Annotated in this window: 46 protein-coding genes and 1 pseudogene; 29 read left to right on the top strand and 18 right to left on the bottom strand. The window is 72.4% G+C overall.

Annotated elements, in window-relative coordinates; translation table 11 throughout:
• Window positions 1-160: 160 nt before the first annotated feature.
• From V2J85_RS32590 to V2J85_RS32580, 3 genes are read right to left on the bottom strand one after another with little or no spacing between them, the layout of a single operon-like run.
• Window positions 161-775 carry a TetR/AcrR family transcriptional regulator gene (locus V2J85_RS32590; protein ID WP_261951998.1) on the bottom strand — a complete coding sequence of 205 codons (615 nt, stop codon included), beginning with the start codon at window positions 773-775 and terminating at the stop codon, window positions 161-163.
• 35 nt (window positions 776-810) lie between these two features.
• Window positions 811-3,018 (bottom strand): YhgE/Pip domain-containing protein, encoded by a 2,208-nt coding sequence (locus V2J85_RS32585; protein WP_261951999.1) that lies wholly within the window; start codon window positions 3,016-3,018, stop codon window positions 811-813.
• Window positions 2,990-3,847 (bottom strand): ATP-binding cassette domain-containing protein, encoded by an 858-nt coding sequence (locus V2J85_RS32580; protein WP_330823600.1) that lies wholly within the window; start codon window positions 3,845-3,847, stop codon window positions 2,990-2,992. The genes V2J85_RS32585 and V2J85_RS32580 overlap by 29 nt, the downstream gene beginning before the upstream one ends.
• A gap of 274 nt (window positions 3,848-4,121) precedes the next feature.
• On the opposite strand from V2J85_RS32580, the gene V2J85_RS32575 reads away from it, so the two are divergent.
• The 3 genes from V2J85_RS32575 to V2J85_RS32565 all read left to right on the top strand — a co-directional run bounded on the left by V2J85_RS32575 (window position 4,122) and on the right by V2J85_RS32565 (window position 6,305).
• Window positions 4,122-4,637 carry an SAV_6107 family HEPN domain-containing protein gene (locus tag V2J85_RS32575; protein WP_261952001.1) on the top strand — a complete coding sequence of 172 codons (516 nt, stop codon included), beginning with the start codon at window positions 4,122-4,124 and terminating at the stop codon, window positions 4,635-4,637.
• A 256-nt stretch (window positions 4,638-4,893) separates the two neighbouring features.
• Entirely contained in the window at window positions 4,894-5,649 is a 756-nt protein-coding gene (locus tag V2J85_RS32570) for a methyltransferase (protein ID WP_261952002.1), read from the top strand.
• A 260-nt stretch (window positions 5,650-5,909) separates the two neighbouring features.
• On the top strand, window positions 5,910-6,305 hold the full coding sequence (locus V2J85_RS32565; protein WP_030415502.1) for a DUF3040 domain-containing protein: 396 nt from the start codon (window positions 5,910-5,912) through the stop codon (window positions 6,303-6,305).
• 500 nt (window positions 6,306-6,805) lie between these two features.
• Here V2J85_RS32565 and V2J85_RS32560 read toward each other — a convergent pair whose 3' ends face one another.
• The 4 genes from V2J85_RS32560 to V2J85_RS32545 form a co-directional block, all read right to left on the bottom strand.
• Entirely contained in the window at window positions 6,806-9,268 is a 2,463-nt protein-coding gene (locus tag V2J85_RS32560) for a transglutaminase TgpA family protein (protein WP_330823599.1), read from the bottom strand.
• Window positions 9,269-9,341: 73 nt separating this feature from the next.
• A complete protein-coding gene (locus V2J85_RS32555; protein WP_330823598.1) occupies window positions 9,342-10,730 on the bottom strand; it encodes a DUF58 domain-containing protein in 1,389 nt (462 codons plus the stop codon).
• The gene (locus V2J85_RS32550) at window positions 10,730-11,749 is read right to left on the bottom strand and encodes an AAA family ATPase (RefSeq protein ID WP_261952005.1); all 1,020 of its coding nucleotides are present in this window, start codon (window positions 11,747-11,749) and stop codon (window positions 10,730-10,732) included. The genes V2J85_RS32555 and V2J85_RS32550 overlap by 1 nt, the downstream gene beginning before the upstream one ends.
• Before the next feature lie 243 nt (window positions 11,750-11,992).
• Entirely contained in the window at window positions 11,993-12,553 is a 561-nt protein-coding gene (locus V2J85_RS32545) for a beta-class carbonic anhydrase (protein ID WP_261952006.1), read from the bottom strand.
• Between the two features lie 426 nt (window positions 12,554-12,979).
• On the opposite strand from V2J85_RS32545, the gene rsmH reads away from it, so the two are divergent.
• The 16 genes from rsmH to V2J85_RS32465 all read left to right on the top strand — a co-directional run bounded on the left by rsmH (window position 12,980) and on the right by V2J85_RS32465 (window position 31,157).
• Entirely contained in the window at window positions 12,980-13,972 is a 993-nt protein-coding gene (gene rsmH, locus V2J85_RS32540) for a 16S rRNA (cytosine(1402)-N(4))-methyltransferase RsmH (RefSeq protein WP_261952007.1), read from the top strand.
• Window positions 13,969-14,655 carry a cell division protein FtsL gene (gene ftsL, locus V2J85_RS32535; RefSeq protein ID WP_330823597.1) on the top strand — a complete coding sequence of 229 codons (687 nt, stop codon included), beginning with the start codon at window positions 13,969-13,971 and terminating at the stop codon, window positions 14,653-14,655. Before rsmH ends, ftsL begins: the two co-directional genes overlap by 4 nt.
• A gap of 7 nt (window positions 14,656-14,662) precedes the next feature.
• Entirely contained in the window at window positions 14,663-16,666 is a 2,004-nt protein-coding gene (locus tag V2J85_RS32530; RefSeq protein WP_330823596.1) for a peptidoglycan D,D-transpeptidase FtsI family protein, read from the top strand.
• A gap of 18 nt (window positions 16,667-16,684) precedes the next feature.
• A complete protein-coding gene (locus tag V2J85_RS32525) occupies window positions 16,685-18,418 on the top strand; it encodes a UDP-N-acetylmuramoyl-L-alanyl-D-glutamate--2,6-diaminopimelate ligase (protein WP_330823595.1) in 1,734 nt (577 codons plus the stop codon).
• 62 nt (window positions 18,419-18,480) lie between these two features.
• Window positions 18,481-19,932, top strand: coding sequence for a UDP-N-acetylmuramoyl-tripeptide--D-alanyl-D-alanine ligase (locus V2J85_RS32520; protein ID WP_261952011.1), 1,452 nt, complete (start codon window positions 18,481-18,483; stop codon window positions 19,930-19,932).
• Window positions 19,933-19,937: 5 nt separating this feature from the next.
• The gene (gene mraY, locus V2J85_RS32515; protein WP_261957163.1) at window positions 19,938-21,002 is read left to right on the top strand and encodes a phospho-N-acetylmuramoyl-pentapeptide-transferase; all 1,065 of its coding nucleotides are present in this window, start codon (window positions 19,938-19,940) and stop codon (window positions 21,000-21,002) included.
• Window positions 21,003-21,043: 41 nt separating this feature from the next.
• Window positions 21,044-22,465: a UDP-N-acetylmuramoyl-L-alanine--D-glutamate ligase gene (murD, locus tag V2J85_RS32510; protein WP_261957164.1), complete on the top strand. Its 1,422-nt coding sequence runs from the start codon at window positions 21,044-21,046 to the stop codon at window positions 22,463-22,465.
• A 58-nt stretch (window positions 22,466-22,523) separates the two neighbouring features.
• Window positions 22,524-23,948, top strand: coding sequence for a putative lipid II flippase FtsW (ftsW, locus tag V2J85_RS32505; RefSeq protein ID WP_265363110.1), 1,425 nt, complete (start codon window positions 22,524-22,526; stop codon window positions 23,946-23,948).
• 6 nt (window positions 23,949-23,954) lie between these two features.
• Entirely contained in the window at window positions 23,955-25,046 is a 1,092-nt protein-coding gene (murG, locus tag V2J85_RS32500) for an undecaprenyldiphospho-muramoylpentapeptide beta-N-acetylglucosaminyltransferase (protein WP_030415220.1), read from the top strand.
• A 22-nt stretch (window positions 25,047-25,068) separates the two neighbouring features.
• Window positions 25,069-25,884, top strand: coding sequence for a cell division protein FtsQ/DivIB (locus V2J85_RS32495; RefSeq protein WP_330823594.1), 816 nt, complete (start codon window positions 25,069-25,071; stop codon window positions 25,882-25,884).
• A 283-nt stretch (window positions 25,885-26,167) separates the two neighbouring features.
• Window positions 26,168-27,421, top strand: coding sequence for a cell division protein FtsZ (gene ftsZ / locus V2J85_RS32490; protein WP_261952014.1), 1,254 nt, complete (start codon window positions 26,168-26,170; stop codon window positions 27,419-27,421).
• Between the two features lie 14 nt (window positions 27,422-27,435).
• Entirely contained in the window at window positions 27,436-28,182 is a 747-nt protein-coding gene (pgeF, locus tag V2J85_RS32485) for a peptidoglycan editing factor PgeF (RefSeq protein WP_330823593.1), read from the top strand.
• Window positions 28,179-28,901, top strand: a complete 723-nt coding sequence (locus V2J85_RS32480) for a YggS family pyridoxal phosphate-dependent enzyme (RefSeq protein WP_261952016.1) — start codon at window positions 28,179-28,181, stop codon at window positions 28,899-28,901. The genes pgeF and V2J85_RS32480 overlap by 4 nt, the downstream gene beginning before the upstream one ends.
• A gap of 122 nt (window positions 28,902-29,023) precedes the next feature.
• Entirely contained in the window at window positions 29,024-29,644 is a 621-nt protein-coding gene (sepF, locus tag V2J85_RS32475) for a cell division protein SepF (protein WP_030415215.1), read from the top strand.
• A gap of 66 nt (window positions 29,645-29,710) precedes the next feature.
• Window positions 29,711-30,004 (top strand): YggT family protein, encoded by a 294-nt coding sequence (locus V2J85_RS32470; protein WP_030415214.1) that lies wholly within the window; start codon window positions 29,711-29,713, stop codon window positions 30,002-30,004.
• Between the two features lie 49 nt (window positions 30,005-30,053).
• Entirely contained in the window at window positions 30,054-31,157 is a 1,104-nt protein-coding gene (locus V2J85_RS32465) for a DivIVA domain-containing protein (RefSeq protein WP_330823592.1), read from the top strand.
• A gap of 232 nt (window positions 31,158-31,389) precedes the next feature.
• Here V2J85_RS32465 and ileS read toward each other — a convergent pair whose 3' ends face one another.
• Window positions 31,390-34,533, bottom strand: a complete 3,144-nt coding sequence (gene ileS, locus V2J85_RS32460) for an isoleucine--tRNA ligase (RefSeq protein WP_261952018.1) — start codon at window positions 34,531-34,533, stop codon at window positions 31,390-31,392.
• A gap of 632 nt (window positions 34,534-35,165) precedes the next feature.
• On the opposite strand from ileS, the gene V2J85_RS32455 reads away from it, so the two are divergent.
• The 4 genes from V2J85_RS32455 to V2J85_RS32440 all read left to right on the top strand — a co-directional run bounded on the left by V2J85_RS32455 (window position 35,166) and on the right by V2J85_RS32440 (window position 39,341).
• Window positions 35,166-35,879: a TraR/DksA family transcriptional regulator gene (locus V2J85_RS32455; protein ID WP_261952019.1), complete on the top strand. Its 714-nt coding sequence runs from the start codon at window positions 35,166-35,168 to the stop codon at window positions 35,877-35,879.
• A 128-nt stretch (window positions 35,880-36,007) separates the two neighbouring features.
• Entirely contained in the window at window positions 36,008-36,604 is a 597-nt protein-coding gene (lspA, locus tag V2J85_RS32450; protein WP_261952020.1) for a signal peptidase II, read from the top strand.
• A 72-nt stretch (window positions 36,605-36,676) separates the two neighbouring features.
• Entirely contained in the window at window positions 36,677-37,618 is a 942-nt protein-coding gene (locus tag V2J85_RS32445; protein ID WP_261952021.1) for an RluA family pseudouridine synthase, read from the top strand.
• A gap of 130 nt (window positions 37,619-37,748) precedes the next feature.
• On the top strand, window positions 37,749-39,341 hold the full coding sequence (locus V2J85_RS32440; protein ID WP_261952022.1) for a Na+/H+ antiporter: 1,593 nt from the start codon (window positions 37,749-37,751) through the stop codon (window positions 39,339-39,341).
• A gap of 18 nt (window positions 39,342-39,359) precedes the next feature.
• On the opposite strand, the gene V2J85_RS32435 is transcribed toward V2J85_RS32440, so the two are convergent.
• On the bottom strand, window positions 39,360-40,427 hold the full coding sequence (locus V2J85_RS32435; RefSeq protein WP_330823615.1) for a mechanosensitive ion channel family protein: 1,068 nt from the start codon (window positions 40,425-40,427) through the stop codon (window positions 39,360-39,362).
• 110 nt (window positions 40,428-40,537) lie between these two features.
• On the opposite strand from V2J85_RS32435, the gene V2J85_RS32430 reads away from it, so the two are divergent.
• Window positions 40,538-41,143, top strand: a complete 606-nt coding sequence (locus V2J85_RS32430; protein ID WP_261952023.1) for a dienelactone hydrolase family protein — start codon at window positions 40,538-40,540, stop codon at window positions 41,141-41,143.
• Between the two features lie 42 nt (window positions 41,144-41,185).
• Here V2J85_RS32430 and V2J85_RS32425 read toward each other — a convergent pair whose 3' ends face one another.
• From V2J85_RS32425 to V2J85_RS32400, 6 genes and pseudogenes are all read right to left on the bottom strand, one after another.
• Window positions 41,186-42,829, bottom strand: coding sequence for an alkaline phosphatase D family protein (locus V2J85_RS32425; RefSeq protein ID WP_261952024.1), 1,644 nt, complete (start codon window positions 42,827-42,829; stop codon window positions 41,186-41,188).
• A 90-nt stretch (window positions 42,830-42,919) separates the two neighbouring features.
• Window positions 42,920-43,846, bottom strand: coding sequence for a DsbA family protein (locus tag V2J85_RS32420; RefSeq protein ID WP_261952025.1), 927 nt, complete (start codon window positions 43,844-43,846; stop codon window positions 42,920-42,922).
• Window positions 43,847-43,887: 41 nt separating this feature from the next.
• Window positions 43,888-44,601, bottom strand: a complete 714-nt coding sequence (locus V2J85_RS32415) for a hypothetical protein (protein WP_330823591.1) — start codon at window positions 44,599-44,601, stop codon at window positions 43,888-43,890.
• 101 nt (window positions 44,602-44,702) lie between these two features.
• The gene (locus V2J85_RS32410) at window positions 44,703-45,569 is read right to left on the bottom strand and encodes a thioredoxin domain-containing protein (RefSeq protein WP_261952027.1); all 867 of its coding nucleotides are present in this window, start codon (window positions 45,567-45,569) and stop codon (window positions 44,703-44,705) included.
• 117 nt (window positions 45,570-45,686) lie between these two features.
• Window positions 45,687-46,346, bottom strand: coding sequence for a hypothetical protein (locus tag V2J85_RS32405; RefSeq protein WP_261952028.1), 660 nt, complete (start codon window positions 46,344-46,346; stop codon window positions 45,687-45,689).
• 92 nt (window positions 46,347-46,438) lie between these two features.
• Window positions 46,439-47,793 (bottom strand): annotated as a pseudogene (locus V2J85_RS32400) (DUF2252 domain-containing protein).
• Between the two features lie 220 nt (window positions 47,794-48,013).
• Here V2J85_RS32400 and dnaE point away from each other — a divergent pair.
• Window positions 48,014-51,556, top strand: a complete 3,543-nt coding sequence (dnaE, locus tag V2J85_RS32395) for a DNA polymerase III subunit alpha (protein ID WP_261952030.1) — start codon at window positions 48,014-48,016, stop codon at window positions 51,554-51,556.
• A 69-nt stretch (window positions 51,557-51,625) separates the two neighbouring features.
• On the opposite strand, the gene V2J85_RS32390 is transcribed toward dnaE, so the two are convergent.
• A complete protein-coding gene (locus V2J85_RS32390) occupies window positions 51,626-51,793 on the bottom strand; it encodes a hypothetical protein (protein WP_261952031.1) in 168 nt (55 codons plus the stop codon).
• 275 nt (window positions 51,794-52,068) lie between these two features.
• Between V2J85_RS32390 and V2J85_RS32385 the strand changes: the two genes are divergently transcribed.
• The 4 genes from V2J85_RS32385 to V2J85_RS32370 all read left to right on the top strand — a co-directional run bounded on the left by V2J85_RS32385 (window position 52,069) and on the right by V2J85_RS32370 (window position 56,094).
• On the top strand, window positions 52,069-53,349 hold the full coding sequence (locus V2J85_RS32385; RefSeq protein ID WP_261952032.1) for an NYN domain-containing protein: 1,281 nt from the start codon (window positions 52,069-52,071) through the stop codon (window positions 53,347-53,349).
• Window positions 53,350-53,424: 75 nt separating this feature from the next.
• On the top strand, window positions 53,425-54,435 hold the full coding sequence (locus V2J85_RS32380) for an ABC transporter ATP-binding protein (protein WP_261952033.1): 1,011 nt from the start codon (window positions 53,425-53,427) through the stop codon (window positions 54,433-54,435).
• A gap of 94 nt (window positions 54,436-54,529) precedes the next feature.
• Complete coding sequence (locus V2J85_RS32375; protein ID WP_410011159.1) at window positions 54,530-55,354, top strand: ABC transporter permease; 825 nt, start codon at window positions 54,530-54,532, stop codon at window positions 55,352-55,354.
• Window positions 55,355-55,422: 68 nt separating this feature from the next.
• Window positions 55,423-56,094, top strand: coding sequence for an ABC transporter permease (locus V2J85_RS32370; RefSeq protein ID WP_261952034.1), 672 nt, complete (start codon window positions 55,423-55,425; stop codon window positions 56,092-56,094).
• 43 nt (window positions 56,095-56,137) lie between these two features.
• Here V2J85_RS32370 and ybaK read toward each other — a convergent pair whose 3' ends face one another.
• Entirely contained in the window at window positions 56,138-56,632 is a 495-nt protein-coding gene (ybaK, locus tag V2J85_RS32365) for a Cys-tRNA(Pro) deacylase (RefSeq protein ID WP_330823590.1), read from the bottom strand.
• Window positions 56,633-56,725: 93 nt separating this feature from the next.
• A complete protein-coding gene (locus V2J85_RS32360) occupies window positions 56,726-57,466 on the bottom strand; it encodes an LON peptidase substrate-binding domain-containing protein (protein ID WP_261952036.1) in 741 nt (246 codons plus the stop codon).
• Window positions 57,467-57,671: the final 205 nt, after the last annotated feature.

The raw sequence follows: 57,671 nt of genomic DNA, 5'->3' as shown, positions 1-57,671 counted from the left end.
TCGGATCGGCGGGGGAACGATCCGCGCCAGGGCGGCGCACTCTCCGGTGCGGGCCCGCGGGGGAACACAAAGGGGTGCGCGCCGTACCTGACCAATACGGCGCGCACTCGTCTCTTTCCGCGGCCGGTCCGCGGTCACGCCGCCTCTGCGCCCACCGGCCTTACGCGGGACGGCCGGTGACCCGGCCCTGGAGCAGCCGCGACAGCGCCGCGTGCACCTCGTCGAGCGACCGGTCCGGCTGGTACGACTGCCAGTCCAGGGCCGCCACCAGGACCATCCCGAACAGTGCCGAGGCGGTCAGCGGGATGTCGATCTCCTCGCTCAACTCCTCCTGGGCGACCGCCTCGCGCAGCACGTTCTCCACGACCGTGATGGCCCGCTCGCGCACCACCATCAGCGTCGACTGCCAGGCGCGGTTGGTGCGCCACAGTTCGGCGACGTAGAGCTGGGTGAGCGCCGGGTAACGGGAGATGAAGTCCAGGCCGGCCCGGATCATCGCGTCCAGCGCGTCGATCCGGCTGCCGCCCCGGTCGGCGACCTCGTCGGCCGCCGCCTGCAAGGAGGTCGCCAGCAGCTCTATGCCGTGCCGCAGCAGCTCCTCGAAGAGAACGTTCTTGCTCGCGAAGTTGTAGTAGACCGTGCCCTTCGCGACTCCCGCCCGCTCGGCGATCTCGTCCACCGTGGTGGAGGAGAAGCCCTGTTCGGCGATGAGTGTGACCGCGGCTTCGAAGAGCTTGCGCCGGGTGGCGTCGCGGCGAGTGTTGGAGCTGTCCATGGGGGCGATTGTGCCGCGCTCCGGGGTGTGTGTGTTCACAGGCTCAGCTCCGGGTGGAGGTCCTTCATCCGTATCACCTGGCGGCCACGGGCGGTCAGCGAGGTCAGTAGCAGCGCGCCGACGGTGAAGGCCGCCAGCACCGCACCGCCCTGCCATACGGGCGCGAGGTCGCCGCCGGTGATGAGCCGGCGCAGCCCCTCCACGATGTAACTCATCGGCAGATACGGGTGGATGGCGCCGAAGAAGCCCGGGCTGGTCTGCACCGGGTACGTGCCGCCCGCCGAGGTCAGCTGGAGCATCAGCAGCGCCAGCACCAGGATCCGGCCGGCCGGTCCGAACTGGGCGTTCAGCCACTGCACGATCGCCGAGAAACAGGCCGTGACCAGCACCAGGAAGCCGAGCGTGCCGGCCGCCCTGGCCATCTGCAGGCCGAGCCCGAAGTGCAGTACGGCCATCAGGGCCGCGGTCTGCAGCACACCCACGCCGACCACCGGCAGCCAGCCGGAGACCGCCACCCGCCAGGAGGAGGCGCCCATCGCCAGCGCCCGCCTGTTGAGCGGCTGGATCAGCATGTACGCCACCATGGCGCCGACCCACAGCGACAGCGGGATGAAGTACGGCGCGAAACCGGTGCCGTAGTTGGGCGCCTTGTGGGCGGCGTCGGAGGCCAGCTGCACCGGGTCGGACATCACCAGGGTGCGGGCGTCGCGCTCCTTCTTGCCGTAGTCGGGGATCCGCTTCGCCCCGTCGTGCAGCCCGCCGGCCAGCTTCTGCGAGCCGTCGGAGAGCTTGAACATGCCGCCGTCCAGGGTTTGCGCGCCGTCCTTGAGCTTGCCCACCCCGGAGTCGAGGTCGTGCATCCCGTCCGCGGCCCGGCCCGTGCCGTCGTGCAGTTGGTGCGCGCCGTCGTTCAGCCGGTCGGCGCCGGCGGCCAGCTTCGCATTGCCCGCGGCCAGCTTGCGGGCGCCCGTGGACACCTTGTGCGCGCCGTCGTTGAGGTCGTTGATCTTCTTGACCGCGGCGTCCATGTCGGCGCCCAGGGTGGGGCCGCGCTTCGCCAGCTCGCTCGCCAGGGAGTGCAGGGTGTCCAGGTCCCGGCCCAGCCGGTCGAGGTTCTTCTGGTCGTGGACGTAGCCGCTGACCTCCTCGGCCTTGTCCGCCGCGGTCGCCGCCTGGTCCTTGATCCGCTTCAGCTCGGCGCAGGAGGTGTCGAGGGTGACCCCGCTCTCGCAGCGCAGCCGGTAGTAGGTGGCGAGGTGGTCGGAGATGCCCCGGGAGAGCTTGGCCCCCATGGAGGCCGCCGCGGGCAGCCTGTCCAAGTTGTCGTGGACCGCCTGCGAGCCGTCCGCGACGAGCTGGGCGGCCTCGCCGATCTCCTTGCCGTGCGCCCGGATGAAGGGCCCCACCTTGCCGACGACGCCGTTGACGGTGTCGGCCAGTTGCTGGGTCCCGTCGGCCACCTGCCCGGCGCCGTCGGCCAGTTGGCGCGAGCCGTCGGCGGCCGTACCGGCGCCGCGGGCGAGGTCGCCGCTCCCCTGGGAGAGCCGCCCGGCGCCCGCGTTCAGGTCACCGAGCCCGGTGACGAGCCTGCCGCTGCCGTTCTTGGCGCTGCCCAGACCGTCGGCCAGCTTGCCGGCGCCGTCCTCGGCCTGCCCGATGCCGTCCTTGAGCCGGTCGGCACCGTCCGCGGCCTGCTCGGTCTTGCCGTGCAGCGTCGAGAACGAGACGAAGATCTTGTCGAGGAAGGTGCGCGACGACTTCGCCGAGGCCGCCGCGCGCACCTCGGAGAACACCGTCCGGGAGATCTGCCCGACGATGTAGTTGTTCGCGTCGTTCGTGCGCACCTTCAGGGCGCCGGTCTCCGGGTGGTCACCCGAACTGGAGGCGATCCGCCGGCTGAAGTCCTTCGGGATGGACAGCGACAGGTAGTACGTGCCGTCCTCGACGCCCCGGGCGGCCTCCGCGGCGCCCACCGGGTGCCAGTCGAAGGTGTGGCTGTCCGCGAGGCCGTCGACGATGCTGTCGCCCGCCGAGATGTGCTTCCCGCCGGCCTCGGCGCCCCTGTCCTCGTTGACCAGCGCGACCGGTATCTTGTCCAGCCGCCCGTACGGGTCCCAGAAGGACCACAGGTAGAGCGCGCCGTACAACAGCGGCAGGAGCAGCAGCGCGGCCAGTGCGGCGCGCGGCAGCTTCCCCCTCCCGAACCGCTTCAGCTCAAGCGCGGCCAGCTTCGGCGAGCGCATCGGCCGCCCCCTCCTCGTCGTCCTTGGTGTCGTCGTCGCCGCCGTCCGCGGGGGCCGTGCCGTCCCCGGCAGGCGGCTCCTCCGGCCCGTCCGCGGAGCCCTGCCCGCCGGTCTGTTCCGGGCGGTTGCCGGTCCGGACGAGCACCACGTCCTCGCCGTCCCCGGGCGGCTCGCTGCACACCGCGAGGACGGTCGTGCCGGCCGCGGCGATACCGCGCAGCATCGCCCAGGCGGCGGTGCGCTCCTCGTCGGACAGCTTCAGGTCGGTGTCGTCGACGGCCAGCAGTCGTGGCCGGCCGATCATCGCGAGCGCCACGGAGAGCCGCAGCGCCTCCAGCCGCTCCAGGTCGCGCACCGACGTGCGGATCCCCTTGGGCAGCGTCGCGAGGTCGTGGCCGGCCGCCGCCAGGGCGTCGTCCACCAGGGCGCGGGCCTCGGCCCGGCGCTCCCGGCGCGGCCGCAGCAGGGCGCGCGGCGAACCGCCGAACCGGCCCTGCAACAGGGCGCGTTCGCGCAGGTGCTCACCTACGGTCAGGGCAGGTTCGAGATCGGCGATCCCGGGCACATGCGCGAGTGCGGTGACCGACCGGACGGCGGCCTTCTTCTTGGGCAGCGCCAGCCCGCCGATCCCGGCGGTGCCCTCGGCGGACTTCATCCGGCCGGTGAGCGCGAGCAGCAGGCACGTACGGCCCGAGCCCGACGGGCCCTGTACGGCGATCAGCGAGCCGGGTCCGGCCGTGATGTCGACGTTCCGGAACGCCCAGCCGCGGGGGCCCTTGACCCCGAACCGCTCGGCCGTGACCGCCGCCCCGTGCGGGGTGCTGTCCACGATCCCCTCCCTTGTACTGACTGGTCAGTGCAAAAAGTATGCCGCATCCCACCCCGTGTTCCGCAAGGGGGTCCGGTGAATCGGCTCGGGCGCCGTGCGTCGCGCCGCGTCGGGAGCCGGGCACCGCCCGACCTGCCCCGCCGCGCGAAATTCGCCGACTATCCGGTGAAAGCGCAGGTCAGGGTCGATTGTCAGTGGTGTGCCGCACGATGGGGTCAGACGGGCCGAATCAGCGTTCGGTCCCGAACCGGCATGTGACGACAGGAGGTTCGTCATGGCAGCTCGTCCCCACGGGGCCAGTTCCGCTGCGTACGGTCCCCCGAGCGATGTCCACCCCGTCCTGCGCCGGGCGGCCGCGCCACCCGCCGCCCTGGCCCTGCTCGCCCAGGCCCAGCAGGGCCTCGAAGAAGCGCGGACCCTGGAAGCCCCCAACGAGCGGTTCGCCACCGCCCATCTGGCCGCGCTGCGCACCGCCGCCGCGGTCCTCGCCGTGCGCGCCCGTCCGGAGCCCACCCTACGCCGCAAACCAGGGGCCGCCCCGCGGCGCAGCCGCCGCGAAAGCATCCGCAGCGCCTGGGACCTCCTCCCCGAGGTCGCGCCCGAACTCGCCGAGTGGAGCGCCCTGTTCGCCTCCGGCGCCGCCCGCCGGGCCCGGGCCGAGGCCGGGATAGCCGGCGCGGCCAGCACCCGGGACGCCGACGACCTCCTGCGGGACGTCGCCATGTTCCTGCGCCTGGTCGAACGGATGCTGCTCCTCCAGCCACCGCTGCCGCCCCAGCGGGCGGGGTGAGGGGGTAGCCGAGGGGGAAGCGCCGGACTTCGCCGGCGGAGCGAGCGGACGCCCGCCGGCGGGCCCGGGGCTCCGGGGCGGCGGGCTCCGCGGTGGGGCCGTCACGGAACGGCCGCGGGGCCCCGGCGGGGCGGGACGAGCAGGTCGGCACCCGCTCCCTGGGGCGCCGTGGGGCTCCGTGGGCGGCGGACGGCGCGGGACGGAATAGGGTGGTGGACGACTGGATGTTCATGCCCCCGCCGAGGAGCCACCCGCCGTGTCTGACCCGCTGCGCCCGCGCGCATCCCTTCGTACCGCCGTGGTCTGGGACGTCCTGAAGGACGCCCTGGAGCGCCGGGTCAAGGCGGCCGGGCGCGACGCCCTGGACGTCCTCGACACCGGCGGCGGCACCGGCAACTTCGCCGTGCCGGTCGCCCGTCTCGGCCACCGCGTCACGGTCGTCGACCCCAGCCCCAACGCCCTCTTCGCCCTGGAGCGCCGGGCCGCGGAGGCCGGCGTCGCCGACCGGATCCGGGCCGTCCAGGGCGACGCCCACGGCCTGTTCGACGTCGTCGAGCGCGGCGGCTACGACACCGTGCTCTGCCATGGCGTGCTGGAGTACGTCGACGACCCGGCCGAGGGCATCCGCAACGCCGTCGACGCGCTGCGCCCGGCCGGCACCCTCAGCCTGCTCGCGGCCGGCCTCGGCGGCGCCGTGCTCGCCCGCGCCCTGGCCGGCCACTTCACCGAGGCCCACCAGGCCCTCACCGACCCGGCCGGCCGCTGGGGCGAGGGCGACCCGATGCCCCGCCGGTTCACCGCCGAACAGCTCACCGGCCTGGTCTCCGCCACCGGTCTGCAGGTCGGCGCGGTGCACGGCGTCCGGGTCTTCGCCGACCTGGTCCCGGGCGTACTCGTCGACACCGAGCCGGGGGCCATGGACGCCCTGCTGAAGCTGGAGGCGGCCGCCGCCGAGCAGCCCGCCTTCCACGCGGTCGCGACCCAGCTGCACGTCCTCGCCGAGCGCGACTGACCCGGGGAGCGGGCCCGGCCGGCCGCGTGCAGTCGGCCACAGGCCACCCGATCAGCCCCTTCGCCCCGTATGATCGGTGTACGACGTTCCGGCATGACGGACAGGCGGGTGGGGAATGCAGGCAGCATCACCACCGGCCGCCACGGCGGCCCGGACAGTGAACTGGCGTCGAGGGGCGGGTTTCACGGGGGCGATTCCCTGCCTATCCTGAAAGGGTCGCACCCCGGTCGCCCCCCGCGACCGACGAGTAGGAGGACTCCGTGCCGCTCTCGGAGCACGAGCAGCGCATGCTCGAGCAAATGGAGCGAGCGCTGTACGCCGAAGATCCCAAGTTCGCGACAGCGCTTGAGGGAAGCGGGCTGCGTACGTACACCCGGCGACGGGTCTACCAAGCGGTCGCGGGCTTCCTGGTGGGTATCGCCCTGCTCATGGCCGGCATGGTCGCGCAGCAGATCTGGATCAGCGTGGTCGGATTCCTCGTCATGCTCGGCTGTGCCGTGTTGGCGGTCACCGGGTGGCGCAAGGCGCCCAAGCCCGGTGAACAGCGCGCCGGCGCCGAGGGCCCGGCGCGGCGTCAGGCCCGGCCGCGACGCTCCATGATGAACCGCATCGAGGACCGCTGGCAGCGCCGCCGCGACGAGCAGCAGGGCCACTGATCCCGCTCCGAACGTCCTCCCCCTGACGCGCCGTCGCCGCGTCCCCGGTCCTCCGTGCTGTGGCCGCCCGATTCCTTCGGGCGGCCACAGCACGTTCTGCTGCCGTGAGCACGTTTTGCTACCGCCGGCACGTTGTGCTGCGGGCCGAGTCGAGCCAGGCGGGGACGCGGCCGCGCCGGGCGTCGCCGCCATGCCGGGCGTCGCCGCCATGCCGGGCGTCGGGGCCCTGCCGAGCGTCGGGGTCCCGCCGGGCGCTGCGGCCCAGCCGGGCGCCGCGGCCTCGCCGGACGTCGTAGCCCCGCCGAGCCCCTTGGCTCTTCCAGACGTCGCGGCCCGCCGCACGACGCCGCCCGGGCCCACTCGACGCCGCCGTGCCCATTCGACGCCACCGACCCCACTCGACAGGCGCGCGCCTCATGCCCTGGCCTCCTGGACGCACCCCACGCTCCGGACGCGCCCTGCGCCCCAGCCGCCCCAGACGCCCCTGCGCCCCCAGCGCCCTACGCCCGCTGCCGCCGCCGGAGAGCGGTCGTCGCTCGCCGTATCGCGGTCACTGGGCGGCTCGTGCGGCAGCGGAGGCGCAGGGCGGCCCAGCGGGCCGCGGCGGCGCGGTGGAGGCGGGCGGCGGAGCGCGGGGCGAACAGTGCCCGCAGCCGCAGCCCACGGGGCGCCCCGGCCCGCAATCCGGCCAGCACCCGCTGGACGTCGCCGCCCAGCCCGGCCACCGGCCGCGGGTGCGGGGCGTAGAGGATCTGCTCGACCGCCTCGGCGACCCGGCGTGCGGCGTCGGCGGGCTCCGGTTGCAATTCCCCGACGCGAATGATCCGGGCGGCCGCCCTGCGCGGGGTCAGCGACTCGTCCGGCACGATCCCGAAGTCCCAGGCGGTGTCCAGCAGCTCCTGCCAGGCCGCCAGCGCGGCCGCCGCCCCGCCGGGGTCCGTCGTGCCGCCCGCGCCCGTCGTGCCGCTCCCGCCCGGGGCGGTGGGCGCCAGTCGCCGGGAGCGCAGCCGCAGCCGCCACAGCAGCGGGACCAGCGGCAGCAGCAGGACGAGCAGCCCGACCAGCCCGAGGGCGGCCACCGCCCAGGGGGACGGGCCGCCGTCCGACGGGCGGGCGCCGGACTGCGCGGGCAGCGTCAGACAGGCCGTTCCGCTGCCGGCCGGGTGCTCACCCGGGGCGCACGACGGGGTCGCCGAGGGGCCCTCGGTGGGCGGCGCGGGCCGGGCCGGCGCGGGGTCCGGGCGGCCCGGCTCGGTGGTGTCCGAGGTGTCGGGATAGGCGTAGTCCGGGATGCTGCCGCGGCTCGGCGTGGGCTCGAAACGGGTCCAGCCGATGCCCTGGAAATACAGCTCTGGCCAGGCGTGCGCGTCCTTGAGGCTGACCGAGGTCGTGCCGTCGGGCTGCTTCGTCCCCGGGGTGAAGCCGACCGCGACCCGGGCCGGGATACCCAGCGTGCGGGCCATCGCCGCCATCGAGAACGAGAAGTGGACGCAGAAGCCCTCCTTCTGCCGCAGGAACCGGGCTATCGCCTCGGCGCCGCTGCCGGCCCGGACCTCGGTGTTGTACGTGAAGCCGCCGTAGAGCGCGAACCAGTCCTGGAGCTTGACGGCCTTGGCGTAGGCGGTCGGGGCGCCCCGGGTGATCTGGCGGGCGGTGGACCGGACGACCGGGGGCAGCGAGGCGGGCACCTTGGTGTACTCGCGCAGCAGCTCGCCGGGCGGTGCGGGGGCGGCGGCCAGCTGCTGGGAGGTGGGCCGCAGCTGGAGGCTCTCGACCTGGTACTGCAGATCGCGGGTGTTCTGGCCGCGGTCGCCGACCAGCGTGCGGCCCTGCGGTTCGAAGCGCCAGCGGCCCGAGATGTCCACCCGGGACGCGGGGTAGGGGAGCGGCAGCCAGTTCTGCGCATACCACCCGGCGGTCGAGATGGAGGTGTTGATCCGCTCGCGGCCGACCGCGGAACTGAGGCCGGGCGGCTCCGGCAGCCGTTCGGGCACGTCCGTGACGGTGCGCTCGGAGGGCTTCCAGGTGGTGCCGTCGAACTGGTCGAGGGCGACGATCCGCAGATACAGATCGCGGGTATCGGCGGCGGTGGTGCGGTAGTTGAGGACCTCCCGGTCCTCGGGCTGGTTGAGGCTGTCCTGCAGCGAGACCAGCGGATTGACCGCGGAGATCGTGCCGCCCCCGCCGCCGCGGCCCGGGCCGCTTCCGGTGGGGCCGAGCAGCCCGTCGCCGAGGGAGGGCAGCGCGGCGGGCACCACGAGGGCGATGCCGAGGACCAGGGCGCCGATCCGCCGGCCCGTCCGGACCGGCGCGGTGGCCGGGCCGCCGGTCGCGGAACCCGGTCCGTCGCCCGGCCGCCCCGGGCCCGCCGCACCGAAGACCCGGCCCCACTGGGAGAGCCGGTCGCGGCCCTCGGCCAGCAGGAGCAGCAGATAGCCCGCCGCCGCGATCAGGAACCACAACCAGCCCGCACCGCCCTGGGCCAGCCCCGCCGCGACCGAGTAGAGCGCGAGCAGCGGCAGGCCCGCGGGCGCGGCACTGCGGTACGTCACCGCCAGGGCGTCCACGACCAGGCCGATCAGCAGCACCCCGGCGACCAGCAGCAGCCGGATGCCGGGGGTGACCGGGGCGGGGATGGCGTACCGGCCGACGTCCTGCACGCCGCTCCGCAGCAGCCGGCCGAACTCCGCGACCGCGTCCGGGCCCGGCAGCACACCGAGCACTGCGTCGGCCGGCACGAAGAGCACGGTCAGCAGCAGGACCAGGACCAGCAGTTGGGCGGCGATCGTCAGCGGTCCGGCGAGCGGGGCCCGGCGGGCCAGCGCGCCCACCCCGGTCATGATCGCCAGCAGGATCGCCGCCTGGAAGATCCAGCTGATCGGATCCACCAGCGGCAGCAGTGCGCAGGCGGCGCACAGGGTGGCCACCGCGGCACACAGCGCGAGTCGTGCCCGGCCGCTCATCCGTCCGCCTCCCCTCGCGTCGCGAAGCCGTTCCCGTACGCGTCGTGCTCCCGCACCGGCCGCACGCTCCCGTTCATGGCCGTCCCCCCGTCACCGTCTCCGCGGCCCCGTCCGGCCCCGGCTCCAGTTGGTCCGCCGCCGTCCCGGCCTGGTCGGCGGCGGCCCGCCACAGATCGGCGAGCGCGTCCCCGGGCGTCACCGGAAGGGCCGTCCAGCCCGCCCGCCGCAGCAGCCGCAGCCGTTCGGCGAGCGGCACCTGGCCGGTGGCGAACCGTATGCCGCCGGGCCCACGGCTCCAGGCGTCGCCGTCCAGCACGAACGCGATCGCCGTCCCGCAGCGCCGGCGCATCTGCCCGGCGATCGCGGCCTGTTCGGTGTCCAGGTCGCCGAGGAAGGCGATCAGCAGCCCCTCGCTGCCGCCGCGCAGCACCTCGTACGCCGCCGACAGCCCCTCCTCCTCGGAGTGCTCGACCACGGCGAGGGTGTCCAGCATCAGGCCGGCGGTGTCGGCGGACCCGGCGCTCCCCGGGAAGCCGCCGGTGCCGTCCGGGCCCGGTACCGAGCTGCCGGTGTCGGTCAGCAGCCGGACCGCGAAACCGCGCTCCAGCAGATGCACCGCCGTCGAGGCGGCGGCCGACACCGCCCATTCGAAGGCCGAGTCCGGTCCGCCTCCCGGGTGGGCGAGGTCGCGGGTGTCCAGCAGGACCGTGCAGCGCGCCTTCTGCGGCTGCTCCTCCCTGCGGACCATCAGCTCGCCGTGGCGCGCCGTGGACCGCCAGTGGATGCGGCGCAGGTCGTCGCCGTGGCGGTAGCCGCGCGGGATGACGTCGTCCTCGCCGGCCAGGGCCAGCGAGCGGTGCCGTCCGTCGCCGTACCCCGCGGCCTCGCCGGCCAGCCGGACGGCCGGCAGCGGCTCGACCCGCGGCACCACCGTCAGGGTGTCGAAGGTCTGGAAGGAGCGGGTGAGCTCGCACATCCCGAACGGGTCGGACAGCCGCAGCTGCAGCGGCCCGAGCGGATAGCGGCCGCGCAGGTCCGAGCGGACGCGGTAGGTGACCTCCCGGCGGCCGCCGGCCTCGACCCGGTCCAGGACGAACCGCGGCCGGGGCCCCAGCACGTACGGCACCCGGTCCTGCAGCATCAGCACGCCGGTCGGCAGCCGGGAGACGTTCTCCATCAGCAGCCGGACCCGGGACTCGGAGCCGGCCGGCACCCGGGCGGGCGAGAGCGCACGGCTGCCCGCGACGCGGTAGCGGGTGCGGTGCAGGACCAGGACGCACACCAGCGGCAGGGCGGCGAGCAGCAGCCCGACCCGCAGCAGGTCCGGCTGCCCCAGCAGGTACGAGCACACCGCGGCGGCCACCCCGGCGGCCAGGAACGACCGGCCGCGCGTCGTCATCCCCCCGAGGGCCGTCCGCAGCCCGCCCGGCTCGGGCGTCCCCTCGCTCCCCCCTCCGCTCATCACAACCCCCGGACCCCGGGCGGCTGCCGGCCGTGCGTCCGCCACGGCTGCGCGGACGGCTCGGGAACCGGGACGCGCTGGAGGATCTCCAGCACGATCTGTTCGGCCGATCTGCGGCTCAACTGCGCCTGGGCGGTGGGCAGCAGACGGTGCGCCAGCACCGCGACCGCCAGTGACTGGACGTCGTCCGGCAGGGCGTACTCCCGCCCCGCGAGGGCCGCGGTGGCCTTGGCGGCGCGCACCAGATGCAGCGTCGCCCGCGGCGAGGCGCCGAGCCGCAGCTCGGGGTGATGGCGGGTGGCGGACACCAGGTCGACGGCGTACCGCCGGACGGCCTCGGCGACATGGACCTCGCGGACCGCGTCGATCAGCTTGATGATCTCGTGGGCGTGCGCCACCGGCTGGAGGTCGTCGAGCGGGGAGGCGCCGCCGTGCACGTCGAGCATCTGCAGCTCGGCGGCCGGGCTGGGGTAGCCGATCGACACCCGGGCCATGAAGCGGTCGCGCTGGGCCTCGGGCAGCGGGTAGGTGCCCTCCATCTCGACCGGGTTCTGGGTGGCGACGACCATGAACGGGCTGGGGAGTTCATAGGTCTGCCCGTCCATCGTGACCTGGCGCTCCTCCATGGACTCCAGGAGCGCGGACTGGGTCTTGGGGGAGGCGCGGTTGATCTCGTCGCCGATGACGATCTGGGAGAAGATCGCGCCGGGCTTGAACTCGAAGTCGCGCTGCTGCTGGTCGAAGATGCTGACGCCGGTGATGTCCGAGGGCAGCAGATCGGGCGTGAACTGGATGCGCCGCACCGAGCAGTCGATGGAGCGGGCGAGCGCCTTGGCCAGCATGGTCTTGCCGACGCCGGGCACGTCCTCGATGAGCAGATGGCCCTCGGCCAGGAGCACCGTCAGCGCGAGCCGTACGACCTCCGGCTTGCCCTCGATCACGCCTTCCACCGACCGGTGAACCCGCTCCGCGGTGGTGGTCAGATCGGTGAGGCTCGCTCGTTCGTCATACGTCGTCACTCGGCCCTCCTCGGCCCTGTGCCACGGGCCGACACCCCCTTGTACGGAACCGGCCCACCCCGAAAATGCGCGCCGGGTCCGGCCACCGCCGGCACGACGTCACCTACGCATTCTTGCCGCCCGCGCGCTCTGGCGTCATGGCCTGTGGATAACTCACAACTCCGCGCCCCGGCGTTCCGGGCGAACCCGGCGTTTCCGGCGCGGGCCGGCCCGGAAAACCGGGCCGGCCCGCACTCCGGACGGTCAGTCCTGGGGGTCGATCTCCCGCAGCAGACCCGTCTTGACGTCGAAGACGAAGCCGCGCACGTCATCGGTGTGCAGCAGGAAGGGCGAGGTGCGCACCCGCTGCATGGACTGCCGGACGTCCTCGTCGAGGTCCTTGAACGCCTCGACGGCCCACGTCGGGCGCTGGCCGACCTCGGCCGCGAGGTCGTGGCGGAAGTCCTCGGTCAGATTGAGCAGACCGCATCCGGTGTGGTGGATGAGCACGACGGAGCGGGTGCCGAGCGCCCGCTGGCTGATGGTCAGGGAGCGGATGATGTCGTCGGTGACCACACCGCCGGCGTTGCGGATGGTGTGGCAGTCGCCGAGCTCCAGCCCGAGCGCGGCGTGCAGGTCGATCCGGGCGTCCATGCAGGACACCACGGCGACCTTGAGGACGGGCCGGGCGTCCATGCCGGGATCGGTGAAGGCGGCGGCATAGCGCTGGTTGGCCTCGATCAGACGGTCGGTGACCGTGCCGCCGGAGCGCACGGCGGCACTGTCGGAGGAGGGGGACGACGGCTGCGATGCAGGTATGGGCATGCGTTCACCGTAATAGTCACCGACCGTTCCGGCCCCGTGGGAGGCCGGGCATAGGGGGCAACGTCACCCCTTGTGAGGTAATCCACAGCTCCGGTCGGGCAGCCGCCACACGGGTGAAAAGCCCGCCGGGGCGGCCCCGGCGAACCCGTCGCGGGACGCGCGGAACCAGTTGATTGACCGGGGCAGCCGGTGGACTAAAGTGGCGCGAAGTGGGAGGCGTGACGCTCTCCTTGGATACCGAATTCCTCGCGTGCGCGCATCGTACGTACGGCTCGGCCTCCTCCCGCTCCCATGGGCTTCCGACGTCACTTCCCCGTCGCCGGAGGGCCACTTCCCCTTCAGAGCGGGCGGGGACCAAGCGGTACGTGCGGCATCCCCCAGCCAGCGGCCGGGGACCCACCTGCCGCCCACCCCATCGGAAGGCGCATGAGTAATACCCGCCACGTACCCGTCATGCTCCAGCGGTGTCTGGACATGCTCGCCCCTGCGCTCGCCGAGCCCGGTGCGGTCGTCGTCGACTGCACCCTCGGCCTCGGAGGGCACAGCGAGGCGCTGCTCACGGCCTTCCCGGCGGTCCGGCTGATCGCCCTCGACCGCGACCCGGCCGCCCTGAAGCTCGCCGGGGAACGGCTCGCCCCCTACGGCGACCGCGCCACCCTGGTGCACGCCGTCTACGACGAGCTCCCCGAGGTGCTCGACCGGCTCGGCGTCCCCCGGGTCCAGGGCGTGCTCTTCGACCTCGGCGTCTCCTCCATGCAGCTCGACGAGGCCGGCCGCGGCTTCGCGTACGCCCAGGACGCCCCGCTGGACATGCGGATGGACCAGACGACCGGCATCAGCGCGGCGGAGGTCCTCAACACCTACCCGCCCGGGGAGCTGGTGCGGATCCTGCGCTCCTACGGCGAGGAGAAGCAGGCCAAGCGCATCGTCTCGGCCATCGTCCGCGAGCGCGCCAAGGAGCCCTTCACGAACAGCGCGCGGCTGGTCGAACTGATCCGGGACGCGCTCCCGCAGGCCGCCAAGCGCACCGGCGGCAACCCCGCCAAGCGCACGTTCCAGGCCCTGCGCATCGAGGTCAACGGCGAACTCGCCTGTGTGGAGCGGGCCGTCCCGGCCGCCGTGGACGCGCTCGCGGTCGGCGGCCGGATCGCCGTGCTCTCGTACCACTCCCTGGAGGACCGGCTGGTCAAGCAGGTCTTCGCGGCCGGCGCCGCCAGCACCGCACCGCCCGGCCTGCCGGTCGTGCCGGAGCAGTACCAGCCCCGGCTGAAGCTGCTCACCCGCGGCGCCGAACTCCCCACGGAGGAGGAGATCGCCGAGAACCGCCGGGCCGCCCCCGCCCGGCTGCGCGGCGCGGAGCGCATCCGCGAGAACGTCGAGGACGGCAGGAACGCCCGGCATTCTGTGGGCACCCCGTGAGAGGCCAGGGGCGGCCGCGCGGTGCGCCGAAACGGCTCTCCGCGCTGTTCCCGGCCACCCCGGCCGCCCCCGGCACCGCAGCCCGCACCCCGTTCGTCCTGCTCATCGTGGTCCTCCTCGGCTCCGGGCTGATCACCCTGCTGCTGCTCAACTCCGCGCTCAATCAAGGGTCGTTCGAGCTGAGCAGGCTGGAGAAGAAGACCGACGAGCTGACCGACGAGCAGCAGGCGCTGCAGCAGGAGGTGGACGGCTACTCCGCGCCGGGCGCCCTGGAGCGGCGCGCCCGGCGGCTCGGGATGGTGCCCGGCGGCGCCCCGGCCTTCCTGCTCCCGGACGGCACGGTCCGCGGCAAGCCCGGCGTGGCCGGTGCCGACGGCGCGCCGCTGAGCAGCTCGGCCGAGCCGTCCGCCGCCGCCCTCCTGCGCGCCACCACGGCGGGCGGGCCGGCCGCCCCGCGCGTCCCTGCGACCCCACCGGTCGTCGCGCCGTCCGTCGCGCCACCGGTCCCGGCCGGCTCCGGGACGCTCGGCCCGCAGAGCACCCCGGCCGCGGGCGCCGCCCCGGGCCACCCGGCCCCGGCACCCGCCGCGTCCCCGGTATCCGCCCCCGCGCGCGTCCCCGCCTCCACCGCCCGCTCCTCCGGCTCCGCGCCCGCCCCCGCACCGACGACCCCCGGCAGGTGACCGCGGTATGACCGAGCCCAGGGACCCCCGCCGGGTTCCGCGCCCCGCCCGGCGCGGCGGTCAGCCCCAGAACCGCACCGGCCGCCCACCCGCCGCCCGGCGCCCCGCGCAGCGGCCCGGCGCACCCCGCCCGGCCGCCCGCCGCCCCGGCCCGGCCCGGCCCGGCTCCGGCCCCCAGGCGCTCCGCCTCGGCAGCCCGCGCCCCCGGCTCCGCCTGGTCTCCCTCGGACTGACGCTGATCATGCTGGTCTTCGTCGTACGGCTCTTCCAGGTGCAGGCCGTGGACGCCGGGGCGTTCGCCGCCCGGGCCAACGAGAACCGCTACGTCCCGGTCAAGCTGGCCGCCGAGCGCGGCGACCTCACGGACCGGAACGGCGTCGCGCTGGCCACCTCCGTGGACGCGTACGACATCACCGCCGACCCCAGCCTGCTGGCGCCCGCCAAGACCAAGATCCCCGACGCCCCGCAGCGGGCCGCCGCGCTGCTCGCGCCGATCCTGCACGTCGACAAGGCCGCGCTCACCGAGAAGCTCGACCGGCCCGGCTCCCGGTACGAGCTGCTCGCCCGGCAGCAGGCCCCCCAGGTGTGGAAGCGGATCAAGGACCTCCGCAAGACCCTCGACGCCCGGGCGGCCGCCGCCCCCAAGAGCGCGCCCCGCCCCGACGTCCTGGTCGGGATCTTCGCCGACAAACACAGCAAGCGCGTCTACCCCAACAAGGACCTCGCCTCCGGCGTCCTGGGCTTCGTCAACAGCCTCGGCAAGGGCGGCGGCGGCCTGGAGGCCCGCCTCGACAAGCAGCTCGCCGGCAAGGACGGCAAGCTGGTCTACGCCCAGTCCGGCGGCCGCCGGGTGCCCACCGCCGCCACCCAGGAACACCCCGCCGTCCCGGGCGCCGACATGGAGCTCACCCTCGACCGCGACATCCAGTGGGCGGCCCAGCAGGCCATCACCGAACAGGTGGCGAAGTCCGGGGCCGACCGCGGCTACGTCGTCGTCCAGGACACCCGCACCGGCGAGATCCTGGCCCTGGCCAACGCCCCTGCCTTCGACCCCAACGACATCGCCGGGGCCGAGCCGGAGGCGCTCGGCAACGCCGCGCTGTCCGACGCCTTCGAGCCGGGTTCCACCAGCAAGCTGATGTCGATGGCCGCCGTACTGGAGGAGGGGGTCGCCACCCCGTCCACCCGGGTCACCGTCCCCAACCGGCTGCACCGCGGCGACCGGCTCTTCGCCGACGACGTCGACCACGAGACCTGGCACCTCACGCTCAACGGCGTCCTCGCCAAGTCCAGCAACATCGGCACCATCCTCGCGGCCGGCCAGCTCGGCCGGACCCAGCCCGAGGCCAACCGGGTCCTCTACTCCTACCTGCGCAAATTCGGCATCGGCCGGCCGACCGGGCTGGACTTCCCGGGCGAGACCGACGGCATCCTGGCCCAGCCGCAGGCCTGGAACACCTCGCAGCAGTACACGATCCCCTTCGGCCAGGGGCTGTCCCTCAACGCCGTACAGGCCGCCTCGGTCTACTCCACCATCGCCAACGGCGGCGAGCGGATCGCCCCCACACTCGTCCGCGGCAGCACCGGGCCCGACGGCCGCTTCGCTCCGGCGCCCAAGCCCGCGAGGACCCGGGTGGTCAGCCAGAAGACGGCCCGGACCCTCGCCACCATGCTGGAGTCGGTGGTCGACGACGAGGAGGGCACCGGCGCGAAGGCGAAGATCGACGGCTACCGGGTCGGCGGCAAGACCGGCACCTCCAACCGGGTGGACCCCAAAACCGGCCGCTACCACGGCTACACCGCGTCCTTCGCCGGGTTCGCCCCCGCGGACAAACCGCGCATCACGGTCTATTGCGCCGTGCAGAATCCCACCAAGGGCAGCTACTTCGGCGGCCAGGTCTGCGGCCCGATCTACCAGCAGGTCATGGCCTTCGCGCTGAAGACCCTCCAGGTACCGCCGACCGGCGCCAAGCCCCCGCGCCTGCCGGTCACCTTCAGGCCAGGCCAATGAAATCGAGGCAATCCCGCCGTGACGACCATCACCCCCGACGGCCTCCCCGAGCCCGCCGACCGCGCCCCCACACGGCCCTCACTTCGCCCCGGGCCCGATCGGCCCGGTACGCTCACCGCCGTGTCACACGCTGATCAGTCCCCGAACGCCCCGCACGCTCAGAAGGGTGGCCCCGGCACCTACCCGGGAGCGCCGCGCCCTGACCACGTCCGCCCCACCCCCCTGGCGGACCTCGCCGAGCAGCTGGGCACCCCCGCGCTCGCACCCGAGCATGCAGAGGCCCACGTCACCGGCATCACGCACGACTCCCGGGCGGTCCGCCCCGGCGACGTCTACGCGGCGCTGCCCGGCGCCCGGCTGCACGGCGCCGACTTCGTCGCCCAGGCCGCCGACCTCGGTGCCGCGGCGATCCTGACGGACCCGTCCGGCGCCGACCGCGCGGCCGCCACCGGCCTGCCGGTCCTCGTCGTCGACAACCCGCGCGGACGGATGGGCGCCCTGGCCGTCTCCATCTACGGCGCGCCGGGCGAGGACCTGCTCCAGATCGGCATCACCGGCACCTCCGGCAAGACCACCACCGCCTACCTCATCGAGGGCGGGCTGCGGGCCGCCGCGGCCAAGCGCCCCGACGGCGGGCTGACCGGCCTGATCGGCACCGTGGAGACCCGGATCGGTGACGAGCGGATCAAGTCCGAGCGCACCACCCCCGAGGCCACCGACCTGCAGGCCCTGTTCGCCGTGATGCGCGAGCGCGGCGTCCGCGCCCTCGCCATGGAGGTCTCCAGCCACGCCCTGGTCCTCGGCCGGGTCGACGGCTGCGTCTTCGACGTCGCGATCTTCAACAACCTCAGCCCGGAGCACATGGAGTTCCACTCCGGGATGGAGGACTACTTCCAGGCCAAGGCCCAGCTGTTCACCAAGGCCCGCAGCCGGGCCGGCGTGGTCAACCTCGACGACGAATACGGCCGGCGGCTGGCCGAGGGCGAGTCCGAGGTCCCGGTCACCACCTTCTCCGCCGAGGGCCACCCGGACGCCGACTGGCGCGCCTCCGACGTCGAGGTCGGCGCGCTCGGCTCCACCTTCACCGTGCACGGCCCCGACGGGCAGACGCTGCGCGCCGCCTCCCCGATCGCCGGCCCGTTCAACGTCGCCAACGCGCTCGCCGCGATCACCGCACTGGTCGTCGCCGGCATCGACCCGCAGACCGCGGCCGACGGCGTCGCCGCGGTGCCCGGCGTCCCCGGCCGCCTGGAGCGCGTCGACGCCGGCCAGCCGTACCTGGCGGTGGTCGACTACGCCCACAAGACCGACGCCGTCGAATCGGTCCTGCGCGCGCTGCGCAAGGTCACCGACGGCAAGCTGCACGCCGTCCTCGGCTGCGGCGGCGACCGCGACCCGCACAAGCGCGCCCCCATGGGTGCCGCGGTCGCCCGCCTCGCCGACACGGCCATCCTGACCTCCGACAATCCGCGGGGCGAGGACCCGCTCGCGATCCTCGCCACCATGCTGGCGGGCGCCGCGGAGGTCCCGATCCACGAACGCGGCACGGTCCTGGTGGAAGAAGAGCGGGCCGCCGCCATCGCCGCCGCCGTCGCCCGCGCCGAGCCCGGCGACACCGTGATCGTCGCGGGCAAGGGCCACGAGCAGGGCCAGGACATCGCCGGAGTGGTGCGCCCCTTCGACGACCGCCAGGTGCTGCGCGAGGCCATCGAGGCTTCCCAGACGTCACCGCACCCGAAACACCAGGGATGACACTCCGCCATGCGCGCACAACCGATTCCCCGTCACCGCTCGCCGCTCGCCGGGGGTGACCTGTGATCTCCCTGTCCCTCGCCGAGATCGCGAGCATCGTCGGCGGGCAGCAGTACGACATACCGGACGCCGACCGCCAGGTCACCGGACCGGTCGTCGCCGACTCCCGGGCGGTCCGCCCCGGCGGCCTGTTCGTGGCCTTCGCCGGGGAACGCGTCGACGGCCATGACTTCGCCCGCGGCGCCGTCGAGGCCGGCGCGGTGGCCGTACTGGCCGCCCGCCCCCTCGGCGTCCCGGCGATCGTCGTGCACGACGTCACCGCCGCGCTCGGCGCACTCGCCCGCGCCGTCGTCGAGCGGCTGGGCACCACCGTCGTGGGCCTGACCGGCTCGGCCGGCAAGACCAGCACCAAGGACCTGATCGCCCAACTGCTGCAGCGGCACGGCCCGACCGTCTGGCCCGAGGGCAACCTCAACAACGAGATCGGGCTGCCGCTGACCGCGCTGCGCGCCGATGAGACGACCCGTCACCTCGTGCTGGAGATGGGCGCCCGCGGCGTCGGCCACATCCGCTACCTCGCCGCGCTGACCCCGCCCCGGATCGGCGTGGTGCTCAACGTCGGCTCCGCGCACATCGGCGAGTTCGGCGGCCGCGCGCAGATCGCGGAGGCAAAGGGCGAACTCGTCGAGGCGCTGCCCGCGGCCGAGGACGGCGGGATCGCGGTGCTCAACGCCGACGACCCGTACGTCCGCGCCATGACGGCCCGCACCAAGGCCCGCACGGTGCTGTTCGGCGAGGCCGAGGACGCCGCCGTACGCGCCGTGAATGTCCGGCTCACGGAGCTCGGACAGCCCGCTTTCACGCTTCACACACCCTCCGGGTGCAGCGATGTGACCATGCGGCTGTACGGTGAGCACCACGTGTCGAACGCGCTCGCCGCGGCCGCCGTCGCCCATGAGTTGGGCATGCCCGTAGACGAGATCGCCACCGCGCTCTCCGAAGCCGGCACGCTCTCCCGCTGGCGTATGGAGGTCACCGAGCGCGCGGACGGCGTGACGGTCGTCAACGACGCCTACAACGCGAACCCCGAGTCCATGCGAGCGGCGCTGCGTGCGCTGGTCGCCATGGGCGCAGCCAGACAGGCCAAGGGCGGTCGTACGTGGGCGGTGCTCGGTGAGATGGCCGAGCTGGGCGAGGAGTCACTCGCCGAACACGACGCGGTCGGGCGCCTGGTCGTCCGGCTCAACGTCAGCAAGCTCGTGGCGGTCGGCGGCAGGGAAGCGGCCTGGCTCGACATGGGCGCCAAGAACGAGGGTTCGTGGGGTGAGGAGTCGGTGCACGTGTCCGACACGCGGGCGGCGGTCGACCTGTTGCGCAGCGAGCTGCGGCCGGGAGACGTCGTGCTGGTGAAGGCGTCCAGGTCGGTGGGGCTGGAGCGGGTCGCCGCAGCACTGCTGGATGACGCAGGGCTGTCGGGCGCCGCGGGCGCCGAGGGTGGAGCCGCAGCCCGATGAACTCGATGAAGCAGATCCTCTTCTCCGGAATGATCGGGCTCTTCCTGACCCTGATCGGCACCCCGCTGCTGATCAAACTGCTGGCCAAGAAGGGGTACGGGCAGTTCATCCGCGATGACGGCCCGCGCACCCACGGCAGCAAGAAGGGGACGCCCACCATGGGTGGCATCTCCTTCATCCTGGCGACGATCATCGCCTACGTCATCACGAAGGTGATCACCTCCAGCGACCCGACGTTCTCGGGCGTGCTGGTGCTCTTCCTCTTCGCGGGGATGGGCCTGGTCGGCTTCCTCGACGACTACATCAAGATCGTCAAGCAGCGTTCGCTGGGTCTGCGGGCCAAGGCGAAGATGGCCGGCCAGCTGATCGTCGGTATCGCCTTCGCGGTGCTCTCGCTGCAGTTCGCGGACCTGCGCGGACAGACCCCGGCCTCGGACCGGCTGTCCTTCACCCAGGACTTCGGCTGGCAGATCGGCCCGGTGCTCTTCGTCATCTGGGCGCTGTTCATGATCCTGGCGATGTCCAACGGCGTGAACCTCACCGACGGCCTCGACGGCCTGGCCACCGGCGCCTCGGTGATGGTCTTCGGCGCGTACACCTTCATCGGCATCTGGCAGCACCAGGAGTCCTGCGCCAACCAGATCACCGCCGGACCGGGCTGTTACGAGGTCCGCGACCCCCTCGACCTGGCGGTCGTGGCCTCCGCCTTGATGGGCGCCTGCTTCGGCTTCCTGTGGTGGAACACCTCGCCCGCCAAGATCTTCATGGGGGACACCGGCTCGCTGGCCCTGGGCGGCGCGCTCGCCGGCCTGGCCATCTGCTCCCGCACGGAGCTGCTGCTCGCCCTCCTGGGCGGCCTGTTCGTCCTGATCACCATGTCCGTGGTCATCCAGGTCGGCTCCTTCAAGATGACCGGCAAGCGGGTCTTCCGGATGGCGCCACTACAGCACCACTTCGAACTCAAGGGGTGGTCCGAAGTCCTTGTGGTGGTCAGGTTCTGGATCATCCAGGGCATGTGCGTCATCGTGGGACTCGGCATCTTCTACGGCGGCTGGCAGGCAGCGAAGTGACCACGCACGACCCGGACCGGATCCCCGAGGGGTTCGCCGGCATGAACGTCACCGTCGCCGGCCTCGGCGTGAGCGGCATCAGTGCCGCCCGCGCCCTGGCCGGCCTCGGCGCCCGCGTCACGGTCGTGGACGGCGGCGCGGGCGAGAAGCAGCAGGAATCCGCGCGCGAGCTGGAGGCGGCCGGGATCGCCGTCCGCCTCGGCGACGGCGAGACCCTGCCCGAGGGCACCGACCTGGTCGTCACCTCGCCCGGCTGGAAGCCGGACAGCCCGCTGTTCGCGGCGGCCGCGGCGGCCGGTGTGGACGTCGTCGGCGACGTGGAGATCGCCTGGCGGCTGCGCGGTCCGGACGCGGCCGACTGGCTCGCGGTCACCGGCACGAACGGCAAGACCACCACCGTCCGGATGCTCGCCGCCATCCTGGAGGCCGAGGGCCTGCACACCACGGCCGTCGGCAACATCGGCACCCCGATCGTCGACGTCGTGCTGAACCAGGGCAAGGACGGCGCCCGCCCCTACGACGTGCTCGCCGTCGAGCTCTCCAGCTACCAGCTGCACTGGGCCCCGTCGCTGCGCGCGCACTCCGCCGCGGTCCTCAACCTCGCCCCCGACCACCTCGACTGGCACGGCTCCATGGCGGCGTACGCCGCCGACAAGGGCCGGATCTACGAGGGCAACCGCGTCGCCTGCGTCTACAACGTGGCCGACCGGGCCACCGAGGACCTGGTGCGCGAGGCCGACGTCGAGGAGGGCTGCCGCGCCATCGGCTTCACCCTCGGCACCCCGGGCCCCTCCGAACTCGGTGTCGTCGACGGCATCCTCGTCGACCGCGCCTTCGTCGAGAACCGGCAGAAGCAGGCCCAGGAGCTCGCCGAGGTCTCCGACATCGCCCCCGGCTCCGGGCCCGCCGCCCCGCACAACGTCGCCAACGCCCTCGCGGCCGCCGCGCTGGCCCGGGCCTACGGCGTCAGCCCGGCCGCGGTGCGCGACGGACTGCGCGCCTTCCACCCGGAGGCCCACCGCATCCAGCACATCGCGGAGATCGACGGCGTCCGCTACATCGACGACTCCAAGGCCACCAACACGCACGCCGCCGAGGCGTCGCTGGCGGCGTACGAGCACATCGTGTGGATCGCCGGCGGGCTCGCCAAGGGCGCGACCTTCGACGAGCTGGTGAAGACGGCGGTGGCCCGGCTGCGCGGGGTGGTGCTGATCGGCGCCGATCGGGCGCTGATTCGCGAAGCCCTGGCGCGACACGCCCCCGAGGTCCCGGTCGTCGACCTCGACCGGACCGACACTGGGGCGATGCCCGAGGCCGTCCGGGAAGCGACCCGTCTGGCCCAGCCCGGCGACACCGTCCTGCTGGCTCCGGCCTGTGCCTCGATGGACATGTTCGTCAATTACAACAAGCGGGGCGACGCCTTCGCCGACGCGGTCCGCGAGCTGACCGCGAGGGACCAGTAGACCGTTTCTCCCCGTGGCCGCCGGCTGCCGGCGGCGAGCGCACCTGGAGGGGACGAGGATGACGGCCCGATCGGCGGACGCAGGCAGAGCGGGCGGGGGATCGTCCGCCCGACCGGGCGCGAAATCGTCGGCGCGAGCGGGCGGGCGCCCGTCCGCCCCCGCCCGTCCGCCCCGCCGGCCCGCGACGGCGCGCCCGGCGCGTGGCGGCCGTCCGTCGGCCGGTGGTCCGCGGCGGCTGCTGGACCGGCTGAAGCGCGCCTGGGACCGTCCGCTGACCGCGTACTACCTGATCCTCGGCGGCAGTCTGCTGATCACGGTCCTGGGCCTGGTGATGGTCTACTCGGCGTCCCAGATCAAGGCGCTGCAGTCCGGCCTCGCCCCGTCGTTCTTCTTCCGCAAACAGTTGCTCGCGGCCGTGCTCGGCGGCGGGCTGCTGCTGATCGCCACCCGGATGCCGGTCCGGATGCACCGTACGCTGGCCTATCCACTGCTCACGATCTCGGTCTTCCTGATGTGCCTGGTGCAGATTCCGGGCATAGGGGTCGCGGTCAACGGCAACCAGAACTGGATCAACCTCGGCGGCCCTTTCCAGATGCAACCGAGCGAGTTCGCCAAGCTCGCGCTGGTCCTGTGGGGCGCCGACCTGCTGGCCCGCAAGCATGACAAGAAGCTGCTGGTGCAGTGGAAGCACCTACTGGTACCGCTGATCCCGGTGGCGTTCCTGCTGCTCGGCCTGATCATGCTCGGCGGCGACATGGGCACCGCGATCATTCTCACGGCGATCCTCTTCGGGCTGCTGTGGCTGGCCGGTGCGCCGACCCGGCTGTTCGTCGGCGTGCTGGGCACCGCGACGGTGATCGGCGCACTGCTGATCAAGACCAGCGCCAACCGGATGTCCCGGCTGGCCTGCATCGGCGCGACCGATCCGGGCCCCGGTGACCAGTGCTGGCAGGCCGTGCACGGGATCTACGCCCTGGCCTCCGGCGGATTCTTCGGTTCCGGCCTGGGCGCAAGTATGGAAAAATGGGGTGAACTCCCTGAACCGCACACCGACTTCATCTTCGCCATCACCGGGGAGGAACTGGGTCTGGCGGGGACGCTGTCGGTCCTCGCCCTCTTCGCGGCTCTAGGCTATGCGGGTATCCGCGTGGCCGGACGCACGGAGGACCCCTTCGTACGGTACGCCGCGGGAGGCGTGACCACCTGGATCACGGCCCAGGCCGTGGTCAACATCGGTGCGGTGCTCGGTCTGCTGCCGATCGCCGGTGTCCCGCTCCCGCTGTTCTCCTACGGAGGCTCCGCCCTGCTGCCGACGATGTTCGCCGTCGGGCTGCTGATCGCCTTCGCGCGTGACGAGCCCGCCGCACGGGCGGCACTGGCCGCGCTGGCTACGCGGAAGCCGGTTTTCGGCAGGAAACCGGCTGGGGTGAGATGGAAGACGATGAGACGGCGCGTCAAGAAGCGGCCGTCCGGAGAGCGGTGAATTTCGGTGCATGTCGTACTCGCCGGTGGGGGGACCGCCGGCCACATCGAGCCCGCGCTCGCCCTCGCGGACGCACTGCGGAGGCAGGACCCCACCGTGGGGATCACGGCACTCGGCACGGAGAAGGGGCTGGAGACCCGGCTCGTCCCGGAGCGCGGCTATGAGCTGGGCCTCATCCCGGCCGTCCCGCTGCCGCGCAAGCCCACCCCCGAACTGATCACCGTCCCCGGGCGGCTGCGCGGCACGATCAAGGCCGCCGAGCAGATCCTGGAGCGCACCAAGGCGGACTGCGTGGTCGGCTTCGGCGGCTACGTGGCGCTGCCCGGCTATCTGGCCGCCAAGCGGCTCGGCGTGCCGATCATCGTCCACGAGGCCAACGCCCGCCCCGGCCTGGCCAACAAGATCGGTTCGCGGTACGCGAAATTCGTCGCCGTCAGCACCCCCGACAGCAAGCTGCGCGGCGCCCGCTACGTCGGCATCCCACTGCGTCGCACCATCGCCACCCTCGACCGGGCCGCGGTCCGCCCCGAGGCGCGCGCCGCCTTCGGCCTCGACCCCAACCTGCCGACCCTGCTGGTGTCCGGTGGCTCCCAGGGTGCCCGCCGGCTGAACGAGGTCATCCAGGCCGCCGTGCCGGCCCTCCAGCGGGCCGGCATCCAGGTGCTCCATGCGGTCGGTCCGAAGAACGAATTGCCGCATGTGGACAACATGCCCGGGATGCCACCCTATGTCCCGGTACCGTACGTGGACCGGATGGATCTCGCGTACGCCGCGGCGGACATGATGCTCTGCCGCGCGGGCGCGATGACCGTCGCCGAGTTGTCCGCCGTCGGGCTGCCGGCCGCGTTCGTCCCGCTGCCCATCGGCAACGGCGAGCAGCGGCTGAACGCCCAGCCGCTGGTCAACGCCGGCGGGGGCCTGCTGGTCGACGACGCCCAGCTGACCCCGGACTGGGTGCAGGGCAACGTGCTCCCGGTCCTGGCCGATCCGCACCGGCTGTACGAGATGTCCCGCGCGGCCTCCGAGTTCGGCCGCCGGGACGCCGATGAACTGCTGGTCGGCATGGTGTACGAGGCGATCGAGCAGCACCGCAAGTAGCGCACGAGAGAAGGCAGGGAGCGTGGCCGGACCGACAACCGCCCGGCGCGGCGAGAAGAAGTCACCGTCCGGCCCGCCCTCCTCCGCGGAGGTGCGCGGGCGAAGACTCCGCTGGGTGCGCCTGCCCCGTCGCGCGCCGGGCCGCCGCGGTCTGATCATCATCCTGGTCCTCGCGGTGGTGCTCGGCGCGTTCGGCGTCTGGGCGCTCTACGCGTCCGACTGGCTGCGGCTGGAGCGCGTCCGGGCCACCGGCACCGATGTCCTGACCCCGCGTGAGGTCGTCGCGGCGGCGCACGCCCCGATGGACGCCCCGCTGGTCTCGGTGGACACCGACGCCCTCGAACACCGGCTGCGCGCCCGGCTGCCGCGCATCAAGACCGTTGACGTGGAACGGTCCTGGCCGCACACCATCAGTCTCAAAGTGACGGAAAGAACCCCGGAACTGCTGATGCAAACGGGCGGAAAGTTTGCCGAAGTGGACGCCGAGGGCGTCCGGTTCGCCACCGTCGCCACCGCTCCCAAGGGCATTCCGCTTCTGGAAATGTCCGTTTCCGACTCCCCGAGTCTGCGCCAGTTCGGTCCCGACCGGTTGCGGCGCGCGGCGGTCGAGGTCGCTCAGGACCTGCCCCCAGTCGTACGCAAAGACGTACGCAAGGTCCGAGTGCGGTCATATGACGCCATCAGCGTCGAACTGGCCGGCGGGCGCACGGTCGCCTGGGGCAGTCGCGAACAGGGCGCCGAAAAGGCGAAGGTGCTGGTCGCGCTGCTGAAAGCGGCCCGAACCGCCCGGCACTTCGACGTCTCGGTCCCCAGCGCCCCTGCGGTGTCGGGGAGTTGACGTACCAAGTCGCAGGCCAGCACCCTGGATGGCTACGACTATGGGTGATCACATAGGGTGAAAAGAAAAACGGGAGGTTCGGCGTGTTCGTTGAACGGGCGCGCCTTGTCGACTTAGTGTCTCGTTCCAAAGGGACTATGGAACCAAGGAACACAGGCACAGGTAACCCTAAACTTCAACGTTAGGGTTCGGGTCGGCGATACGGACCGTCCCAATCGGCATCAGTCGGCGTCCACGCGCAAGTGCGGCGACGACACGTAACTCGAGGCGAGAGGCCTTCGACGTGGCAGCACCGCAGAACTACCTCGCAGTCATCAAGGTCGTCGGCATCGGCGGCGGTGGCGTGAACGCCATCAACCGGATGATCGAGGTCGGGCTCAAGGGCGTCGAGTTCATCGCGATCAATACCGATGCGCAGGCGCTGCTGATGAGCGACGCCGACGTCAAGCTCGACGTCGGCCGCGAAATGACCCGCGGCCTCGGCGCCGGCGCCAACCCGGACGTGGGGCGCAAGGCGGCCGAGGACCACCGCGAGGAGATCGAGGAGGTCCTCAAGGGGGCCGACATGGTCTTCGTGACCGCGGGCGAGGGCGGCGGCACCGGCACCGGCGGCGCACCCGTCGTCGCCAACATCGCCCGCTCGCTGGGCGCCCTGACGATCGGTGTGGTCACCCGGCCGTTCACCTTCGAGGGCCGCCGTCGCGCCAACCAGGCCGAGGACGGCATCGCCCAGCTGCGCGAAGAGGTCGACACCCTCATCGTGATCCCCAACGACCGGCTGCTGTCCATCTCGGACCGCCAGGTGAGCGTGCTCGACGCGTTCAAGTCCGCGGACCAGGTGCTGCTGTCGGGTGTCCAGGGCATCACCGACCTGATCACCACGCCGGGCCTGATCAACCTCGACTTCGCCGACGTCAAGTCCGTGATGTCGGAGGCCGGCTCGGCCCTCATGGGCATCGGCTCGGCGCGCGGCGACGACCGCGCGGTGGCCGCCGCGGAGATGGCGATCTCCTCGCCGCTCCTGGAGGCGTCCATCGACGGCGCCCGCGGTGTGCTGCTGTCCATCTCCGGCGGCTCCGACCTCGGTCTCTTCGAGATCAACGAGGCCGCCCAGCTGGTCAGCGAGGCCGCGCACCCGGAGGCCAACATCATCTTCGGCGCGGTCATCGACGACGCGCTGGGCGACGAGGTCCGGGTCACCGTCATCGCCGCGGGCTTCGACGGCGGCCAGCCGCCGGCCCGCCGCGATGCGCAGGCCGCCCTGTCGTCCCCGAAGCGCGAGGAGCCGGCCCCGGCCGCCAGCCGTCCGGCCGCCCCGCCCGAGCCCCGCACCCCGTCGTCCTTCGGCGGCCTGGGCTCCGTCCCCGTACGGGACGCCGGGGCCTCCGCGGAGCGTGGTGAGCCGGCCGCCGAGCCGTCGTCCACGCTGGGCGAGGTCGCCTCCACCCCGTCGAGCGGGCCGCAGGTTCCCCCGGCCCGTCCGTCGTACTCCGACAGCGCGGCCGAGGAACTCGACGTTCCCGACTTCCTGAAGTGACGTAAAGCACCGAAGTGATAGGGCAACAGCACCACGAGAGCGGCGCGCACTTCGCCTTCACCGACAGGTGGGGCGGGGTGAGCGCCGCTCCGTATGAGCAGCTCAACCTGGGGGGCGCGGTCGGCGACGACCCGCAGGCCGTCCGCACCAACCGCGCCCGCGCGGCCGGCGCGCTCGGTCTCGACCCGGCCGCGGTGATCTGGATGAACCAGGTCCACGGCCGGGACGTGGCGGTGGTCGACGGCCCCTGGCGCGACGCCGACGTCCCCTGCGTGGACGCGGTGGTGACGGCCCGCCGGGGTCTCGTGCTCGCCGTTCTGACCGCCGACTGCACCCCGGTGCTGCTCGCCGACCCGGTCGCGGGCATCACCGGAGCGGCACACGCCGGCCGGCCCGGCCTGGTCGCCGGCGTCGTACCGGCGGCAGTCGAGGCGATGACCGAACTGGGCGCGGAGCCGGCCCGGATCCTCGCGTACACCGGACCGGCGATCTGCGGGCGCTGCTACGAGGTGCCCGACCGGATGCGGTCCGACGTCGCGGCGGTGGTGCCCGAGGCGCACGCGACGACCAGCTGGGGCACCCCGGCGGTGGACGTCACCGCAGGCGTACGGGCCCAACTCGCCGCGGCGGGCGTGCCGGTGCGTGACGATCCCCACATCCCGCCGGTCTGCACACGGGAATCCGCGGATCACTTCTCCTATCGGCGGGACCGCACGACCGGGCGGCTCGCGAGTTACGTGTGGCTGGACGGCGAGCTGTGACGGACGACCGTAGAACGGAACTGGCGACCAACCTGGCGCGGGTGGAGGAACGTATCTCCGCCGCCTGCGCCAAGGCCGGCCGGCCGCGGGACGAGGTGACGCTCATCGTCGTCACCAAGACCTACCCCGCGAGCGACGTCCGGCTGCTGGCGGAACTGGGGGTGCGCCAGGTCGCCGAGAACCGCGACCAGGAGGCGGCACCCAAGGCCGCCGAATGCACTGATTTGCCGCTTACTTGGCACTTCGTCGGTCAGTTGCAGACCAACAAGGTGCGGTCCGTGGCGAGTTATGCCGGAATTGTGCAGTCGGTCGACCGGGCGCGACTGGTCACCGCGCTCTCCAGGGAAGCCGTTCGCGCGGGCCGTGAGCTCGGATGCCTCGTCCAGGTGGCACTTGACGCCGAGTCGGGCCAGCAGGGCGACCGGGGCGGTGTGGCGCCGGACCGCGTTCCGGCGCTGGCGGAGGCGATCGCCGGGGCCGAAGGGCTGCGCCTGGACGGCGTGATGACGGTCGCGCCGCTGGCCGGGCCGTACGCGGGCCGCCAACTCGCCGCATTCGAACGGCTCATGGAAATCTCAACCGACCTGCGCGCCACCCATCCTGCTGCCAACATGGTGTCAGCAGGCATGAGCGCGGACCTCGAGGACGCCGTGGCGGCCGGAGCGACACATGTGCGCGTCGGTACCGCGGTACTCGGAGTCCGACCACGGCTCGGGTAACGTCGCCAAGCAAGTCGGACCACAGCACAATATATGGTCATTTCCGCAGAAAGCGGGGAGGCCGCGTGGATCCAAGGCCCTGGTGACGGAGCCGATCCACCACAGAGCGGAGGACGCAGAGAATGGCCGGCGCGATGCGCAAGATGGCGGTCTACCTCGGCCTCGTGGAGGACGATGGGTACGACGGCCGGGGGTTCGACCCCGACGACGAGTTCGAGCCCGAGCTCGACCCGGAACCCGACCGGGGACGGCGGCAACAGCACCAAGTGCAGGCCGAAACACGCCCGGAACGGGACGAACCCGTCCGTGCCGTGACGCCCCCGGCGCAACGCGAACCCGCCCCGCTCGCCCCGGAAAACGGACGACCCGCGCGAATCGCCCCCGTGTCATCCATCACACCCGACCGTCCGAATCTGGAGAAGAACGCACCGGTGATCATGCCCAAGGTTGTGTCCGAGCGGGAGCCCTACCGCATCACCACGCTGCACCCCCGGACCTACAACGAAGCCCGTACCATCGGGGAACACTTCCGTGAGGGCACTCCGGTGATCATGAATCTCACAGAGATGGATGACACCGATGCGAAGCGACTTGTCGACTTTGCGGCCGGTTTGGTGTTTGGTCTTCACGGCAGCATCGAGCGGGTGACGCAGAAGGTGTTCCTGTTGTCGCCTGCTAACGTCGATGTCACGGCGGAGGACAAGGCCCGTATCGCAGAGGGCGGGTTCTTCAACCAGAGCTGAGACGCAACACCGGGCACACCGAGGCCGTAGGGCCGACACAGAGGCAAGGGGAGAGGGACGCGCGAGATGAGTGTCGCTGGTCAGGTGATCTATATCGCGCTGTACTGCTTCCTGATCGTGTTGATCTTCCGGCTGGTGATGGACTATGTCTTCCAGTTCGCCCGTTCATGGCAACCCGGCAAGGCGATGGTGGTCATTCTGGAGGCCGCCTACACTGTCACTGATCCGCCACTCAAGCTTCTGCGGCGGGTAATCCCGCCGCTGCGTCTCGGGGGCGTGGCGCTCGACCTGTCCTTCTTCGTATTGATGATCATCGTCTACATCCTGATCACCGTCGTGAGGTCGGTGTTGTTGGTGTGAACGATACGGTCTTGCCGATTGCCGACGACTACGTTGAGGTGAAGTAGAGATGCCGTTGACCCCCGAGGACGTGCGGAACAAGCAGTTCACGACCGTCCGCCTCCGAGAAGGCTATGACGAGGACGAGGTCGATGCCTTCCTCGATGAGGTCGAAGCCGAACTGACCCGGCTCCTGCGGGAGAACGAGGACCTTCGCGCGAAGCTGGCCGCCGCCACTCGCGCCGCCGCGCAGAACCAGCAGCAGCAGGGTCTGCGCAAGGGACCGGACCAGCAGCAGGAGCAGCAGCAGCGTCCGGGGGCTCCCGTGCCCGCCGCCATATCCGGTCCGCAGCCGGTCCCGCCGCAGCAGCAGGGGATGGGTGGCCCGCCCCAACTGCCCGGTGGTGCACCGCAGCTGCCTCCTGGTCCCGGTGGCCACGGCCCGCAGGGCCCGCACGGTCCCGGTCCGATGGGCCCCGGCGGTCCGATGGGTGGCCCGATGGGCGGCCCCGGCGGCCCGCAGCAGCTGCCCGGCGGGCAGCAGGGTGGTCCCGGCGGTGACAGCGCCGCGCGCGTGTTGTCGCTGGCGCAGCAGACCGCCGACCAGGCGATCGCGGAGGCCCGTTCCGAGGCCAACAAGATCGTCGGCGAGGCGCGCAGCCGCGCCGAGGGCCTGGAGCGGGACGCCCGCGCCAAGGCCGACGCGCTGGAGCGGGACGCGCAGGAGAAGCACCGCGTGGCGATGGGCTCGCTGGAGTCGGCCCGCGCGACGCTGGAGCGCAAGGTCGAGGACCTGCGCGGCTTCGAGCGCGAGTACCGCACCCGGCTGAAGTCCTACCTGGAGAGCCAGCTGCGTCAGCTGGAGAACCAGGCGGACGACTCGCTCGCCCCGCCGCGGACCCCGGCGGCCGCCTCGCTGCCGCCGTCCCCGTCGATGGCGTCGGCCGGTGCCGGCACGATGGGCGGCAACCACACCATGGGTGGCGGCCAGACCATGGGCGGCAACCACTCGATGGGCAACGGCTCCAGCAGCGGTCCGTCCTACGGCGGTCAGCAGCAGATGTCGCCGGCGATGACCCAGCCGATGGCTCCGGTGCGGCCGCAGGGCCCGTCGCCGATGCAGCAGACCCCGTCGCCGATGAGGGGCTTCCTCATCGACGAGGACGACAACTGACGCCCGCCTGAGGCGTACCGTCGGCAATCAGGGCCGGGCCCCGAGGGACTTCCCTCGGGGCCCGGCCCTTTTGCGCGTCGTGCCGGACCTGCCGGGGTGCGCCCCGGGCCGGCCGGTGGCGGCCGTGCCTCTCTCGACAAAACGGGCCGAACTGCCTTTCCCTGTACGGAAATGACGAATGCCCCGGTGTGGTGCACACCGGGGCATTCGGGACGGGGTCGGGCCCCGGGGATTACGCCTTACGGAGGTGGAACGTCAGTGCCAGTGCCTCGTCGGCGAAGGCCGGGCCGTAGCCACCGTCCGGCTCGCCGGGGGCGAAGTCCGTGGCGAGGACCTCCTCGGCGATCAGACCGGCGTGCTCGGCGAGGGCCGTACGGACCTCCTCGTCGGACGACGCCCAGCGCAGCGCGATCCGGTCGGCGACGTCCAGGCCGCTGTTCTTCCGCGCCTCCTGGATCAGCCGGATCGCGTCCCGGGCCAGACCGGCCCGGCGCAGCTCGGGGGTGATCTCCAGGTCCAGGGCGACCGTGGCGCCCGCGTCGGAGGCCACCGACCAGCCCTCGCGCGGGGTTTCGGTGATGATCACCTCGTCCGGGGCGAGGGAGAGGGTCTCGCCGTCGACCTCGACGCTCGCCGTGCCCTCCCGGAGCGCGAGCGAGAGCGCCGCGGCGTCCGCGCCGGCGATGGCCTTGGCGACCGCCTGGACGCCCTTGCCGAACCGCTTGCCCAGCGCACGGAAGTTGGCCTTCGCGGTGGTGTCGACGAGCGAGCCGCCCACCTCCGACAGTGAGGCCAGCGAGCTGACGTTCAGCTCCTCGGCGATCTGGGCGCGCAGGTCCTCGGGCAGCCCGGCGAAGCCGTGGGCCGCGACCAGCGCGCGGGACAGCGGCTGGCGGGTCTTCACACCGGACTCGGCGCGGGTCGCCCGGCCCAGCTCGACCAGCCGGCGGACCAGCGCCATCTGGGCGGAGAGCGCCGGGTCGATCAGCGACTGCTCGGCGACCGGCCAGGTGGAGAGGTGGACGGAGTCCGGCGCGTCCGGGGTCACCGGGGCGACCAGGTCCTGCCAGACCCGCTCGGTGATGAACGGGGTGAGCGGCGCCATCAGGCGGGTGACCGTCTCGATGACCTCGTGGAGGGTGCGCAGCGCGGCCGCGTCGCCCTGCCAGAAGCGGCGGCGCGAGCGGCGGACGTACCAGTTGGACAGGTCGTCGACGAAGGTGGACAGCAGCTTGCCGGCGCGCTGGGTGTCGAAGGTCTCCAGCGACTCGGTGACCTGCTCGACGAGGGTGTTCAGCTCACCGAGCAGCCAGCGGTCCAGCAGCGGCCGCTCGGCCGGGGCCGGGTCGGACGCGGACGGCGCCCACTGGGACGTCCGGGCGTACAGCGCCTGGAAGGCGACGGTGTTCCAGTACGTCAGCAGGGTCTTGCGGACGACTTCCTGGATGGTGTTGTGGCCCACCCGGCGGGCGGCCCACGGCGAACCGCCGGCCGCCATGAACCAGCGGACCGCGTCCGCGCCGTGCTGGTCCATGAGCGGGATCGGCTGAAGGGTGTTGCCCAGGTGCTTGGACATCTTCCGGCCGTCCTCGGCGAGGATGTGGCCGAGGCAGACCACGTTCTCGTACGAGGACTTGTCGAAGACCAGGGTGCCGACGGCCATCAGCGTGTAGAACCAGCCGCGGGTCTGGTCGATGGCCTCCGAGATGAACTGCGCCGGGTAGCGCTTCTCGAACAGCTCCTTGTTGCGGTACGGGTAGCCCCACTGCGCGAACGGCATCGAGCCGGAGTCGTACCAGGCGTCGATGACCTCCGGGACGCGCACGGCGGTGTGGGCGCAGCCCTCCTGCGGGCAGCCGAAGGTGATCGCGTCGATGAACGGGCGGTGCGGGTCCAGGCCCGACTGGTCGGTGCCGGTCAGCTCGGTCAGCTCGGTGAGCGAGCCGACGCAGGTGAGGTGGTCGTCCTCGCAGCGCCAGATGGGCAGCGGGGTGCCCCAGTAGCGGTTGCGGGACAGTGCCCAGTCGATGTTGTTGCTCAGCCAGTCGCCGAAGCGGCCGTGCTTGACCGACTCGGGGAACCAGTTGGTGTTCTCGTTCTCCCGGAGGAGGGCGTCCTTGATCGCGGTGGTGCGGATGTACCACGACGGCTGGGCGTAGTAGAGCAGCGCGGTGTGGCAGCGCCAGCAGTGCGGGTAGCTGTGCTCGTAGGCGATGTGCTTGAAGAGCAGGCCGCGGGCGTCCAGGTCGGCCACCAGCGTGCCGTCGGCCTTCTTGAAGAACTGGCCGCCGACCAGCGGGAGTTCCTCCTCGAAGGTGCCGTCGGGGCGGACCGGGTTGACCACCGGGAGGCCGTACGCCTTGCAGGTCTTGAGGTCGTCCTCACCGAAGGCCGGGGCCTGGTGGACCAGGCCCGTGCCGTCGTCGGTCGTGACGTACTCGGCGTTGACGACGAAGTTGGCGCCCTCCAGCTCGACCAGGGAGAACGGGCGCTCGTAGGACCAGCGCTCCATCTCGCGGCCGGTGAAGGACTGGCCGGTGGCCTCCCAGCCCTCGCCCAGCGCCTTCTCCAGCAGCGGTTCGGCGACGACCAGCTTCTCCGTGCCGTCGGTGGCGACGACGTACGTGACGTCCGGGTGTGCGGCGGCGGCGACGTTGGAGACCAGGGTCCAGGGGGTCGTCGTCCAGATCAGGAGCGCGGCCTCGCCGGCCAGCGGGCCGGAGGTCAGCGGGAGGCGGACGTAGACCGAGGGGTCGACGACGGTTTCGTAGCCCTGCGCCAGCTCGTGGTCCGACAGGCCGGTACCGCAGCGCGGGCACCACGGGGCGACGCGGTGGTCCTGGACCAGCAGGCCCTTGGTGAAGATCTGCTTCAGCGACCACCAGACCGACTCGATGTAGTCGGGGTCCATGGTGCGGTAGGGGCTGTCGAGGTCGGTCCAGTAGCCCATCCGCGTGGTGAGCTCGGCGAAGGCGTCGGTGTGCCGGGTCACCGACTCGCGGCACTTGGCGTTGAACTCGGCGATGCCGTACGCCTCGATGTCCTTCTTGCCGCTGAAGCCGAGCTCCTTCTCGACGGTCAGCTCGACCGGCAGGCCGTGGCAGTCCCAGCCGGCCTTGCGGTCGACGTGGTAGCCCTGCATCGTGCGGAACCGGGGGAAGACGTCCTTGAAGACGCGGGCCTCGATGTGGTGCGCGCCGGGCATGCCGTTGGCCGTCGGCGGGCCCTCGAAGAAGACCCACTCGGGCCGGCCCTCGGACTGCTGGAGGGTGCGGGCGAAGATCTTCTGCTCCTGCCAGAAATCGAGCACGGCGTGCTCGAGGGCGGGCAGGTCGACCTGGGCGGGTACCTGGCGGTACAAGGGCTGCTCACTCATCGGGGGCTTCCTCCGGCGGACATCTGCTGCTTCTCCGTCCGGAGGGACGAGAGCCCTGGCTCCCGCGGTACCACCCTCCTTGGCGGTGCGTGTCGCACCGCCCCCTCATTGGGGTCGCGCTGCCGGTTCTACTCGCCCTGGACGGCCGGCGGCCCGTGGGGCGCAGCCCACTGTCCAGAGCTTTCTTCCGGCGGCTCCGGGGTGATCTTCACGCCGCGCACGCCCCCGGGCTTCCACCGTCCCCGGGTCGCTGCTGGCTGCGTACGGCGCTACTCGTCCCATCACTGCCTCTCGCTGGGCCCAGTGTACGGGGCGCCACCGACAGCGGCCGACCGAATTCCGACGGCCCTCGCACGGGCCCCGGGCGCGGGGTGCCGTAGGGGCTGCCGGGGCGGCGGCGCGGGACCGGGGCGCTCGGCCGGGGCCGTGACCCGAATGGCCAGCGGCCGGGTGCCGGACGGCCAAGCGGATTACCGGGCGGGCAGCGGGGCACAACCGAGGCAGACCGGACTTCCGGGCCGGGTGGCAGGACCCGATGGGGCGGTGCGTCCCGTTGCCGCGTGCTCTGTGGCGATTTATCGTTCCCGTCACGATTCGCGAATAAAAGTCACATATGTGAAGGGGTCGCGGCCATGGTGGCGAAGAAGACCGCCGCGGAGAAGAGCACGACGCCTGCCGGCGAGGCCGTCGCGAAGCAGCCCGCACCGAAGAACAGCACTCCGAAGAAGGCCGCTCCGAAGAAGGCGGCCGCCCGGAAGACGGCGGCCGAGAAGACCACGGCCAAGAAGACGGCGGCCGCGAAGACCGCGAAGCGGGCTCCGGCCACGAAGGCCGCGGTGCCCGCGAAGAAGACGGGAGCCAAGACGGTGGTGGCGAAGAAGACGGCGGCCGCGGCGGCCGGGGAGCACGGCAACGACTCCGCGGTGCCCGGGGTCCGCACGGCCGTGGCGCCCGGCGAGCTCGCCGTACGGCCCGGTGAGGACCCCTGGACGACCGCCGAGGTCGACGAGGCGCGGTCGGCGCTGCGGGAGGAGACGGAGCGGCTGCGGCTGGAGATCACCTCCGCCGAGGACGCCATCGCCGGGCTGATGCGCGACTCCGGCGACGGCGCCGGCGACGACGAGGCGGACACCGGCAGCAAGAACATCACCCGCGAACACGAGCTCGCGCTCGCCTCCAACGCCCGCGAGATGCTCCACCAGACCGAGCGCGCCCTCGGCCGGCTGGACGCGGGCACCTACGGACTGTGCGAGAACTGCGGCAACCCCATCGGCAAGGCGCGGATGCAGGCATTCCCCCGGGCGACGCTGTGCGTGGAGTGCAAGCAGAAGCAGGAGCGCCGCTGAGCCGGCGCCTCCCGACCGGTCGTCGCGGGCGGCCCCCGGACCGCCCGCGCCCGCACGTGTGTGCCGTACTCTCGTGGTTCAGCCAGGCACGGCCTGGCCGCGGACACGACGGGCTGAGGGACTCACACGTGGCAGAGGCGGAACGCATCACCGGCACGCCGGAACCCGAGCCGGGTACCGGAGCGGATCCCACACCGGGGGCCGCAGCGGAAGCACCGGCGGAGCAGGGCGCCGGCCGCGGCAAGCGGCGGATCGCCGCGCTGCTGCTGGTCGCGTGCGTCGTCTACCTGCTCGACCTGGGCAGCAAGCTGCTGGTCGTCGCCAAGCTGGAGAACCACGAGCCGATCCAGGTCATCGGCACGCTGCTGCAGTTCAACGTGATCCGCAACCGCGGCGCCGCCTTCAGCATCGGCGAGGCGCTGACGATCTTCCTGACGATCATCGCGGCGGCCGTGATCCTGGTCATCGCCCGGGTCGCCCGCAAGCTCTACAGCCTGCCCTGGGCCATCGCCCTCGGGCTGCTGCTCGGCGGCGCCTTCGGCAACCTCACCGACCGGATCTTCCGCTCGCCGGGCGTCTTCGAGGGCGCCGTGGTCGACTTCATCGCCCCCGCGCACTTCGCCGTCTTCAACCTCGCCGACTCCGCGATCGTCTGCGGCGGCATCCTGATCGTGATCCTCTCGTTCCGGGGGCTGGACCCCGACGGGACGCTCCACAAGGACTGACCGCGCGGCGGTCCGGTGCCGGGCCCCCGGCCGCCGGGCAGGACACCATAGGACAACTGCCATACTCGTGGGGTGAGCACGCTTCCCGAGATCCGCACCCTGCCCGTACCGGACGGCCTGGAGGGCGAGCGCGTCGACGCCGCGCTGGCCCGGATGTTCGGCTTCTCCCGTACGAAGGCGGCCGAACTCGCCGCCTCCGGAAAGGTCCGGGTCGACGGGTCCGAGGTGATGAAGTCCGAGCGGGTGCGCGGCGGTGCCTGGCTGGAAGTCGAGATGCCGCAGGCCGCGGCGCCCGTGGAGATCGTGCCCGAGCCCGTCGAGGGCATGGAGATCGTGCATGACGACGACGACATCGTCGTGATCGTCAAGCCGGTCGGCGTGGCCGCGCACCCCAGCCCCGGCTGGACCGGCACCACCGTCATCGGCGGACTGGCCGCGGCCGGCTACCGCATCTCCACCTCCGGTGCCGCCGAGCGCCAGGGCATCGTGCACCGCCTCGACGTCGGCACCTCCGGCCTGATGGTCGTGGCCAAGTCGGAGCGGGCCTACACGTCGTTGAAGCGGCAGTTCAAGGAGCGCGTCCCCGACAAGCGGTACCACGCGCTCGTGCAGGGCCACCCCGACCCGATGAGCGGCACCATCGACGCCCCCATCGGCCGGCACCCGCAGCACGACTACAAGTGGGCGGTCACCGCCGAGGGCAAGCCGTCGGTCACGCACTACGACCTGATCGAGGCGTTCCGCGCGGCCAGCCTGCTCGACATCAAGCTGGAGACCGGCCGCACCCACCAGATCCGGGTGCACATGGCCGCTCACCGCCACCCCTGCGTCGGCGACCTCACCTACGGCGCGGACCCCACCCTCGCCAAGCGGCTGGGCGTCGGCCGGCAGTGGCTGCACGCGGTCCGGCTGGGCTTCGAGCACCCCTCCGACGGCGGCTGGGTCGAGTTCGCGTCGGCCTATCCGGACGACCTCCAGCACGCCCTGGACACCGTGCGGGACGAGAGCAGCTGACGGAGCTCGGTGCCGGTGCGCGGTCGGTGGAACGCGGCGCCGCGCGGGCCGGCACGGCGGTCAACCACGGCGGTCGTGGCACCCTTGGGCGGAAAGTGATCGAAACCGACCGCTCCGGAGCGTAGCCACCGTGGATCAGATGGCTCTGCTGTTCGTCCTTCTGCTCGGAGCCGTGGTGATGGTTCCGGTCGGCGACCGGCTGCGGCTGCCGTCACCGGTGCTGATGACCCTCGCCGGGGCCGTCCTGGCGCTGCTGCCGTTCGTCCCCAACGTCGAGGTACCGCCCGAGTTCATCCTGCCGGTGGTGCTGCCGCCGCTGCTCTACGCGGCCGTGCAGCGCACGTCCTGGCGGCAGTTCACCGCCAACCTCCGGCCGATCCTCCTGCTCGCCGTGGCCCTGGTCTTCGCCACCACGGCCGCGGTGGCCGCGGTCGCCCAGGCGGTGGTGCCCGGGATGCCGGTGGCCGCCGCGGTGGTGCTCGGCGCGCTGGTCGCCCCGCCCGACCCGGTGGCCGCGACCGCGGTCGCCGGCAAACTCGGGCTGCCCCGCCGGCTGGTCTCCATCCTGGAGGGCGAGGGCCTCTTCAACGACGTCACCGCGATCGTGCTCTACCACGTCGCGCTCGCCGCGGTGGTCAGCGGCAGCTTCTCGGTGCCCGGCGCGCTCGGCTCCCTCGTCCTGTCCGCCGTGGTGGCCATAGCGGTCGGTCTGGCGCTCGGCTGGGTGACCAACAAGCTGATGGGCCTGCTCGGCGACCCCACGCTGCAGATCGGGCTGACGCTGCTGGTGCCGTTCGTGGCGTACGTGCTCGCCGAGGAGTTCCGCGGCTCCGGGGTGCTGGCGGTGCTGACCTGCGCGCTCTTCCTCGCCGAGTACGCGGTCGACCCGGACGACGTGATGGGCCGGCTCGCCGGATACACCTTCTGGGAGGTCGTCGACACCCTCGTCACCGGAGTGGCCTTCGGGCTGATCGGCCTGGAGCTGCACAACATCTTCGGGGCCGCCGCACACCGCTGGGGCCAGCTGCTCGCTGCCGGCGCCGCGGTCGTGGCGGTGGTCGTCGCCGTCCGGCTGCTGTGGCTGCTGCCCGCCGCCTGGCTGGCCAAGCGGATGCACAAGCGCCGCGACTACGACGAGGACATCCCGATGAGCTGGCGCGAGACGCTCATCATGTGGTGGTCGGGGATGCGCGGGGTGGCGTCGGTGGCGCTGGCGCTGGCCATCCCGTTCGGCGTCGACGGCGGGGCGTTCCCGGCCCGGGACGACATCCTCTTCATCGCCTTCGCGGTGGTGCTCTCCACCCTCCTCGTCCAGGGCCTGACGCTGCCCTGGCTCGTGCGCAAGCTGCGGGTGCGGGCCGACACCGACGCCGTGGACGCCCTGGAGCGGGAGCTGGCGATCCGGGTGATCAAGGCGTCCAAGCGGCGGCTGAAGGAGATCATGGAGGTCGAGGAGCTGCCCGACGAGGTCAGCGACCAGCTCTCCCGCCGGGCCTTCGACATCGGCGCCCGGATCGCGCCGGACATCGTCGACGACGAGCGGCGCGACCTCTTCGAGAAGCGGATCGGCCGGCTGAAGAAGGTGCAGCGCATCCAGGGCGAGATGCTCTCGGCGGCCCGCCACGAGGTGCTGGCCGCGCGCAGCGAACCGGGCGCCGACCCGGAGATCGTCGACCGGGTGCTGCGCCACCTGGACATGCGCAGTCTGCGCGGCGCCCCCTGACGCTCCCGGGCGCCGCGGTCAGTTGCGCGCAGGCCGCGCGCCCGGCCGGTCGAGCTCCGCCGGTGCCGTGCTGATCCGCGGCAGCGCGTAGGCGTGCTCGGTCCGCAGCCATTCGAGCATCCGCTCGCGGACCTCGCAGCGCACCGCCCAGATCGCGTCCGCGTCCCGCGCGGTGACCAGCGCCCGCACCATGATCGTGGACGGCGTGGTGTCGGTGACCACCAGGCTCCAGGCCCGGCCGTCCCAGTCCGGGCACTCCTGGAGGACCTCCAGCAGCCGCTGCCGCATCTTCTCCACCGGCGCGCTGTGGTCGAGGTGGAAGAAGACCGTGCCGGTCATCTGGGCGCCGCCGCGCGACCAGTTCTCGAACGGCTTGCCGGTGAAGTACGACACCGGCATGGTGATCCGCCGCTCGTCCCAGGTCCGCACGGTCAGGAAGGTCAGGGTGATCTCCTCGACGGTGCCCCACTCGCCGTCCACCACGACCGTGTCGCCGATCCGCACCATGTCGCCGAAGGCGATCTGCAGCCCGGCGAAGAGGTTGCCCAGGGTGGACTGGGCGGCGATACCGGCGACGATGCCCACCAGCCCGGCCGACGCCAGCATGGACGTACCGACCGTCCGCATCTCCGGGAACGTCAGCAGCATCGAGGCGGCCGCGACGACGGTCACCACCGCCGTCACCACCCGCTGGATCAGCGTCACCTGGGTGCGCACCCGCCGCACCCGCGCCGCGTCCCGGGCGCTCGCCGCGTAGCGGGAGTACGACGACTCCACTATCGCCGCGGCGGCCCGCATGGTCAGCCAGGCGGTGGCCGCGATCAGCACCAGGCTGAGCGTCTGGCCGATCCCCGCCTCGTGCTCCTCGACGGTCTTCAGCCCGGTCTCGTCGTACGCGCCGCGCAGCAGGGCCGCGCACAGCACCACCTGCAGCGGTATCCGGCAGCGCCGCAGCAGTCCCCACAGCGGGGTCTCGGGGTGCGCGGCGTCCATCCGGCGCAGCGCCCGGTCGGCGAGCCAGACCAGGACGAGCGTGATGACGACGGAGCCGCCCAGGACGGCGATCGGGCGCAGCACGTCCTCCACGGACACAGATTCCTCCTCGGGTGGGATGCGCTGTCTGTGCGGGTACCCGGTCCTGCCGACCGTAACTGGCAGGATGGAAGGAGAACGATCCGATCAAGGGAAGTGATGCAGTGCCGGCCTCCAGCGAGCCCGCGACCAGCGGGGTTCCGACGATTGTGCTGTTCCACTCGGTGTGTGGGCTGCGCCCCGCGGTGCACGCGGCCGCGGACCGGCTGCGCGCCGCGGGACACGAGGTGATCGTCCCCGACCTCTTCGACGGGCGGACCGCCGACTCGGTGCCGGACGGCATCCTGATCAAGGACGAGATCGGCAAGGAGGAGCTGCTCAAGCGCGCCATCACGGCCGTCGCCCCGTACTCCGACCGCGGCCTGGTCTACGCCGGGTTCTCCTTCGGCGGCGCGGTCGCGCAGAACCTCGCGCTGGGCGACGAGAAGGCCCGCGGGCTGCTGCTGATGCACGGCACCTCGGACATCGCCGAGGGCACGGCCGTCGACGAGCTGCCGGTGCAGCTGCACGTCGCCGACCCCGATCCGTTCGAGCCGCACGACTGGCTGACCGCCTGGTACCTGCAGATGCGCCGGGCCGGCGCGGACGTGGAGGTCTTCCGCTACGCCGGCGCCGGCCACCTCTTCACCGACCCCGACCTGCCGGACTACGACGCGGAGGCGGCGGAGAGCGCCTGGAAGGTGGCGCTGGGGTTCCTGGCGGAGCTCTGAGGGCGGGGGGCCAGGGGGAGTCGCCCCCTGGCCCCGGCCGTCCTAGCCCGCCGGCCGGTCCGCCCGCTCGACCTGCTGGGTGCCGCTGCGGGTGCGGTAGGAGCGCAGCAGGGTGCTGGTCGCGTTCGGGTCGGTCTTGTCGGAGATGCCGTAGTAGTCCATCTGCGTGCGCTCGCCGCTGACGTCCAGGACGCCGTAGCCGTGCGAGTCCATGTCCAGCCACTTCACGTGCCGGTTGGCGGCCCGGATGGCGGCGACCCCGGCCAGCGAGACGGTGTGCGGGGCGACGTGCAGGAAGTCGTCGACGTTGTCGGAGGTGACGGAGGTGACCACGAACTCCGTCGCCACCGGCCGGGTGGCGGGGTAGGTCGCCGCCTGCAGCGGGACGTCGTTGGCCCAGGCCATGTGGATGTCGCCGGTCAGGAAGACGGTGTTGTCGATCCCGCGGTCGCTGAGGTGGCCGAGCAGTTCCCGCCGGTCGTCGGTGTAGCCGTCCCACTGGTCGGTGTTGATCGCCAGCCCCTCCTTGGGTATCCCGAGGATCTCGGCGAGCGGGCCGAGCAGACGCGCCGGTATGGAGCCGAAGGCGACCTGGGAGATCATCACCGAGGTGCCGACCAGCCGCCAGGCGGTGTCCGAGCGTTCGAGGCCGGCCTTGAGCCAGTCCAGCTGGGCCCGCCCGGTGATCGTCCGGCTCGGGTCGTCGACCGCGCCGCTGCCCGGTGCGGCCTGCTGGTCACGGAACGACCGCAGGTCCAGCAGGTGCAGATCGGCGAGGTTGCCGAAGCGCAGCCGTCGGTAGGTGGTCCCGGCGACGGACGGCCGCACCGGCATCCACTCGAAGTACGCCTGCTTCGCCGCGGCCATCCGGGCGGACCAGGAACCCTCGGTGTCCGGCTGGTGGTTGACCGCACCGCCCTTCCAGGCGTTGTCGGCGAACTCGTGGTCGTCCCAGATGGCGATGACCGGGTGGGTGGCGTGCATCGCCAGCGCGTCCGGGTCGGTCTTGTGGACGCCGTGCCGGACGCGGTAGTCGGCGAGCGTGAGCAGCTCGTGGGCGGGGGAGTGCGGGCGCACCACGTACTTGAAGTCCGGGTACTCGCCGGACTTGTACTCGTAGAGGTAGTCGCCGAGGTGCAGCACCGCGTCCAGCTCGGTGCGGGCGGCCAGGTGCCGGTACGGCGAGAAGTACCCGGACTCCCAGTTGGCGCAGGAGACCACGCCGAAGCGGACGTTGCCCGGCGCGGCGTCGTGCGCGGGGGCGGTGCGGGTGCGGCCGACGGGGGAGTGCTGCCCGCCCGCGGTGAAGCGGTAGTAGTAGGTGGTGGCCGGCCGCAGGCCGCGGACGTCCGCCTTGACGGTGTGGTCGTGGGCCGCCGACGCGGTCACCTTCCCCCGGGCGAGGACCGTGCCGAAGCCCTTGTCGGCGGACACCTCCCAGGACACTTCGGTGGCCGGGCCGCGGCCGGAGCCCGGCGTGGCCGACGGGGCCGGGGTGACCCGGGTCCACAGCAGTACGCCGTCCGGCAGCGGGTCCCCCGAAGCGACCCCGTGCTGGAAGAACGAGCCCTGGCCCGGGCCCTGTTGGGCGTGGGCGGCGGTGGCACCGGCGAGCGGCAGGAGGGCGGCGGTGGCGGCGACGGCCGTGACGGCGGTGCGGCGCGAGATCTGGTCGTGATCGGTCACGGGCGCTCACCTTACTGGCCGGTAGACCGCCAACGGGAGGGCAGCGCAGGGGAATTACCGGAATTCGCCCTCCCGTTGCCGGACGTCCGCTCAGTGGGCGCCCGTGGGGTCCTTTTCGCCCTCGCGGATACCCTTTCCGCCGCTCTTGCCGGAATCGCCGCCGGAGTTCTTGCCCTTCGCCGGGCCGAACTCCTTGTCGATCATCTTCTCGAAGTTGGCCTTCGCCAGCTGGTTGTACTGCGCCTGCGTCATCCGCGGGTCCTGCGGGATCTGGTCCATCACCAGCTTCTTGCCGCCGTGCATGAACGTCGGCGTGCCCTTGACGCCCTTGCGGCCGAACAGCGCCGTCATGTCCATCGCCCAGCGGTCGTAGGTGCCCTTCTTGACCGCGGTCTCGAACGCCTTGTTGTTCTTCAGCTCCGGCACGTCGGCCGCGACCTTGAGCAGCTCGGAGTCCTTGGCGTAGAGGTCCTCGCGCTCGTCGGGGTGGTACTTCTCCGAGTACAGCGCGGACTTGTACTTCAGGAACGCCTCCGGGCTGACGTTCAGCGCCGCGCCGAGCGCGCTCAGCGCGTTCTTGGAGCCCTCGCCGCCCTGCATGCCGTCGATGAAGGTGTACATCGTGAAGCGGACCCGGTAGCGGCCGTCGTGGATGTCCTTGAGGAGGGCCGAGCCGCTGCTCTGCTCGAAGGCCGCGCACGCCGGGCAGCGGACGTCCTCGAAGACCTCCATGGTCTCCTTGGCCTTCGGGTCGCCTATCAGGATCTCCGTGTGGTCCTTGCCCTGGGTGTGCGCCGGGGCGACCTGCCGGGCCTCCTTGGCGGCCTCCCAGCCGGTCGGCTCGTTGGCCTTGAGGACGGCGAAGCCGATCCCGCCGGCCACGGCGAGCACGCCGACCACGGCGCCGGCCACGACGAGCTGCCGGCGCAGCCGCTCCTTCTTCTTCTGCCGCTCGCGCTCGGCGCGGATGCGCTCGCGGGCCGCCTGCTTGTTGCCCTGGCTGTTGCGGTTGCTCATGTGGGGGTCCCTCGCGGTGGTGTGGTGGTGCGTACGGAAGGTCAGACGGCGGCCGGGCGGGGCGGGCCGCGGCGCCGGACGCAGTGCACGAGGAGGGGGAGCGGACGGGCCGGCGGCAGCGGGTGCAGCGGACGGACCCGGCGGCGGGGCGGGAGCAGTGCCGCCGCGGCCACCGCGGCCGCGGTCAGCAACGGGCGGAAGGTGGCGGCCGCCGCGGCGCGCAGCAGCGCGTCCAGGGCGGTGTCCCCGCGGTGCAGCCAGCCGGCGGCGAGCAGGCCGACCGTGAGGTGGGCGGCCAGCAGCAGCCAGGGCGCGGCGGCCGGTACGGCCGGCGGCAGCGGACCGCCGGGGTGGGCCGCCAGCCGGGCCAGCGGGGTGCCCAACTCGCCGTTCCGGCACAGCAGATCGACACCCACCGAGTGGAGCGGGCCGGCGAGCGGACCGCCGGGCGGGGCGTAACAGGTGTGCTGCCCGGCGGTGAAGACGGTGTCGGCGGCCAGCTCCAGCGGCACCAGCAGCCCGGCCACGGCACGGTAGCCGCGCTCCCGGCCGGTCAGCGGATAGGCCGCGGCGAAGACCCCGGCACAGATCGCGGCGACCGCGGCGGGCGGCAACGGGGCGTGCGAGAGCAGCACATGGGAGGCCGCGGACAGGGTGGTGCACAGCGCGGTGAACAGCGCCGCCCGCACCACCCTGAGCTGAACCGCCGGTGCGCCCGCGGGACGGGCGCCCGGGCGCACTCCCGTCGCCTGCACGGTCGGGAGTCTGCCATGTGCACGGCATCCGGCCGGGTCAAGATTTGGCATCGGCCGGCGCGCGGACCGCACGCCGGCCGGGGAACACCACGACCGTCAGGTCAGTGCTTGAGCTCCTTGTCGACCATCGAGTTGAAGGCCGCGACGGTGGACGGCGCCACCTTGCCCTGCGGGCTGTCCGTGCCGATGACGGTGTCGTTGACCTTCAGGGTCGGGGTGCTGCTCACGTCCTTGTGGGAGTTGAACTCGGCGGACATCTCCAGCGCCCACCGGTCGTACGTCCCGGCCTTGACGGCCTTCTGGAACGCCGCGTTGCCCTTCAGCGCCGGGACGGTGTCGGCGACCTTGATCAGGTAGCTGTCGTCGGCGAACTTGTCCGGGCCGGTCTCCTCCGGGTGGAACTCCTTCGAGTACAGCGCGTACTTGTACTTCAGGAAGGCGTCCGGGCTGACGTTGAGCGCGGCGCCCAGCGCGGACAGCGCGTTCTTGGAACCGGTGCCCTTGAGGTTGGCGTCGAGGAACGTGCCGAGGTGGTACTGCGCCTTGTACCGGCCGTCCTTGATGTCCTTCTCGACGGTCGCGCCGACGTTCTGCTCGAAGGCCGAGCAGCCCGGGCAGCGCGGGTCCTCGAAGAGGCTGAGGGTGTTCTTGGCGTCCGGCTTGCCGACGACGACGGTCGTGCCGTTGGCGCCGGTGGTGTTCGCGGGCTTGACCAGCTTGGCCTTGGCGGCCTTCGCCCATGCCGTGCTGTCGCCCGCGCTGGCCGCGGCGTCGCCGCCGGAGGAGCTGCCGCCCCCCGAGGTGGCGACCGCGACCCCGATGCCGCCGGCGATCGCCAGCACGCCGACGATCGCGCCGCCGACGATCAGCTGCCGGCGCATCCGGTCCTTCTTCGCCTGCCGCTCGCGCTCGGCGCGCAGCCGCTCGCGGGCTGCCTGCTTGTTGGCCTGGCTGTTGCGGTTGCTCATGACTTCCTGCTCCGTGGGTCCGTGGGACGGGTGTGCGTGCTGCGGGAGGCGTACGCGGCGCGGGTGAGCGTACGCGTACGGCGCTGCCGGGCCGCGCGGGCCGGGGGGAAACCGGCCTCAGGCGGCGAGCGCGCAGGGCGGTCCGCGGCGCACGACGCAGTGCACGAGCAGGGGGACGGCGCGGGCCCGCGGCCCGGTCCGTACGGAGGCGGGGACCGGGCGGCGCGGGGCGGCCGTGGCGCCGACGACCGCGACCGCGATCAGCAGCGGGCGGAACGCGACCGCGCAGACCGCGTCGAGCAGCTGGGCCAGCGCGGCCTCGCCGCGGCGCAGCCAGCCGGCCGCCAGCAGCCCGACGGCCAGGTGGGCCGCGAGCAGCAGCAGCCAGGCCGAGGCGGGCGCCGGGGCCTCGTCGGTGAGCCGCAGGAAGGGGGCGCCGACGCTGCCGCCGCCGCAGAGCAGATCCACCCCGAGCGAGCGCAGCGGGCCGGCCACCGGGCCGCCCGCAGCGCCGTAGCAGGTGTGCTGACCCAGGCTGAAGACCAGGTCGGCGGCGAGCTCCAGGGGGAGCAGCAGCGCCGCGATCCGCCAGTAGCCGCGCTCCCGGCCGGCCAGCGCGTAGGCGAGCGCGAAGACGGCGGCGCAGAGCGCGGCGACGGTGCTGAGCGGGAGCGGCATCCGGGAGAGCAGCACGTGGGAGCCCGCGGACAGCGTCACGCACAGCGCCGTGAAGAGCGCCGCGCGCAGTGCCCGCAGGTGTGCCGCCGAGATGTCCATCGCTGCCGAGTGTGCCATGCGCCGGGATAAGCGGCGCCTAAGGGGACGGGGGCCCCGACCAGGCATGATCATGGACCCCCGCCCCGAGCCGGCTAGGCCTCCGTAAGGCCCGGGATCCGGCCGTTGCGGAAGAGGTCGACGAAGATCTGGTGGTCGGCACGGGCCCGGGCGCCGTAGGAGTGCGCGAAGTCCACCAGCAGCGGGGCGAAGCCGTCCTCGTCGGCGGCGATCGCCGCGTCGATGGCCCGCTCGGTCGAGAACGGGACCAGGGAGTGGCCGCTCTCGTCGTCCGCCGCGGCGTGCATCGTGGCCGTGGCGCGGCCCAGGTCGGCGACGACCGCGGCGATCTCCTGCGGGTCGTCGATGTCCGACCAGTCCAGGTCGACCGCGTACGGCGAGATCTCGGCGACCAGCTGGCCGGTCGGCGTCCGTCCTCCTCGATCTGCGTCCAGCCCAGCCACGGGTCGGCGTGGTCCTGGAGGGCGCGCTGCGAGATGACCGTGCGGTGGCCCTCGTGCTCGAAATAGCCGCGGACCGCGGCATCGGTGATGTGCCGGGAGACGGCCGGGGTCTGCGCCTGCTTCATGTAGATCACGACGTCGTTCTCCAGGGCGTCGCTGTTGCCCTCCAGGAGGATGTTGTACGACGGCAGGCCGGCCGAGCCGATGCCGATGCCGCGCCGGCCCACCACGTCCTTGACCCGGTAGGAGTCGGGGCGGCCCAGGCTCGACTCCGGCAGCGTCTCCAGATAGCCGTCGAACGCGGCGAGCACCTTGTAGCGGGTCGCCGCGTCCAGCTCGACGCTGCCGCCGCCCGCGGCGAAGCGCCGCTCGAAGTCGCGGATCTCGGTCATCGAGTCCAGCAGCGCGAAGCGGGTCAGCGACCGGGCGTCGCGCAGCGCGTCCAGCAGCGGGCCCTCGGCGGTGTCCAGGGTGAAGGGCGGCACCTCGTCCGTCTTCGCGCCGGAGGCCAGCGCGTGGATCCGCTCCCGGTAGGCACCGGCGTATATCCGCACCAGCCGGGTGATCTGCTCGTCGCCGAGCGCCTTGGCGTAGCCGATCAGCGCGACCGAGGCGGCGAACCGCTTCAGGTCCCAGGTGAACGGGCCGACGTACGCCTCGTCGAAGTCGTTGACGTTGAAGATCAGCCGGCCGGTGGCGTCCATGTACGTGCCGAAGTTCTCGGCGTGCAGATCGCCGTGGATCCACACCCGGCCGGTGCGCTCGTCCAGGTACGGGCCGCGGTCCGCGCCGTCCGCCAGGTCCCGGTAGAACAGGCAGGCCGTGCCCCGGTAGAAGGCGAACGCGGAGGCGGCCATCTTCCGGAATTTCACCCGGAATGCCGCGGGGTCGGCGGCGAGCAGCTCTCCGAAGGCGGTGTCGAAGACGGCGAGGATCTCCTCGCCGCGCTGCGCGGCGTCCTGCGCCGGGGCGTACTGGGACGGCATCGCTGGGTGCCTCCTGGGGTGCGGAAAACAAGGGCGGAGAGCCGGAACTGACCGTGTGGGGGACACCCTCGGGCGGGGCCGGGGGCGGGTCTGCCGGGACATCTGCCGGGACAACGGCCGAGGCTACCCACGAGTGCCCCGCGCGTGTCAGTGGGGAGTCGTAGACTTCGAGACCGTTCCGTCCACCAGTCGCCCACTTGTCTTCCGGAGGTCCCGCGCCGTGGCCAAGCCGCCGTTCACGCACCTGCACGTGCACACCCAGTACTCCCTGCTGGACGGTGCGGCGCGGTTGTCGGACATGTTCAAGGCGGCGAACGAGATGGGCATGTCGCACATCGCCATGTCCGACCACGGCAACCTCCACGGCGCCTACGACTTCTTCCACTCGGCGCAGAAGGCCGGGGTCACGCCGATCATCGGCATCGAGGCGTACGTCGCCCCCGAGTCGCGGCGCAACAAGCGCAAGATCCAGTGGGGCCAGCCGCACCAGAAGCGCGACGACGTCTCCGGTTCCGGTGGTTACACCCACAAGACCATCTGGGCGGCGAACAAGACCGGTCTGCACAACCTCTTCCGGCTGTCCTCGGACGCCTACGCCGAGGGCTGGCTGCAGAAGTGGCCGCGAATGGACAAGGAGACCATCGCGCAGTGGTCCGAGGGCCTGATCGCGTCCACCGGCTGCCCGTCGGGCGAGCTGCAGACCCGGCTGCGCCTGGGCCAGTACGACGAGGCGCGCCAGGCGGCCTCGGACTACCAGGACATCTTCGGCAAGGACCGGTATTTCCTGGAGCTGATGGACCACGGCATCGAGATCGAGCGCCGGGTCCGCGAGGACCTGCTGAAGATCGGCAAGGAACTCGGCATCCCGCCGCTGGTGACCAACGACTCGCACTACACCTACGCCCACGAGTCCACGGCGCACGACGCGCTGCTGTGCATCCAGACCGGCAAGAACCTCTCCGACCCGGACCGCTTCCGCTTCGACGGCACGGGCTACTACCTCAAGTCCACCGAGGAGATGTACGCCATCGACTCCTCGGACGCCTGGCAGCAGGGGTGTGACAACACCCGGCTGGTCGCCGAGCAGATCGACACCACCGGGATGTTCGAGAAGCGCGACCTGATGCCGAAGTTCGACATCCCGGAGGGCTTCACCGAGGTCACCTGGTTCCAGGAAGAGGTCCGGCGCGGCATGAAGCGCCGCTTCCCGGGCGGCGTCCCCGAGGACCGCCAGAAGCAGGCCGAGTACGAGATGGACGTCATCATCCAGATGGGGTTCCCCGGCTACTTCCTCGTGGTCGCCGACTTCATCATGTGGGCCAAGAACAACGGCATCGCGGTCGGCCCGGGCCGAGGCTCCGCGGCCGGTTCGATCGTCGCCTACGCGATGGGCATCACCGACCTCGACCCGATCGAGCACGGGCTGATCTTCGAGCGGTTCCTCAACCCCGAGCGCGTCTCCATGCCCGATGTCGACATCGACTTCGACGAGCGCAGGCGCGTCGAGGTGATCCGGTACGTCACGGAGAAGTACGGCGCCGACAAGGTCGCCATGATCGGCACCTACGGCAAGATCAAGGCCAAGAACGCGATCAAGGACTCCGCCCGCGTCCTCGGCTACCCGTACGCGATGGGCGACCGCCTCACCAAGGCCATGCCGGCCGACGTCCTCGGCAAGGGCATCGACCTCGACGGCATCACCAACCCCTCGCACCCCCGGTACAACGAGGCCGGCGAGATCCGCGGGATGTACGAGAACGAACCGGACGTGAAGAAGGTCATCGACACCGCCAAGGGCGTCGAGGGCCTGGTCCGGCAGATGGGTGTGCACGCGGCCGGCGTGATCATGTCCAGCGAGCCGATCGTCGACCACGCCCCGATCTGGGTGCGGCACACCGACGGCGTGACGATCACGCAGTGGGACTACCCCCAGTGCGAATCGCTCGGCCTGCTGAAGATGGACTTCCTGGGCCTGCGCAACCTCACCATCATGGACGACGCCGTCAAGATGGTGAAGAAGAACAAGGGCGTCGAGCTGGAGCTGCTCTCCGTCCCGCTGGACGACCCCAAGACGTACGAGATGCTCTGCCGCGGTGACACCCTCGGCGTCTTCCAGTTCGACGGCGGCCCGATGCGTTCGCTGCTGCGGCTGATGAAGCCCGACAACTTCGAGGACATTTCCGCCGTCTCGGCCCTGTACCGCCCGGGCCCGATGGGCATGGACTCGCACACCAACTACGCGCTGCGCAAGAACGGCCTCCAGGAGATCACCCCGATCCACCCGGAGCTGGAGGAGCCGCTCAAGGAGGTCCTCGGCCTCACCTACGGCCTGATCGTCTACCAGGAGCAGGTGCAGAAGGCCGCCCAGATCATCGCCGGGTACTCCCTCGGCGAGGCCGACATCCTGCGCCGCGTCATGGGCAAGAAGAAGCCCGAGGAGCTGGCGAAGAACTTCGTGCTCTTCCAGGAGGGCGCGCGGAAGAACGGCTTCTCCGACCAGGCCATCCAGGCGCTGTGGGACGTCCTGGTCCCGTTCGCCGGCTACGCCTTCAACAAGGCGCACTCCTCCGCGTACGGCCTGGTCACGTACTGGACCGCGTACCTCAAGGCGAACTACCCGGCCGAGTACATGTCCGCGCTGCTGACGTCCGTGCGCGACGACAAGGACAAGTCGGCGGTCTATCTGAACGAGTGCCGCCGCATGGGCATCAAGGTGCTGCCGCCCAACGTCAACGAGTCCGAGGCCAACTTCGCGGCCCAGGGCGACGACGTGATCCTCTTCGGCCTCACCGCGGTCCGCAACGTCGGCCAGAACGTCGTCGATTCGATCATCCGCTGCCGCAAGGCCAAGGGGAAGTACGCCTCGTTCCCGGACTACCTCGACAAGGTCGACGCGGTGGTGTGCAACAAGCGCACCACCGAATCGCTGATCAAGGCCGGTGCCTTCGACGAGCTGGGCCACACCCGCAAGGGCCTGACGGCGCACTACGAATCGATGATCGACAACGTCGTCCAGGTCAAGCGCAAGGAGGCCGAGGGCCAGTTCGACCTCTTCGGCGGCATGGGCGACGACTCCGCCGACGACGGCCCCGGATTCGGCCTGGACGTGGAGTTCTCCGAGGACGAGTGGGACAAGACCTATCTGCTCGCCCAGGAGCGCGAGATGCTCGGTCTGTACGTCTCCGACCACCCGCTCTTCGGCCTGGAGCACGTGCTGTCCGACAAGGCCGACGCCGCCATCTCCCAGCTCACCGGCGGCGACTACTCCGACGGCTCGATCGTCACCATCGGCGGCATCATCTCCGGCCTCCAGCGCAAGATGACCAAGCAGGGCAACGCCTGGGCGATCGCCACCGTCGAGGACCTGGCCGGCTCCATCGACTGCATGTTCTTCCCGGCCACCTACCAGCTGGTGTCCACCCAACTCGTCGAGGACACCGTGGTCTTCGTCAAGGGCCGCCTCGACAAGCGGGAGGACATCCCGCGGCTGGTCGCCATGGAGATGATGGTCCCCGACCTCTCCGAGGCCGGCACCAACGCCCCCGTGACGATCACCATCCCGACGGTCAAGGTCACCCCCCCGATGGTCGAGAAGCTCGGTGAGGTGCTCAGCAGCCACCGCGGCTCCACCGAGGTGCGGATCAAGCTCCAGGGCGCCCGCAAGACCACGGTGCTCCGACTGGACCGGCACCGGGTCACCCCCGACCCGTCGCTCTTCGGCGACCTCAAGGTGCTGCTCGGCCCGTCCTGCCTGGCCGGCTGACCGTACGCCGGTGCACCCGAGGGGCGCGTCCCGCCGTGGACGCGCCCCTCAATTCGTCTGCCCCACAGGTCAGTTGTGGCCGAACCGGCGCTCGCGGTTCTTGCGGGCGAGATCCCCCGGGGTGGCGGTGACCGACTTCGTCTGGGCCTCCATGGACGACTTCTGGGCCGCCTGCTGGCCGCGCTCCGCCGGGCTGGCGGCCTTCTGACTGCGGTTCTGCTTCTTGTCCTTGGCCATGACCGTTGCCTCCTGAGGGGGAATCTGGGATCGGGGCCGGGACCAGACTTACACGCGGGACAGAACCCTGCATTTCGGGCAATTACCCTCCGTAATGCGGACGATCACGCGCTGTACCCGAGATCCCCGCCGAATCCGCCACGCCGATGATCCAGTTCCGGCAGATAACGCCCGTACGGTCGGGCAGACTCGAAGGAAAGTCGAAGGAAAACTCGTGCCACGGGCCGAGCCGGGGGGCGACCGGACTTTCAGCACCTCAGGGAAGAGGGTGGAACGTGGATCGCTGCGTCGTCCTGGTGGACGCCGGATACTTGCTCGGCGCCGCCGCGAGCCTGCTCGCCGGAGAGCCCGCCCGTTCCCGGATCACCGTCGATCACGCCGCCCTCATCCAGGGCCTGCGCCAGCGCGCCGAGGCGGACACCGAACGCCCCCTGCTGCGCATCTACTGGTTCGACGGCGCCCCCGACCGCGTCCCGCAGCCCGAGCACCGCCGGCTGCGCGTGATGCCCCGGGTCACCGTCCGGCTGGGCGCCCTGACCCGCAGCGACGGCCGCTGGGCGCAGAAGGGCGTGGACGCCGCCATGCACGCCGAGCTGACCGAACTCGCCCGTAACCGCGCCTGCTCCGACATCGTCCTGGTCACCGGCGACGGCGATCTGCTGCCCGGCCTGATGTCCGCCAAGGAACACGGCGTCGCCGTCCACCTCTGGGCCGTCCAGGCCGCCGACGGCGACTACAACCAGTCCGAGGACCTGGTCGCCGAGGCCGACGAGCGCCGCGTCCTCGACCGCACCTGGATCACCCGCGCGGTGCGCGCCAAGGAACTCGGCGGCCCCTGCGCGCCCCCGCCCGTCCCGCGCCCCGAGATCGCCGCGATCCTCTCCGCGCCGCTGCCCGAGTCCGCGGTCGCCGCCGCCGCGGCGGCCGCCTCGCCCGCCGGCCCGGACACCGCCGACCGCACCCACCAGGGCACCCCGGCCAACGGTGTGGCCCGCCCGGCCGCCGGCGCGGGCGGCGACCAGCCCTCGGCCGGCGAGCCCGGCACCGGCGGCGGCCGGGGTGTGCCCACCCCCAAGGACCTGGCCGGCCTCGGCCGCGACCGGGCGGCCGGCCAGAGCGCCGCACAGGCCGCCGGCGCCACCCTGCGCTGGTCCTCCGACAAGGGCTGGGTCGAGCGCGGCGGCCCGCTCGGCGAACCGGACGCGACCGCCGCCCTGCCCACCCTCGCCCAGCTCACCAGCGCCGAACAGCGCTGGGCCGACCGTGAGGAGGACATCACCGCGGTCAGCGGCGACCCCTTCGAGGTCGGCCAGGTCTTCGCCCGCCGCTGGACCGAGCGGCTCTCCGACCCGGTCCACCTCCAGCAGCTGTCGACCGAGTACCCGCGCATCCCGCACCGGATCGACGGCGAACTGCTGCGCTACGCCGCCCGGTTCGGGCTGCTCGCCCACAAGGACGACCAGATCGACGAGCACGACCGCTACGCGATCCGGGCCGGCTTCTGGCGCGAGGTCGACCTGCGCACCGCCGCGGAACACGCCCCTGTCGGGGACTGACCACCGCCACCCGGCACCCCCGCCACGGTGCCCCGCGGACCGGCGGCGGGCCCGGGACGCGTACCCTCATAGCTCGTGAGGACGGGCGCAGAAGGGCCGGAGCACGGCGGGCCGGTGATCGCCGTGCGGGAGCTGGTCAAGACCTACCCCGCACCGCGCGGGCGCCGCGGGGCGGCAGCAGCCCCCGCCGTACGGGCCAGCGACGGCATCAGCCTGGACGTACGCCGCGGGGAGATCTTCGGGCTGCTCGGACCCAACGGCGCCGGCAAGTCCACCCTGGTCCGCCAGCTGACCGGCCTGCTCCGCCCGGACGCCGGCAGCATCCACGTCCTCGGCCACGACCTGGTGCGCCACCCCGAACGCGCCGCCCGGCTGCTCGGCTACCTGGGCCAGGAGTCCACCGCCCTGGACGAGCTGACCGTCTCGCTGGCCGTGGAGACCACCGGCCGGCTGCGCGGCCTCGGCGCCCGCGAGGCGCGCGCCGAGCGGGACGCGGTCCTCGCCGAGCTGGGCCTCACCGACCTCGCGGCCCGCCCCCTGAAGAAGCTCTCCGGCGGCCAGCGGCGGCTGGCCTGCTTCGCCACCGCGCTGACCGGCGAGCGCCCGCTGCTGGTCCTGGACGAGCCGACCACCGGCATGGACCCGGTCGCCCGGCGCGCCGTATGGGCCGCGGTGGACCGCCGCCGGGCCGAGCGCGGCGCCACGGTCGTGCTCGTCACCCACAACGTGCTGGAGGCCGAGAGCGTGCTGGACCGGGTCGCGGTGATCGACCGCGGCCGGGTCATCGCCTGCGACACACCCGGCGGGCTGAAGGACCTGGTCAGCGACGAGGTCCGGCTGGAGCTGGTCTGGCGCGACCGCCCGCCGCTGGACGTGCCCGAGGTCGCCGCCCTCGAAGCCGCCGCGCGCACCTCCGGCCGCCGCTGGACCCTCCGCCTCCCCGCCGACCAGGCCCGCGCCGCGGTCACCACGGTCACCGCCGGCCCCGCGTTCGCCGCCCTCGACGACTTCACGCTCGCCACGCCGAGCCTGGAGGACGTCTACCTGGCGCTCGGCGGACGCGCCGAGGGACTGGTGAAGGCATGAACGCCGCGGGGTCCGGCGGACGTACCGCACACCGGGGAACGACCGGGGGACCGACGACGCAGGGGGGACACCACGAGGAAGGCTGGATGACACGGTGAGTGTGGTTCCCGCGCAGGCGGTGGCCGGGACGACGTCCCCGGGCGCCGCGGACCCGTCCGCCGAGGCCGCCCCGCTGGCGCCGCGCGCCCGCTTCGGGCCCGCGCTCGGCGCCGTCTACCGCGCCCAGCTCTCCCGCGCCCGGGTCGCCCGGATACCGCTGCTGTTCGTCGCCACCTTCCAGTCCATCGGGATCATGGTCCTGCTGCGCGGGGTCGTCGACGGCGGCGACCCGGCCCGGGACGTGGTCGCCGGCTCCAGCGTGCTGGTCGTCGCCTTCGTGGCGCTGAACCTCCTCGCCCAGTACTTCGGCCAGCTGCGGGCCGGCGGCGGACTCGACCACTACGCGACGCTGCCGGTGCCGCCGGCCGCCGTGGTGCTCGGCGCGGCCGCCGCCTACGCGTCCTTCACCGTGCCCGGCACTCTGGTCACCGCCGTCACCGGCTGTCTGCTCTTCCAGCTGCCGATGGCCCACCTGTGGGTGCTGGCCGCCGTGCTGCCGCTCGCCGGCGCCGCGCTGGCCGGGCTCGGCGCGGCCCTCGGGCTGCTCGCCCCGCGCCCCGAACTCGCCACGCTCTGCGGCCAGTTGGGCATGTCGGCGGCGCTGCTGCTGGGCGTGCTGCCGGCCGCCCGGATGCCCGAGCTGGTCGGCTGGGCGCGCGATCTGCTGCCCTCCACCTACGGCGTGGAGGCGCTGGCCCGCAGCTTCGGCCCGCACCCCGACTGGTCGGCGGTCGGCGCCGACCTCGGCGTCTGCGCCGCCGTCGGCGTGCTCTCGCTGGCCGTCGCCACCTGGGCCTACCGCCGCGCGGCGACCCGATGACCGGCGCCCCGGCGCCCAACGGGCGTCCTGCTTCCGGTCCCACCGGCCCCACCTGGCACGATGACGGGGTGACCGCACCGCTGACGCCCTCCGACAACCAGCCGCCCGAAGAGCCGCAGCACCCCGACGCCGCGCCCGCCGCCGGCCCGGGTGCCCCCGCCGGCACCGACGACCCCCCGCTCGGCCGCGAGCTGCGCGAGGCCGCGCTGATCGCGCTGGTGGTCGCGGTCAGCGGCGTACTGCTCGGCGTCCTGTGGAACTGGCTCGCCCCGCACATCCCACTGATCGCGGACACCCGCAACGTCTACCTCAAGGACACCGAGGGCGAGGAGGCGATCGGCACGGACGGCACCTTCCTGCTGCTGTCCCTCGGCTTCGGCCTGGTCAGCGCCGCCGTGACGTTCCTCGTCCGCCGCCGCGGCGGCATCCCGCTGGTCGTGGCGCTCACCGTGGGCGGACTCCTCGGCGCGGCCGTCGGCTGGTTCACCGGCATGTGGCTGGGCCCCACCCCCGACGTCGTCGCGCACGCCAAGCAGGTCGGTCCCGGCGTCACCTTCTACGGCCCGCTCCGCCTCCAGGCCAAGGGCGCCCTGCTGGCCTGGCCCCTCGCCGCGATGGTGACCCAGCTCGTACTGACCGGATTCCTCGGCCCCCGCGACCCGGAACCGCCGGCCCCGGACTGGTCCATGGCGCCCGCGCCCGGTGACCACCACGGCCACCGGCCGCCCGCCGACGGCTGACGACGGGGGCGGCAACCACGGCCGCCCCCTCGCACGCCCCTCCTCAGCCCCGGGCGATCGGCGCCAGCCGCGCCCCCGTGAGCGCCACCAGGTCCTGCGGCGACAGCTCGACCTCCAGCCCGCGCCGCCCCGCCGACACGCACACCGTCGGCCGGTCCTCGGCCGAGGCGTCCACGACCGTGGGCAGCCGCTTGCGCTGGCCCAGCGGCGAGATCCCGCCCACGACGTACCCGGTGGTGCGCTCGGCCACCGCCGGATCCGCCATCGCGGCCCGCTTGCCGCCCACCGCGGCCGCCAGCGCCTTGAGGTCCAGCGACCCCGACACCGGCACCACGGCGACCGTGAGCGTCCCGTCGACGTCCGCCAGCAGTGTCTTGAAGACCTGCTCGGGCGCGACGCCGAGCGCCTCGGCGGCCTCCTCGCCGTACGAGGCGGTGGCCGGGTCGTGGTCGTAGGAGTGGGTGGTGAAGGTGACACCGGCCGCGGTGAGCGCGACCGTCGCCGGGGTGCCGACGGATTTCCTGGACTTCTTCGCCAACGTCTTCGTGCCTCTTCGTGCGGCTGGGGGCCTCTGGGGCCGCTGGGTGCCCCGCGTCGGACCCGTCCGCTGCGGTCCCGCCGCGACCGGTCGTCAGTTGGGGCTGGTCGGCTGCCGGGTCAGCTCCACCGCCGGCAGCGACGGGAGCTTACCGAGCAGCGCCGACTCCTGACGAAGGAGTTTCAGCTCCTGCCCGAGCCGGGCCGCGGTGTCCGGCGCCTCCAGCAGCCGCTGCTTGGCCGGCACGTCCAGCACGGCCGCCGCCGCGACGAGGTACGACAGCACCGCCGGGTCCGCCGGCAGGTCCTGTCCGCTGGACAGGGTCCGCTCGTTCGCCCAGGCCAGCCGCTTCTGATACGTACGGAAGGCCCGCACGACACCCGAGGCGAGCGCGCCCGCGCCGTCGCCCTGGCTCTCCTCCAGCTCCTCCACCTCGCCGGTCAGATACGGCCCGGAGGCGTCCACGGACAGCAGCCGGAAGCGGGTGGTGCCGGTCGCCAGGACCTCGTAGCCGGTGTCGGCGGCGGACGACTTCTCGCGGATGGTCGCGGCGTCCGCCACGCACCCCACCGCGTGGAACGCCCGCATCGGCTCGTCCCCGAAGCCCGCCGCGGGCCCCTTCTCCTCGGGCAGCGTGGCGTCCGGCAGGCCCTGCGCGGTGGGTGCGACCTCGCGTCCGTCCCGGATCGCGATCACCGCGAACCGGCGCTCGTCCTCGGGCAGCGCGGACAGATCGCGCATCATCGCCCGGTACCGCGCCTCGAACACGTTCAGGGGCAGCACGAGCCCCGGGAACAGGACCGAGTTGAGCGGAAAGAGGGGTAGCGAGGTCACGGCGTTAGCCTAGCCGCCCACGTTTTTGACTTTCCGGCCGTGGGGGTTGCTCGCCGTTGTGCGCTTTGCGGCGCCCCGCACGTACCTGTCTGCGGCGCCGCGGGTCGTCTCGCCGTTGCGCCTGCGGCGGGCTGGGTGGTTTGTGGGTGCGGTGACGGGCCTCCGGGGCCGGTTGTGTGGACTGCTGACGCTTTACGTCCACACA

This window comes from Streptomyces bugieae (assembly GCF_036352915.1).
Classification (GTDB): Bacteria; Actinomycetota; Actinomycetes; order Streptomycetales; family Streptomycetaceae; genus Streptomyces; species Streptomyces endophytica.
This window is presented reverse-complemented; position numbering and strand designations above follow the sequence as displayed.

Bases quoted from the DNA above. Each gene is read 5' to 3' on its own strand.
- V2J85_RS32590 (WP_261951998.1), bottom strand. From the start codon at position 775: ATGGACAGCTCCAACACTCGCCGCGACGCCACCCGGCGCAAGCTCTTC.
- V2J85_RS32585 (WP_261951999.1), bottom strand. From the start codon at position 3,018: ATGCGCTCGCCGAAGCTGGCCGCGCTTGAGCTGAAGCGGTTCGGGAGG.
- V2J85_RS32575 (WP_261952001.1), top strand. From the start codon at position 4,122: ATGGCAGCTCGTCCCCACGGGGCCAGTTCCGCTGCGTACGGTCCCCCG.
- V2J85_RS32560 (WP_330823599.1), bottom strand. From the start codon at position 9,268: ATGAGCGGCCGGGCACGACTCGCGCTGTGTGCCGCGGTGGCCACCCTG.
- V2J85_RS32555 (WP_330823598.1), bottom strand. From the start codon at position 10,730: ATGAGCGGAGGGGGGAGCGAGGGGACGCCCGAGCCGGGCGGGCTGCGG.
- V2J85_RS32545 (WP_261952006.1), bottom strand. From the start codon at position 12,553: ATGCCCATACCTGCATCGCAGCCGTCGTCCCCCTCCTCCGACAGTGCC.
- rsmH (WP_261952007.1), top strand. From the start codon at position 12,980: ATGAGTAATACCCGCCACGTACCCGTCATGCTCCAGCGGTGTCTGGAC.
- V2J85_RS32530 (WP_330823596.1), top strand. From the start codon at position 14,663: ATGACCGAGCCCAGGGACCCCCGCCGGGTTCCGCGCCCCGCCCGGCGC.
- mraY (WP_261957163.1), top strand. From the start codon at position 19,938: ATGAAGCAGATCCTCTTCTCCGGAATGATCGGGCTCTTCCTGACCCTG.
- murD (WP_261957164.1), top strand. From the start codon at position 21,044: ATGAACGTCACCGTCGCCGGCCTCGGCGTGAGCGGCATCAGTGCCGCC.
- ftsW (WP_265363110.1), top strand. From the start codon at position 22,524: ATGACGGCCCGATCGGCGGACGCAGGCAGAGCGGGCGGGGGATCGTCC.
- sepF (WP_030415215.1), top strand. From the start codon at position 29,024: ATGGCCGGCGCGATGCGCAAGATGGCGGTCTACCTCGGCCTCGTGGAG.
- V2J85_RS32470 (WP_030415214.1), top strand. From the start codon at position 29,711: ATGAGTGTCGCTGGTCAGGTGATCTATATCGCGCTGTACTGCTTCCTG.
- V2J85_RS32465 (WP_330823592.1), top strand. From the start codon at position 30,054: ATGCCGTTGACCCCCGAGGACGTGCGGAACAAGCAGTTCACGACCGTC.
- ileS (WP_261952018.1), bottom strand. From the start codon at position 34,533: ATGAGTGAGCAGCCCTTGTACCGCCAGGTACCCGCCCAGGTCGACCTG.
- V2J85_RS32455 (WP_261952019.1), top strand. From the start codon at position 35,166: ATGGTGGCGAAGAAGACCGCCGCGGAGAAGAGCACGACGCCTGCCGGC.
- V2J85_RS32420 (WP_261952025.1), bottom strand. From the start codon at position 43,846: ATGAGCAACCGCAACAGCCAGGGCAACAAGCAGGCGGCCCGCGAGCGC.
- V2J85_RS32410 (WP_261952027.1), bottom strand. From the start codon at position 45,569: ATGAGCAACCGCAACAGCCAGGCCAACAAGCAGGCAGCCCGCGAGCGG.
- V2J85_RS32405 (WP_261952028.1), bottom strand. From the start codon at position 46,346: ATGGACATCTCGGCGGCACACCTGCGGGCACTGCGCGCGGCGCTCTTC.
- V2J85_RS32390 (WP_261952031.1), bottom strand. From the start codon at position 51,793: ATGGCCAAGGACAAGAAGCAGAACCGCAGTCAGAAGGCCGCCAGCCCG.